General features: G+C 50.1%; 43 protein-coding genes (1 of these 43 cut by a window edge). 31 read left to right on the forward strand and 12 right to left on the reverse strand.

What is annotated here, in order from left to right; translation table 11 throughout:
- From J7619_RS22195 to J7619_RS22215, 5 genes are all read left to right on the forward strand, one after another.
- A protein-coding gene (locus J7619_RS22195; RefSeq protein WP_291203847.1) for a RagB/SusD family nutrient uptake outer membrane protein crosses the window boundary here: on the forward strand, window positions 1-1,456 show its 3' portion. 140 nt of this gene lie to the left of the window's left edge; 1,456 of the gene's 1,596 nt are visible here — the last part of the coding sequence; its start codon lies off the left edge, out of view; it ends in the stop codon at window positions 1,454-1,456.
- Between the two features lie 151 nt (window positions 1,457-1,607).
- Window positions 1,608-3,047: a sulfatase gene (locus J7619_RS22200; protein WP_291203850.1), complete on the forward strand. Its 1,440-nt coding sequence runs from the start codon at window positions 1,608-1,610 to the stop codon at window positions 3,045-3,047.
- 79 nt (window positions 3,048-3,126) lie between these two features.
- Window positions 3,127-3,408, forward strand: coding sequence for a type II toxin-antitoxin system RelE/ParE family toxin (locus J7619_RS22205; protein ID WP_291203852.1), 282 nt, complete (start codon window positions 3,127-3,129; stop codon window positions 3,406-3,408).
- Between the two features lie 5 nt (window positions 3,409-3,413).
- A complete protein-coding gene (locus J7619_RS22210; RefSeq protein ID WP_291203854.1) occupies window positions 3,414-3,713 on the forward strand; it encodes a HigA family addiction module antitoxin in 300 nt (99 codons plus the stop codon).
- A gap of 391 nt (window positions 3,714-4,104) precedes the next feature.
- Window positions 4,105-5,550: an arylsulfatase gene (locus J7619_RS22215; protein ID WP_291203857.1), complete on the forward strand. Its 1,446-nt coding sequence runs from the start codon at window positions 4,105-4,107 to the stop codon at window positions 5,548-5,550.
- Between the two features lie 59 nt (window positions 5,551-5,609).
- On the opposite strand, the gene J7619_RS22220 is transcribed toward J7619_RS22215, so the two are convergent.
- Together J7619_RS22220 and J7619_RS22225 are read right to left on the reverse strand one after the other, a co-directional pair.
- Window positions 5,610-6,227: a response regulator transcription factor gene (locus tag J7619_RS22220; protein WP_291203860.1), complete on the reverse strand. Its 618-nt coding sequence runs from the start codon at window positions 6,225-6,227 to the stop codon at window positions 5,610-5,612.
- Between the two features lie 49 nt (window positions 6,228-6,276).
- Window positions 6,277-8,208, reverse strand: a complete 1,932-nt coding sequence (locus tag J7619_RS22225; protein ID WP_291203863.1) for a sensor histidine kinase — start codon at window positions 8,206-8,208, stop codon at window positions 6,277-6,279.
- Between the two features lie 203 nt (window positions 8,209-8,411).
- On the opposite strand from J7619_RS22225, the gene J7619_RS22230 reads away from it, so the two are divergent.
- The 5 genes from J7619_RS22230 (at window position 8,412) to J7619_RS22250 (ending at window position 12,831) form a co-directional block, all read left to right on the forward strand.
- Window positions 8,412-8,837 carry a hypothetical protein gene (locus tag J7619_RS22230; protein ID WP_291203866.1) on the forward strand — a complete coding sequence of 142 codons (426 nt, stop codon included), beginning with the start codon at window positions 8,412-8,414 and terminating at the stop codon, window positions 8,835-8,837.
- Between the two features lie 40 nt (window positions 8,838-8,877).
- Window positions 8,878-9,783, forward strand: coding sequence for a hypothetical protein (locus J7619_RS22235; protein ID WP_291203869.1), 906 nt, complete (start codon window positions 8,878-8,880; stop codon window positions 9,781-9,783).
- Between the two features lie 509 nt (window positions 9,784-10,292).
- The gene (locus J7619_RS22240) at window positions 10,293-10,415 is read left to right on the forward strand and encodes a hypothetical protein (RefSeq protein ID WP_291203872.1); all 123 of its coding nucleotides are present in this window, start codon (window positions 10,293-10,295) and stop codon (window positions 10,413-10,415) included.
- Window positions 10,416-10,447: 32 nt separating this feature from the next.
- Complete coding sequence (locus tag J7619_RS22245) at window positions 10,448-11,524, forward strand: sterol desaturase family protein (RefSeq protein ID WP_291203874.1); 1,077 nt, start codon at window positions 10,448-10,450, stop codon at window positions 11,522-11,524.
- A 194-nt stretch (window positions 11,525-11,718) separates the two neighbouring features.
- Window positions 11,719-12,831: a YhcG family protein gene (locus J7619_RS22250; RefSeq protein ID WP_291203877.1), complete on the forward strand. Its 1,113-nt coding sequence runs from the start codon at window positions 11,719-11,721 to the stop codon at window positions 12,829-12,831.
- Here the strand turns inward: J7619_RS22250 and J7619_RS22255 are convergent, their stop codons facing one another.
- Window positions 12,832-13,329, reverse strand: a complete 498-nt coding sequence (locus J7619_RS22255) for a DUF1579 domain-containing protein (protein WP_291203880.1) — start codon at window positions 13,327-13,329, stop codon at window positions 12,832-12,834.
- A gap of 168 nt (window positions 13,330-13,497) precedes the next feature.
- Between J7619_RS22255 and J7619_RS22260 the strand changes: the two genes are divergently transcribed.
- A complete protein-coding gene (locus J7619_RS22260) occupies window positions 13,498-14,517 on the forward strand; it encodes a GlxA family transcriptional regulator (RefSeq protein WP_291203882.1) in 1,020 nt (339 codons plus the stop codon).
- 56 nt (window positions 14,518-14,573) lie between these two features.
- Here the strand turns inward: J7619_RS22260 and J7619_RS22265 are convergent, their stop codons facing one another.
- Both J7619_RS22265 and J7619_RS22270 read right to left on the reverse strand, forming a co-directional pair.
- On the reverse strand, window positions 14,574-18,749 hold the full coding sequence (locus tag J7619_RS22265) for a carbohydrate-binding protein (protein WP_291203885.1): 4,176 nt from the start codon (window positions 18,747-18,749) through the stop codon (window positions 14,574-14,576).
- A gap of 145 nt (window positions 18,750-18,894) precedes the next feature.
- Entirely contained in the window at window positions 18,895-19,158 is a 264-nt protein-coding gene (locus J7619_RS22270) for a filamentous hemagglutinin (RefSeq protein WP_291203887.1), read from the reverse strand.
- Window positions 19,159-19,319: 161 nt separating this feature from the next.
- On the opposite strand from J7619_RS22270, the gene J7619_RS22275 reads away from it, so the two are divergent.
- Both J7619_RS22275 and J7619_RS22280 read left to right on the forward strand, forming a co-directional pair.
- Complete coding sequence (locus J7619_RS22275) at window positions 19,320-20,273, forward strand: YjgN family protein (protein ID WP_291203890.1); 954 nt, start codon at window positions 19,320-19,322, stop codon at window positions 20,271-20,273.
- Between the two features lie 17 nt (window positions 20,274-20,290).
- Complete coding sequence (locus tag J7619_RS22280; RefSeq protein ID WP_291203893.1) at window positions 20,291-21,379, forward strand: M48 family metallopeptidase; 1,089 nt, start codon at window positions 20,291-20,293, stop codon at window positions 21,377-21,379.
- 65 nt (window positions 21,380-21,444) lie between these two features.
- Here the strand turns inward: J7619_RS22280 and J7619_RS22285 are convergent, their stop codons facing one another.
- The 3 genes from J7619_RS22285 to J7619_RS22295 form a co-directional block, all read right to left on the reverse strand.
- Complete coding sequence (locus J7619_RS22285) at window positions 21,445-22,302, reverse strand: hypothetical protein (protein WP_291203896.1); 858 nt, start codon at window positions 22,300-22,302, stop codon at window positions 21,445-21,447.
- A 193-nt stretch (window positions 22,303-22,495) separates the two neighbouring features.
- Window positions 22,496-23,368, reverse strand: a complete 873-nt coding sequence (locus tag J7619_RS22290) for a hypothetical protein (RefSeq protein WP_291203898.1) — start codon at window positions 23,366-23,368, stop codon at window positions 22,496-22,498.
- A 134-nt stretch (window positions 23,369-23,502) separates the two neighbouring features.
- Window positions 23,503-24,342: a hypothetical protein gene (locus J7619_RS22295; protein WP_291203900.1), complete on the reverse strand. Its 840-nt coding sequence runs from the start codon at window positions 24,340-24,342 to the stop codon at window positions 23,503-23,505.
- A gap of 168 nt (window positions 24,343-24,510) precedes the next feature.
- Here J7619_RS22295 and J7619_RS22300 point away from each other — a divergent pair, with 168 nt between their 5' ends.
- Entirely contained in the window at window positions 24,511-25,305 is a 795-nt protein-coding gene (locus J7619_RS22300) for an SHOCT domain-containing protein (protein WP_291203903.1), read from the forward strand.
- 314 nt (window positions 25,306-25,619) lie between these two features.
- A complete protein-coding gene (locus J7619_RS22305) occupies window positions 25,620-26,510 on the forward strand; it encodes a mechanosensitive ion channel family protein (RefSeq protein WP_291203905.1) in 891 nt (296 codons plus the stop codon).
- Window positions 26,511-26,576: 66 nt separating this feature from the next.
- Here the strand turns inward: J7619_RS22305 and ahcY are convergent, their stop codons facing one another.
- Window positions 26,577-27,893 (reverse strand): adenosylhomocysteinase, encoded by a 1,317-nt coding sequence (ahcY, locus tag J7619_RS22310; RefSeq protein ID WP_291203907.1) that lies wholly within the window; start codon window positions 27,891-27,893, stop codon window positions 26,577-26,579.
- 301 nt (window positions 27,894-28,194) lie between these two features.
- Here ahcY and J7619_RS22315 point away from each other — a divergent pair, with 301 nt between their 5' ends.
- From J7619_RS22315 to J7619_RS22340, 6 genes are all read left to right on the forward strand, one after another.
- Entirely contained in the window at window positions 28,195-29,292 is a 1,098-nt protein-coding gene (locus J7619_RS22315; protein WP_291203910.1) for a sensor histidine kinase, read from the forward strand.
- 4 nt (window positions 29,293-29,296) lie between these two features.
- Window positions 29,297-30,019 carry a LytTR family DNA-binding domain-containing protein gene (locus tag J7619_RS22320; protein ID WP_291203912.1) on the forward strand — a complete coding sequence of 241 codons (723 nt, stop codon included), beginning with the start codon at window positions 29,297-29,299 and terminating at the stop codon, window positions 30,017-30,019.
- 149 nt (window positions 30,020-30,168) lie between these two features.
- Complete coding sequence (locus J7619_RS22325; RefSeq protein WP_291203914.1) at window positions 30,169-31,635, forward strand: PKD domain-containing protein; 1,467 nt, start codon at window positions 30,169-30,171, stop codon at window positions 31,633-31,635.
- Between the two features lie 9 nt (window positions 31,636-31,644).
- A complete protein-coding gene (locus J7619_RS22330) occupies window positions 31,645-32,376 on the forward strand; it encodes a hypothetical protein (protein ID WP_291203917.1) in 732 nt (243 codons plus the stop codon).
- Between the two features lie 14 nt (window positions 32,377-32,390).
- Window positions 32,391-32,711 carry a hypothetical protein gene (locus J7619_RS22335; protein ID WP_291203919.1) on the forward strand — a complete coding sequence of 107 codons (321 nt, stop codon included), beginning with the start codon at window positions 32,391-32,393 and terminating at the stop codon, window positions 32,709-32,711.
- Between the two features lie 25 nt (window positions 32,712-32,736).
- Window positions 32,737-33,561: a hypothetical protein gene (locus J7619_RS22340; protein WP_291203922.1), complete on the forward strand. Its 825-nt coding sequence runs from the start codon at window positions 32,737-32,739 to the stop codon at window positions 33,559-33,561.
- A gap of 119 nt (window positions 33,562-33,680) precedes the next feature.
- Here J7619_RS22340 and J7619_RS22345 read toward each other — a convergent pair whose 3' ends face one another.
- The 3 genes from J7619_RS22345 to murF all read right to left on the reverse strand — a co-directional run bounded on the left by J7619_RS22345 (window position 33,681) and on the right by murF (window position 36,456).
- Window positions 33,681-34,271, reverse strand: coding sequence for a carboxymuconolactone decarboxylase family protein (locus tag J7619_RS22345; RefSeq protein ID WP_291203925.1), 591 nt, complete (start codon window positions 34,269-34,271; stop codon window positions 33,681-33,683).
- 109 nt (window positions 34,272-34,380) lie between these two features.
- Entirely contained in the window at window positions 34,381-34,932 is a 552-nt protein-coding gene (locus J7619_RS22350) for a peroxiredoxin (RefSeq protein ID WP_223402263.1), read from the reverse strand.
- 216 nt (window positions 34,933-35,148) lie between these two features.
- Window positions 35,149-36,456 carry a UDP-N-acetylmuramoyl-tripeptide--D-alanyl-D-alanine ligase gene (gene murF, locus J7619_RS22355; protein ID WP_291203929.1) on the reverse strand — a complete coding sequence of 436 codons (1,308 nt, stop codon included), beginning with the start codon at window positions 36,454-36,456 and terminating at the stop codon, window positions 35,149-35,151.
- A 101-nt stretch (window positions 36,457-36,557) separates the two neighbouring features.
- Between murF and J7619_RS22360 the strand changes: the two genes are divergently transcribed.
- The 10 genes from J7619_RS22360 to J7619_RS22405 all read left to right on the forward strand — a co-directional run bounded on the left by J7619_RS22360 (window position 36,558) and on the right by J7619_RS22405 (window position 55,313).
- Entirely contained in the window at window positions 36,558-38,825 is a 2,268-nt protein-coding gene (locus J7619_RS22360; RefSeq protein ID WP_291203931.1) for an FG-GAP-like repeat-containing protein, read from the forward strand.
- Window positions 38,826-38,911: 86 nt separating this feature from the next.
- On the forward strand, window positions 38,912-39,994 hold the full coding sequence (gene rhaT / locus J7619_RS22365) for an L-rhamnose/proton symporter RhaT (protein WP_291203934.1): 1,083 nt from the start codon (window positions 38,912-38,914) through the stop codon (window positions 39,992-39,994).
- 4 nt (window positions 39,995-39,998) lie between these two features.
- Window positions 39,999-41,237 (forward strand): DUF6786 family protein, encoded by a 1,239-nt coding sequence (locus J7619_RS22370; protein WP_291203937.1) that lies wholly within the window; start codon window positions 39,999-40,001, stop codon window positions 41,235-41,237.
- Between the two features lie 119 nt (window positions 41,238-41,356).
- Window positions 41,357-41,956 (forward strand): RNA polymerase sigma factor, encoded by a 600-nt coding sequence (locus J7619_RS22375; RefSeq protein WP_291203940.1) that lies wholly within the window; start codon window positions 41,357-41,359, stop codon window positions 41,954-41,956.
- Between the two features lie 87 nt (window positions 41,957-42,043).
- Complete coding sequence (locus tag J7619_RS22380; RefSeq protein WP_291203942.1) at window positions 42,044-43,126, forward strand: FecR family protein; 1,083 nt, start codon at window positions 42,044-42,046, stop codon at window positions 43,124-43,126.
- Window positions 43,127-43,147: 21 nt separating this feature from the next.
- Window positions 43,148-46,645: a TonB-dependent receptor gene (locus J7619_RS22385; RefSeq protein ID WP_291203945.1), complete on the forward strand. Its 3,498-nt coding sequence runs from the start codon at window positions 43,148-43,150 to the stop codon at window positions 46,643-46,645.
- 12 nt (window positions 46,646-46,657) lie between these two features.
- Window positions 46,658-48,556 (forward strand): RagB/SusD family nutrient uptake outer membrane protein, encoded by a 1,899-nt coding sequence (locus J7619_RS22390; protein WP_291203948.1) that lies wholly within the window; start codon window positions 46,658-46,660, stop codon window positions 48,554-48,556.
- Window positions 48,557-48,588: 32 nt separating this feature from the next.
- Window positions 48,589-51,696: a SusC/RagA family TonB-linked outer membrane protein gene (locus J7619_RS22395; RefSeq protein WP_291203950.1), complete on the forward strand. Its 3,108-nt coding sequence runs from the start codon at window positions 48,589-48,591 to the stop codon at window positions 51,694-51,696.
- A 14-nt stretch (window positions 51,697-51,710) separates the two neighbouring features.
- The gene (locus J7619_RS22400; RefSeq protein ID WP_291203953.1) at window positions 51,711-53,480 is read left to right on the forward strand and encodes a RagB/SusD family nutrient uptake outer membrane protein; all 1,770 of its coding nucleotides are present in this window, start codon (window positions 51,711-51,713) and stop codon (window positions 53,478-53,480) included.
- 96 nt (window positions 53,481-53,576) lie between these two features.
- Window positions 53,577-55,313: a hypothetical protein gene (locus J7619_RS22405; protein WP_291203956.1), complete on the forward strand. Its 1,737-nt coding sequence runs from the start codon at window positions 53,577-53,579 to the stop codon at window positions 55,311-55,313.
- Window positions 55,314-55,457: the final 144 nt, after the last annotated feature.

Below are 55,457 nucleotides of genomic sequence, written 5' to 3' on the forward strand. Positions count from 1 at the left end.
CGATGCCAAACTGGCCGTTAACTCACTTTATACGGACCTGGACAGTACCACAGCCGTAACCTGGGATGGCATTACTGACCTGGCGCATACCAACCAGAGCTTCAACGTGGCCGCCTATATTGAAGCCGGGAGCTATGATGCCACGAGTTCGGTGATTTATGATGAGTGGAAAAGGGCGTATCGCGGCATCCGCGGCGTGAATTATTTCCTCGAAAACGTCGATAAAGTGCCGAGTACCAATGCGGCATTGATCAACCAGCTGAAAGGTGAGGCGAAGGCATTGCGCGCCTATCATTATTTGAGATTAGCCGGCCTGTTCGGTCCGGTACCATTGGTGACGTCGTCTATCAGCATCGATGAAGGGCGTACGCTTACCAACACACCAGTGGAAGAGATATGGAATTTCGTGGAAAAAGAACTGATCGAGGCGGCTGCATTGCTGCCTGTTACTTACGGTGCTGCCGACAAAGGGCGGTTTACCAAAGGCGCCGCATTAGGTCTGCTCGCCCGCGCGGACTTGTATGCGGGACGTTACCAGAAAGCTGCCGACGCTGCCGATCAGGTGATCAAGCTGGGGGTGTATGGTTTGTATGATTCTTATGAAAAACTATACAGCTATGCTGCAGAAAATAACAAGGAAGTGCTACTAGATAAGCAGTACTTGAAAGATGTTTACCAAAACAACGTTTTCAACCTGCTCGCGCCGTACAGCCAGAAGAATGCGCAAAGCACTTATGTTCCGACGAAAGCATTGGTGGATATTTACGAAACGCTGGAAGGGAAAAAGATTACCGATCCTTCGAGCGGATATGACCCGGCCAAACCTTATGCCAACCGTGATCCGCGTCTGAAATTCTCCATATTCCTCGAAGGCGACGCATTGCCAAGCGGCATTACATTCCAGCCCCGTCCGACGAGCACCACCGCGGATGCGATCGGAAGTACCTATATCGCCTCGACGACTGGCTTTAATATCAAGAAATACATCAATACCGAGGATTTTGCCAACCCGACAAATAGCGGTATCAACATTATCCTGCTGCGTTACGCCGAAGTATTGCTGACTTATGCCGAAGCGAAGATCGAACTCGGGCAAACCGATGCGAGCGTGTTGGCTGCGATTAACCAGGTTAGAAATGGGCGTTCGGATGTGAAGCAGCCGTCGGTAACCGCTACCACGCAAGCTGCATTGCGGGAAATCGTACGTCGCGAGCGGACTGTGGAGCTGGCATTTGAGGGGCAGCGATTGTATGATATCCGTCGTTGGAAGATCGGTGAGCAGGTGATGAACGGGCCGGTATTTGGCATTACCTATCCTGATGCTTCCGGCAAGCTGGTAACTGTGCAAGCCGCATCCTCTGATCGCGTTTTTGATGCGGGCAGGCATTATCTCTGGCCAATGCCGCAAAAGGAGCGCGATTTGAATCCGAATCTGAAACAAAATCCGAACTGGTAGTTATTTTTGGGAGATATGGCGCCAAGCTCCTGCCTGGTGCCTACTATTATCCAGCCTCAGCCTGGCGGACGCAATTCCGGCCAGAGGCCTGCAAATAGTAAGCACCAGGCAAGAGCCTGGCGCCAGTTTTACCTAAAACCACCTTAAAAACATGTTTAGAGTACTTTCTGTGTTACTGGTATCAATGGGCCTCGGCCTCTTGATGGCCTTCCAATCCGAAAAACCGGCGGCAAAAACACCTAACATCGTCGTTTTTTTTATCGATGACCTCGGCTATGGCGACCTTTCCGTGAATGGTGCGTTGGGTTACAACACGCCGAATCTGGACAAAATGGCTATGGAAGGCACGCGCTTTACCAACTTTATGGCCGCCCAGGCTGTGTGCAGCGCCTCCCGCGCCGCATTGCTGACGGGCTGCTATCCGAATCGCCTGGGTATTTCAGGAGCATTTGGACCAAATGCCGGAGTGGGGCTCAATCCCAAGGAAGAAACCATTGCGGAAATTGTAAAGGCGCAAGGCTATGCTACCGGTATTTTCGGTAAATGGCATTTGGGAAGCGAGCAGGAGTTTTTGCCATTGCAGCAGGGGTTTGATGAATACTACGGCGTGCCCTATTCACATGATATGTGGCCGCTGCATCCCTGGCAGGAACGCGCCAAATATCCGCCGCTGCACTGGATCGATGGGAATAGGCAGGTGAAGGAGATCAAAAACCTCGAAGACGCCAGCGAACTGACCCCGGTGATCACTGAAAAAGCGGTTTCATTTATCAAAAGGAATAAAAACAAACCATTCTTCCTGTATGTGCCGCATCCGCTGCCGCACGTGCCGTTGGCCGCCTCGGCGAAGTTCCGGGGTAAAAGCCAGAGAGGGATTTTTGGAGATGTGATGCTCGAACTCGACTGGTCGGTAGGGGAGATCATGAAAGAGCTGAAAACGCAGGGATTGGACAATAATACCCTCGTCATTTTTACCAGTGACAATGGCCCGTGGCTCAATTATGGCGATCATGCCGGCTCTGCGGGTGGTTTCCGCGAAGGGAAAGGAACATCGTTTGAAGGCGGGCAACGCGAGCCTTGTATTATGCGCTGGCCGGGCGTCATTCCGGCCGGGCGTGTCTCGAACAAGCTGCTTTCCAATCTTGACATCCTGCCGACGATCGCCAAGCTCACAGGTGCCAATTTGCCCAAGGAGAAAATTGATGGCATCGATTTCAGCGCGTTGCTCAAAGGCGACGACAGCCAGACACCACGGGAAAGTTTCCTTTACTACTATCGCAAAAATAACCTCGAAGCAGTCCGCAAAGGTGATTGGAAGCTCGTTTTCGCGCATCCGGGACGCACCTATGAAGGCTCACTGCCCGGTAAGAACGGTCAGCCTGGCCCTGCTCCGGAGGATCATCAATTCCCGAAAGCATTGTACAACCTCGCACGGGATCCTTCGGAGCGCTACGATGTGCTGGAACAAAACCCGGAAATCGTAGCTGAGCTGGAAAAGATCGCGGACGCTGCCCGCGAAGATATGGGCGATGACCTGCAAAAGAAGACGGGGAAAAACGTTCGGGAAATCGGGCATGCCGTTCGGAAATAAGAGATAGTGTTTATCAGCAGCAACGACCATATTGCTGCTGATAAATTTGTAACCCTCGGGGTGACGCACTATCTTTAATATGATTAAGACTTTTAACCACAAAGGACTGAGACTGCTTTGGGAAAAGGACGACGCATCGAAGTTGCCGCCTGAGCAAGTCGAAAAACTCAGGCGCATACTTGCAGTGTTGAATACAGCCAAAAGTATGGAACCTGTCAGGGCAATACCGGGCTACCGGTTGCATTCGCTTTCAGGCAGGTTAGCGGGTTTCTGGTCAGTTTGGGTTACCGGAAATTACCGGGTATTGTTCAGGTTTGAGAAAGGTGATGTATTCAATGTTGACTATGTCGATTACCATTGAGCGTTATGGAAAGTGAAATGAAGCCGGTACACCCGGGCGCGGTGTTGCGAGAGGACATATTAAAAGAGATGAAAATTTCGGTAACCAGAGCCGCGAAAGAATTGAATGTAAGCCGTAAGCAATTGTCGGAGGTGGTCAACGAAGGTGCAGCGATATCAGCAGAAATGGCCGTTAGGTTGGAAAAAGGATTTGGTGTAAGTGCCGAATTCTGGCTTGACATGCAAAAGAAATATGATATTTGGCGTGTCAGGAGCAGCGGACGTGTGCAAAACGTTCATCGTATTACTTCTTCCCCCAATTTTTAGTAAAAAATAAATGTGAATTCCACATTTCATTTGCTTGTTCAAACTATTTATCCTTACTTTGTCTATCAAATAAGTAGATTATATCGAGCCTTCGATTCATAATATTCCAAACGTATCTGCTTTCCGATACCCTAAGAGACAGTCCAGGCGCGACTTGCCGGAATTTTCGGTGGTTGTCAATTCATGCCAGTCGACCGGGCTGTCGTAGGGTATCGGGAACAAAGATACATCGCAATTCGCTTTTTGGTCCACCTGCTTCCGGATTTTGCGAATCGGGCATCGACGGTGCCGAAACAGCCAGCTCCTGCCAATTTTAGCAATCCCTACCACGTTAAATTCAAGTAATCCAAGGGTTGCTATGTCTTTCTGAAGTATATTAATCTACTCCATAATGAAAAAGTATTGTTTTCTGATTTCCCTCCTTGCCACATCGATTTGCTGTTACCATTCCCAAGCCCAGGCACCTAAACCGGCGCGCCCGAATATCGTATTCATCCTGGCCGACGACCTTGGCTATGGTGATGTAGGGTTCAATGGACAAAAGCTTATCAAAACACCCAATATCGATCGTCTCGCAAGGGAGGGGATGATATTTAGCCAGTTTTATGCGGGTACCTCCGTGTGTGCGCCCTCGCGCTCGTCGCTCCTGACGGGTCAGCACACGGGACATACGTATATCCGGGGTAACAAAAGCGTCGAGCCGGAAGGACAGCAACCGATTGCCGATTCGGTTGTAACGATTGCGGAAGTACTCCAAAAATCGGGGTACATTACGGCGGCTTTCGGAAAATGGGGTTTGGGCCCGGTAGGCTCGGAAGGCGACCCGAACAAGCAGGGTTTCGACCGTTTTTATGGTTACAATTGCCAAAGCCTGGCGCATCGCTATTATCCGGAGCATCTTTGGGATAACAGCAAGAAAATACTGCTGGAAGGAAATAAGGGCTTGGTCAATAACAAGGAATATGCTCCCGACCTGATTCAGAAAAAGGCCCTCAGTTTTGTGGATGCGCAGGATGGCAAGCAGCCCTTCTTTTTGTTTTTGCCTTACATTCTTCCGCACGCCGAGCTGATGGTACCGGATGACAGCCTTTTTAGATATTATAAGGGTAAGTTCGAAGAAAAACCATACAGAGGGGCCGATTATGGTCCAGGCGCCACGGATGGTGGTTATGCGTCACAGGAATTTCCCCATGCAACTTTCGCCGCTATGGTGGCACGCCTCGATTTGTACGTAGGGCAGGTCGTGAACAAACTGAAACAAAAGGGCCTCGACAAAAACACGCTGATCATTTTCACAAGTGACAATGGTCCGCATATCGAGGGTGGTGCTGATCCCAATTTCTTCAACAGCAGTGCCGGGTTCCGGGGAGTAAAACGGGACTTGTATGAAGGCGGCATCCGCGAGCCATTTGCGGCTCGCTGGCCGGCGGTTATCAAACCAGGCTCCAAAAGCGACTACATCGGCGCATTCTGGGATGTACTTCCCACTTTCGCGGAGCTGGCCAATGCATCGGCTCCCCGCAATATTGACGGGATTTCATTTACAGACGCGCTAAAAGGTAAGCCTACTCAGAAGAAACATGACTATCTGTATTGGGAGTTTCACGAGCAGGGTGGAAGGCAGGCGGTACGCCAGGGGAACTGGAAGGCAGTCCGGTTGAAAGCAGCCGGTAACCCCGACGCGCTGGTAGAGCTCTACGACCTCTCCAAAGACCCTCAGGAAAAAACGAACCTGACCCCGCAATTCCCCGAAAAGGCCAAGGAACTCGGCCAGATCATGAACCGGGCGCATGTGTCGTCGGCCATTTTTCCGTTCGGGAGTTTGGCGACTAACTAGATAAAGAAGCCCTGACCATTACGAGTGTGGTCAGGGCTTCTTTGCTAACGAGAGATTTTTCAGATCAACCCCAACCCCGCAGCCAGCTTGATCAGCGAAGCCGTATTAGAGACTTCAAACTTGATCAGCAGGTTCTGGCGATGGCTGTTCACGGTCGTTACGCTGACGAACAGTTGTTCGGCGATCTGAGGGTTGGTCAGCCCTTCTGCGATCAGCACGAGTACTTCTTTTTCCCGCCTGGTTAAAAATGGCACCGTTTTAGGCGCGGTGGCAGGGGTTACCTGGTCGAATTGAACATTCATAAAATAGCCACCCGCCTGCACTTGTGCGATGGCTTCGAGGATGTCTTCCTTGCCCGAACTTTTGATCAGATAACCCGACGCGCCGTTCTGGATCATGCGCGAGACGTAGGCACGCTCATTGAACGTACTCAATGCGAGCGTCTTTACTTCCGGGAACTGGTCTTTTACTTTTTTGCACAGGTCGATACCACTGATATCTGGCAGGTTGATATCCAGAAATGCAATATCCACTTCATTGTTTTTCAGGAATGCGATGGCATCGATGGCGTTGGTCGCGGTTCCGACAACCCGTACTCCCTCCGCGTCGGCGAGCAGCGATTTCAAGCCTTCCAATACCAGCGGGTGATCGTCCACGATGAGGATTCTGACACTCATAATTTCTTTTTTATTAGGTTAAAGCCATTTCCGGCATTGATATCATTCATTAAAGCACGATTTCGACAAGCACCGAAGTTCCCTCGCCCGGTTTCGACTGAATATCGAGTGTGCCGTTCAGGTAGTCTACGCGCGCCTGCACATTGCGGAGCCCTGCGCCCTTGTTTTGTTCCAGGCTTTTGATGTCAAAACCTTTACCATTGTCTTCCACCGTTACGCTCACATGTTTTTCGACCCAGGTAAGCTGTACTTGTGCTTCACTGGCGTCGGCATATTTGAGCACGTTATTGAGCAGCTCCTGGATGATCCGGTAAAGGACAACCTCCACTTGTGAGTCGAGACGCTTGTCGTCGAAGCCGAAGGCCTGCATGGTTACTTTCAGTCTGCCCGAGGCGCTGATGCCTTCGCAAAAATCGCTCAGCGCGTCGATTAATCCGAACCGTACGAGCGATTCGGGCATCATGCTGTGTGCTACGCGACGCATTTCGCTGATTGCGCCATCCAACTGGGTTAGGGCCCTGGTAAACGTCATGGCGCTTTCTTCGGGCAGGATTACGTTTCCTTTCACTGAGTTCAGAGTTAGTTTAATGCCTGATAATAGTCCGCCCAGACCGTCGTGCAGGTCACGGGCTACGCGGGTGCGTTCTTCTTCCTGTCCTTTCAAAATAGAGTTGGTGGCTACCAATTGTTTTTCCTGCTGCAATTGCAGCACCTCCTGCTCGGCCACGCGTTTGCGGAATGCGATGTTCCGGTACCCCAGGACGGCAATGACAAGCAGCCCGACGAGCCCGGCAATGAGGCCGTAAATCAAAGTGTTGCGCGTCTGTTTCTCCTTTTCGAGCGTCACGATCTGGTTCTCTTTTTGCGCGGTCAGATATTTGGTGTCGAGCTCCTGCAACTGTTTTTGAATATCGATACCCTGAATGGAATCGTTCAGGATCGAGTATTTCATCAGATAGTCGTAAGCACCCTTGTAATTATTCTGACGGGCGAGATCGGTCGCGTAATCTTCGTAAAGTTCTACCAAATGGTCGGTCATGTTATTGGCCTCCGCTATTGTGAGCGCTTCCTTGGTGTATTTGGCCGACAAATCGATTTTTTTGGCATCCTCGGCGAGGAACATTAATGCTCTCAGACAGTCGAGTTCGAGAAATACATTGCCCGATTTTCGTGCGAGGTCGAGGCCTTTCTGGCCGTAAACCCATGCTTCGTCGAGGTTTTTCAAAAGGCGGTTGGTCCGGCAAAGTCCTGCGTAGGCCTGCGTGATGAAGATGTCCGAATGGATTTTTTCAGCAACTACCAGTCCTTCTTTGAAATGGGCGAGGGCTTCATTGTATTTTTTGAGGTTGAAATAACAGCCGCCGATATTGGTCAGAATGTCCGTCAATTGCAGGCTGTCTTTCATCGGACGCGCGAGCTGCAATGCTTTTTGCTTGTAAACCACCGATTTGTTGAAAAGATTGGCATGCTCGAAAGCAGTCCCGATACTGATGTACAGCCTGGGCAGAAATTCCTTCATCCCCAACTTATCAAACTGGCTTGCCGACTGCTGATAATATTTGATTGCTTCGGTGAAATTGCCCATGTAAGTATAGCTGGCCGCGATATTGGCATAGCTCTTGCCAATGTTTACCTGGTGCTTCATCCTTTTGGCTATTTCCAGGCTCTCGCGGTTCAGTTTCAGCCCTTCTTCGAATTTTCCCTGCAAATTGAGAATATAGGTATAGTTCGAACGGAACTTGAACCGGCCGGTATCGTAGTTCAGTTGCTCGCTGAGCGCATCCGCTTTCAGGTAGTATTTGGCGGCGCTGTCGAGGTTCTGGTTTTCGAGATACTGACCGTACTCGATATACGCGAGCACGCGGTTGGTGTCCTGCTTGCTGGTCTGTATGCGTTTCAGAATGGCATTGGGGTCGGGGCTCTGAGCAAGCGCCCGGGTGCATAAAAGGACTATAAAAATTGTTCGTAAATATAATTTCATCGGACCCGGAGAGTAGAATGGATGGGAAAATTACGGTGGCAAAAGTCTGAAATAAAACCTTTTAATAATATCCTATAAACATATGATTTTCGAAAAATCATGCTTTTATAGGATTGATCTGCGGCTTCCGGGGAGGCTACCTTTGTCATGTCGAAAGGCAGAAATTATCTCATCCATTATCCATTTTCAAATCCAATACAGCCATGAAAAAAATTACATTCTTGAAAAACATTTTCGCTCTGTTGTTGCTTAGCACATTGATGTTCGCTTGTGAAGACAAGGACAAAGACGTATCCCCGGAACTAAGCTCAAAAGTTGCAGGCACTTATAAAGTGACCAAGTTGACGGTCGACGGGGATGATTATCCGCTTGAAGTAGCCAAGGCCAGCATTACGATCCAGCTCGACAAGTTTTCTTCTGAAGTAGTGACAGGAAAAATGAAAGTGACGATCGACGGCGACCGCGAGCCAGACGAAGACCTCGGAACTTTGAACTTGAAAAATGCCGGCAGCACAGGCATCGATATTTACGAAAACACCGAGAAAGTAGGGAACCTGAAAGATGATAAACTGAATATTTTCGTGGTGTTCGAGGGCCAGGAGGTCGAGATGATCGCAACAAAGCAATAAGCACCAGCAATACAGATTACCCTTGATTACAATTACAGCCATGAAAAATAAAATAGTCCCCTTTTTTCTCTATGCGTTTTGCATTGTATTCCTGAATTTCACTTTCAGCGACGAGTTTGAAGAATATGGAATGAACCAGAAGGACATTCAGAACCGCCTTTGGAATGTTTTACAGGCTTCGTCGGTAAATGTGCCGTATTTAGGGAGTTCCGTGAAGTCGGCGTGCAAGTCGCTGGCACCCGAAGCGCAGGCAACTGCCATTAAGAAGGCAGGAGCATTTGTGAAAAGCTATTTCAACACCGAGGACTTTCAGAAGCGTTACATTGAAACGATCTCGAAGAAGTATCCGAAACTGGAAACGACCATAAGTGAGCAACGCAAGCAGGAAATCCGGGCAAACCGCTTGAAAGGTGTACAGGGGTTGCAGGCGAAGGACATGGAGCCCGTGGTAGATATTCAGATTCAGTCGGCCGAGACATTTGTGGGCATGGAAAGTATGCTGAGCAGCATTCCTGCCGAACAACGGGCGGATTTCAAGAAGCAGATCGAGGATGGAAAACGCAATGCCGCATTCTTCAAAAAGATCAAACCGCTTTTGAAAACCAATATGGAAGAGTTTAAGAAGCAGTATGCGGAGTACCTGGCCGCCGACGAAATCCGTCAATCGGAGCAAACGCTGGCGCGCAATGCGAAGAGTAATGCCGACGAATATGAGAGACTGAAAGACCCTAAAAAAGTACTCGCCGCCCGCCTCACCGATTTCCTGAATCAGAGCAAAGGTGTGGATTTCGCAGCCCAGACGAAGGAACTGAATGGGCGCAAGAAGTTTGCGAATGCGGCTTACGAGGGGAAAAGCGATGTGTGGAAGTTTTGCTACCGTATGGGCGCGACGCCTACCAATACTGCCCGTGCATTCGCGCAGCAGTGGCTTGCAGAGTTGAAATAAATTGGTTTATATAAGGATGTACAGAAAGGTGCTACTGGCTCCTTTTCTGTCTGGTCCGTGGCCGGCAGCGCGTTACTGTCGCCACGGATTTTTTTATTTTTCAAGAAAATTGAGAGAAGCTATTGCATTTTAAAAAACATTAAACTTACTTTGTCTATCAAATAAGTATACTATTAAAAAACAAAGCTCCTGAACCACCCTGAGCTGAGTATTAATCCAGGCATCTTAGATATGAGCGCGGTTAATTTACTTTGTAAGGCCCCGACGAGGGGAGCGGTGGGGCATACCTTCACGCTTTGTTTTTCCCGGATCCATTCCGGTTGCTGTTGTTGAAACGGCGATCCATCCCTGACATTTATCGGAAATATCCCGCCTGACAGTCATGGCTGATCATCTGAAATTTTCGGTGGTTGGCGATTTCAGTTGCCGGCTGTGCTGTCCCGGGGTATTTCCGTACCCATATTCCATGCTGCGTTTACACTAATCCGGTACTACTACACTATTTCCATATGTTTACATTCTCAGACGTGATGCTGCTCGCGAGGAAGATCGCCGTCGGCATACTGCTCACATTAATTCCTTTTGTACTGATCGCCGGAGGTATCTGGCTGGCTGTGAAGCTATTTAACTGACATCTCATTTCACTATAAAAATCAAATCACGCATGAAATTGGATAATGCATTGGCCCGGAAGATTACCCGCGACGGCCTGATCAGCGTGGTGCTGTACCTCGCGCCCATTGTTTTGATGTTTGCCAGTTTTCAGGTTTTTGGCCACCGGCCTTGGGAAGGCAGCAATGAGTTTCCGTTCAAGGCGCCTGCATTTATTGAGGCGGTTTTCAAAAATCTGAGCAGCTGGGGGTTGCCGGTGATCGTGCTTGTGTTGGGCGTGATCGAGTTCGCGGCCGGTTTGTACGAAAACAAATGGACGAAAAACGAACGGATTCTGGATATTGTGTGCTTTGTGGTTCCTAAGCTCATTATCAGGCCGTTTGTTGCCTATTTCGGATTGAAATTCCTGCCGTTGGTATTGCCCGATGCAAAAAATGCATTCGAATGGGTACCCTTCTGGTGGGCGTTCCTGATCATCGCTGTGGCCGATGACCTCACGCAGTACTGGTACCATCGCCTGCACCACCAAGTGCCCTGGCTCTGGCGCTTTCACCGCACGCACCATTCCGCCAATTACATGGGAATGGCCATGGCGAGCAGACAGAATGTGATTTACACGCTGTTTTTCTCGCAAACTTACCTGACTATCGCGCTGACCTATTTGGGACTAGGCTACGCCGCATTGTTCGTGAAAGTGATTAAATCGTTCATCACTACCGGCGCGCATTCGAGCATTCCCTGGGACAAGCCTTTCTATGAAATCAAATGGCTGAAACCCGTCGGCTGGGTATTGGAAAGGCTGATTTCCACGCCCGCCACACACCATGCACACCACGCCGATACGACCGACGACGGGATAGGTTATTACAAAGGCAACTTCGGTAACATGTTCTTTCTGTGGGACATCATCTTCGGGACTGGCATCATTACCCGTAAGTACCCGTCGTCGTACGGCATCAAGCATTACCAGGAAGAAGAATGGTACGCCCAGTTTATGTGGCCGATTTTTAAATCCAGAAAGGAAGGCAGTGAGCTGTCGCACAACGGCCCGGTTGTAGGTGACGCTGTGCCGGACACGCCGGAACCCATTACGCTGAAACCTGACACCAGTACTGTGGCAGTCGCTTAAAATTCCCAGATGACCATTGGCCCGGCCGGTGGTCATCTTTTTTTGTGTTAGTCATGGAATTAAAAGGCTGATTTACCCTATTAGCGGCGTTACCGGCCTTAGGATAATAAAGTCATGCCATTGGAGAATCGGATTTGAGCGGCGGGTTTGAACAAACAGATATTCGTCTTTTCTCATCTTAGAACTTCATCGGCATGACTAACTTCAACTCATTGGTGACGACGATTCAGGACACTAACTTGACCCTTCAACAAAGTGCTTCGAAAGCCATTAACAGGTATTTGACCATTCGTAACTGGCTGATTGGTTTTCATATCGTCGAGTTTGAGCAAAATGGTGAAGACCGTGCCAAGTATGGGCAGCGGTTAATCGAGGAGCTGGCGAAGGCTTTGGGCACGGCGGGGCTAAGTGTGAGAAGCCTCAAATTGTTTAGGCAATTCTATTTTACATATCCCCAAATTGGGCAGACACTGTCTGCCCAATTCAAAAGCATGCCTTCAATGAGGTTAAATGACCTTCCCACAAGGCTAAATAAAGCTATTGATATTGTAAATGAGCAAAGCAGCAAGGTTTCGATCAGTGCAGAAATATTGCTTACCCGTTTGTCATTTTCACATCTCGCATTATTACTACCGCTGAAAGAGTTTCACAAGAGAGCTTTCTATGAACAGCAATGCATTACCTGTAATTGGAGCGTAGCCGAACTGAAAAGACAAATCAATACGCTTTACTACGAACGTTCAGGTATTACTCTCGACGCGGAGGCGCTGGCGCGAAGCGTGGAAGAGCATGCAAAGCGCCCCAGCATTACCGACATTATCAAATCTCCGTTCACCTTCGAATTTCTGGGTTTAAAAGCGAAGGATGTAGTCTACGAAAACGACCTGGAACAAGCGCTGGTCGATAACCTCGAAGCGTTTCTGATTGAGTTAGGCCATGGCTTTTGCTTCGAGGCTAAACAGAAACGCATCATCATCGGGGATGAGTACTTTTTTGTGGATCTCGTATTCTACCACCGCATTTTGAAATGCCATGTGTTAATCGAGCTGAAAACCAATGAGGTAAGGCATGAGCACATAGGCCAGCTCAAAACTTACATTAACTACTACAAGAAAGAAATTATGGCCCGGGACGATAATCCGCCAGTTGGTTTATTGCTGGTAACGGATCAGAACCGGGCGCTGGTTGAATATGCGGTTGCGGACAGCGATATGCAGTTGTTTGTAAGCAAATATGTTGTGAATCTTCCAAGTAAGGAGCAATTGCAGGACTTTATCCAGCATGAACTGGTACAAATGCAGCTCTGATCACCCAACCCGCTTGTAAATCGTCTCCGTCGCTTTATCCTCTTGTCCTTCCGGCGAAATATTGTAGGCCGTGATGATCAGCGTGTCCGGATCGGTCAATTCGGCGGTGGTACGCCAGTTCCAAGGATTCGGGTATTCGGGAACGCTGTACTGTCCCAAAACCGAAAAGCCATTTTCGGTAGGGGTACCGTTGGAAAGCATCATGCCCGTTCCCATGTGAAAGCTGTCGACCCAGGCGCATTGCGCGTTGTTATTAGCAATGTCGAAACCAAAGATGGCGACTCCGTCGAATGATTTACCGTTAAGGCTGCCCTGGTATTCGTGAAGAAGAAACCTGCCGCCGAGGATGGCTTTAATCGTTCCTTTCATTTCGGATTCGTCTGCAAGGACGTTAGGTTCGAACCAGGTTTTGGTGGTGCCTTGCCAATTGCCTGTCAGCGTGAGGAGCTGGTGATGCACACCCGATTCCAGCGAAGTTTCAAATTTCGATTTAGACATAGGATTTAAATTTGGGCGGTAGTTTTTGTGAGTATAATAATCCAAAATTTAACAAAAATGAGATGTGAAACAACTGCTTAAAACGCCAATCGAGAGGGGTATTTGAGACAAAATTTCTATATTGGTGGCCGCTTTGACCTGAATGTCAAAGATTAAACCATCAACAACATGTTACAACTAGGACTATTAATTACCAACCGGCACCGCTTATTGAGCGTAGCAGCGATCCTCGACGTATTCGAATCGGTGAACAGCTTCTACGAGCGGGCCAACCAACCGCACTTTTTCAATATCACGCTGTTTTCACCGGATCCCGAACCCGGGAAGTTTTACGGGGCTTACCCGATGAAACCGATCAGTGAGTTTACCAGGCAGGATCTGATACTTGTGCCGGCATTCGGCTCGGGGGACGTCCAGCTTTCGATAATGAGCAACCAATGCTGTATTCCCTGGCTTTGGGAGCAGTATAAAAATGGTGCGGAGCTGGCCAGCTTCTGTACGGGCGCATTCTTGCTTGCCGCCGGAGGCCTGCTGAATGGCAAGCACGCCACCACGCATATCGACGCTGCGGAGGCATTGGCTTCCAATTTTCCGGACATTATCATGAAGAGCGATGCGGTAGTGACGGAAGATAAAGGGATTTATACGAGTGGAGGCGCTACCAGCAGCTTCCATCTGATGTTGTATCTGATACAGCGTTTTTGTGGAAAAGACCTTACGTTGCGGACCGCTAAAATGTTTGCCATAGACATGGACCGGGAGCAACAGACCTATTTCGGGACTTTTACACCGCCTCAAAATCATGGCGACGGGTTGGTGAATATGGCGCAGCAGAAAATCGAAAAGGAATACCAGGAAGGCAGTACTATTGAAGTGCTCATTCAGGATATTCCGGCCAGCCGCAGAAATGTGGTGCGGCGGTTCAAGCAGGCAATCGGCGTGACACCCATCGAGTATTTGCAGCGTACGCGTATAGAGGCAGCCAAGAAATTGCTGGCCCAAACGGATCAGAGTGTGCTTGAAGTGATGTTGAATTCAGGATATAACGATTTGAAATCCTTCCGGCAGCTGTTCAAGAAAAGTACAGGCGTGACACCGAAGGAGTATCGCGACAAGTTCAATATAGCCAGGCTGGAAACCGGCGGGCGCTGGAACCGACGCATGAGCGGTGCCTCTTACCTCGATTAAAATTAAAAGCCCGGACCTTAACGATCCGGGCTTTTGGTTGTCATAGCGATCTGATATCAATTAACCTTGGCGATCTTGCGGAATGCCCGGTCGTTACCTTGCTTGATTTCGACAATATAAACGCTTGCAGGTAACTGCGTAATGTTCAGCTGATGCGAGAAGCGGTTGGCCGTTTTATTCACTTGCGTATTCTTGTAAAGCGTTCCCGATTTCGCATCAAAAATACGGATTTCAATCTGGCCGCTTTTGTCATTGGAAAGGTCAATGCTGAGGAAGTCGGAAGTAGGGTTAGGGTAAACTTTTGCTTCGGCATGCAATGATACTTCCTCCGCCGCCGCTGGTGCTGCCATTTCCACAGCAGCCTGTCTCGCATTCTGGCCGTCGGCCGCGAGGACGAAAATCGGTGTTTCCCCAACGGTAACGGTTACTTTGCCATCCACAATCGGTAACTCGGCCATGGCCATGTTGTCCGCGCCGGCTGTCGGGGTGTAAATGCGGGCAATGCCTGCCTGATTCAGATTGACGGTGTATTCTGCCGTTCTCCCTACTTCGTCGGGCACGGTCAGAATGAAGAGTGATTGGCCATTCAGCTCATACCGGTCAACGATCGGGTCGTTGTGAAGCGTTTCCTTGTATTCGTATTGACCGAACAGCTTCTGTGTTTGCAGGAAATAGTCGGCAGACGGCCGGCGGGTTTGGTCATTGTTGACGAATCCCGCGGATGCGAACATTCCGCCGCCGCCATTGTCGTCATACATCTGATAGAAAAACAATTTCTCAACCCCATTGCGGGCGGTGAACAACGAGGTCCGCAAGGTCCAGTCGGCCTGCGTCTGCAATGCAGATTTGTTGCCGATGGGGATCGCTTTCAGCGGGCTGTCCTGATGCACATCATATCCGGCCTCGGTGTTCCAGATCGGAAGATCATTGGATAGTTCTCGCGTTACTTTGACAAAGTTTTCGAGGATTTGTTTGGCATTGGTGACCTCCGGTGCTGCTCCGCGTGTGGATGTTCCGCTCTGGCTCGATGACGCATTGTCGGTATAAAGGTGGAAATTCACCACATCCCAGCAGAGGTTTACTGTGCCGTCGGCATTATAGCCACGGAACTCTTTGCACCAGTCCACCATTCCTTTTACGAAATCAGGGCCTGTTACGAGTCCTGCGATCACCACTTTCATGTTAGGGTCGGCATTTTTAACACCTACGCCGGCACCCATTGAGTTCTTGTGGCCATCGTAAAAAGCCGACATGTTGGCGGCATATTCGCGGGCGGTCTGGTATCCTTTGCGGCCCTTCCACCACTTATCACGTTCGTTGTCGCATTCGATGTATTTGATCAGGTCCAAACCGATTTTGATGGTGTTAACCGGATCGTTGGTCCATCTTGGGGTCGTCGAAACACTTAGCAGTGAGGGATCGACATTGGTATTGCTTCCGTAGCGCGCTGCATATTGAAATGCCACTTTGGCCTGTTCGATGTAGGAAAGGGGATCTGCGAAGTTCTTTCCGTAACGTACCGGTACGTTTTCGGGGTCCCGCTGGTCTTCGGGATATGTCTCACGCATCCACGCGGGCTGTGTTTTGAGACATGCCAGTACTTCAATGCCTTCTTGTTTGCAACGTTCGTAGATCAGGTCGTAATTCCAGCTTCCGCTTAATGTAGGATTGTAGGAATAGACGCCCTCCGAAGATTCCAGCTTTTCCCAATCCATGTAATGTCGCAGGCCGGTGAAGCTTTTGGCAACCTGTACTTTGGCTTCCACCAGGGACTCCGTATGCACGCCATCCTGGAAATACCATTCATAGCCATTCACACCGAGCATGTCATTCAAGGTAATATGCTTGGTCCGGGCAGGTTTCGGGGTTTCGGTTCCCGGCGTGTAGCTTCCGTAGAACTCGATTTCGGTCGGTAGTGTGTTCGACATGGTCATGACCAGGTACCGGATGTTGCTCATGGGCTGATCGAGCTTGAATTGCGCGTCGCCGGACAACTGGCGGTCGGGGTAGGGGCCTACCCAGCCGTTGTAAATCTCGCCCGTAAATGTCGCGACGGGAATGCGCTCCCATTGATCCGTAATCACGGAAAGTACGAGTGGGAAATCCTGCGCTGTACCTGTGAAGTCAAAGAATTTGACGCCATTGAGGGTAATCTGCTCTCCTTCTTTCAGCGGATAATACGCTTCGTAATTGTTGATTACCTTGCCCCAGCCTGTGAGTACGTTCTCCTGCGTATTACCGTCAAATAAGCCGTCGAGGCCGTTGGCTGCATTGGTGAGCTGGTACCAGCGCTTTGGATCGATTGGGATTTTGGTGCCGAGCGCAGGACTGTTAGGGTTCGAGTTGTCGGAAACAGTAAACGTCCTCGTGATATTTTCCGCCGTCAGGTAATTGTTATTGCCGGCTTGAGAGGCTGTGATGGTTACTTGCCCGGCAGTATGAATGGTTGCTTTCCAGATCCCGGTTGCATTGGAAACCGAAACAATCGAAGAATTGGAAGAAGTAAACAGAACGGGCGTTTCCGGGTTTGTGCTACTGGCGGTCAGGTTGAATGAACCATCGGTCAGGTTTTTATCCGGAATAGCTTCAAAGGTGATCACCGATTGTCCTTGAACAGAGCCCGGAATTACTTCAAACCAGTTGAAATTGAATGCCCCGCGATTCGCGAAGATGCGGAATACCTGGCTGCCGGCTTCCAGCTGCACAGTGGTACGGACGGTCGTGTAGTTCTGCCAGCCGCCGGTTTGCGGCACGTCCACGCTGCCGAGCACAGTCCCATTTGTGTTTTTGAACTGAATATTACCATTGCCCCACTGGTTGGCTACCCTGAAATTGATCGTGTAGGTGCCGGCCGTTGGTACATTCACATTGTAGTCCATCCAGTCGTTATCGTCGATGTAGTTCACATTGATGTTTCCATCTACATCGCCCGTAGCCTCCGTGCGCACATCCGATGCCACATCGAAGGTTTCAGCTTCTATCCGGCTTGTCAGTGTACGGGATTCTTTGGCCTCAAACCAGTTGAAGTTCCATCCGCCTTTGGTAGCGAAAACTCTTAGTCGCTGGTTGCCGGCAGGGAGCGATGCCAGCATGCTGACGGTCTTCCAACCCTGCATACCACCTGTTTGCGGCAGCAGGATATTGCCCAGCTCCATGCCGTCACTGTTTTTCAGTGCAAGGGAGGCCTCGGGGCTGTACCCGTTTGCGATGCGGTAGTTGAATGTAAAAATACCCGCTGTCGGAACGTGTACGTCATACTCCATCCAGCTGTTGTCCTGTATCCACTCCACATTCTGGCCGCCATCGGTATCTTCCGTATTTTGAAGCTGTACGCTGTAAGAATCGTTAAAACTTTCTGCTTCGATTTTGGAGGGCAGGATCGTACCCGTAATGCTTGTGCCGGCAGCGACAAATGCAAACCAGTTGAAATTAAATGCGCCATTCCGTGCATAAAGTCGAACCACCTGGCTGCCCGCTGGAAGAGGGACAGTGGTGCTGATGGTCACCCAGTTTTGCCAGCCGCCTGTTTGGGGCACATTTATCTGTCCAAGCACGGTTCCCGCTGCATTCTGTATTTCAACAATGCCGTTTCCGTAAGCATTCGCTACGCGAAACTGGATTTCGTAGTCACGCGCATTGGCGAGATTAAGGTTATACTCCATCCAGTCGTTGTCGTCGATGTAACCGACATTCAGGCCGCCCCCATCATCGCCGGTCGTTTCCGTACGCACTTCGTACATGGCATCGAAACTTTCGGCTTCGATTTGCCCGGATGACAGTGAACGAGAGGCGCTTACCTCGAACCAGTTGAAGTTCCAGCCACCTTTTTCAGCGAAAATGCGAATTACTTGGTCGCCTTGTGGAAGTAATGCGATGAACGAAACTGTTTGCCAACCTTGCATGCCGCCGGTCTGCGGGAGCGCGATCCGGCCGAGCGAGGTGCCGTTGGCCGATTTCAAAACCAGCGTCGCTTCGGGACTGTATCCATTCGCAATGCGAAACCTGAACGTGTAGTAGCCCGCCGACGGCGCCTGGACGGCATAATCCATCCAGCTTCCATCCTGAATCCAGCCCACATTCAGGCCACCATCGGCGTCCGAAGTGCTTTCAGTGCCAACAGCGTTCATTGCCGTGAATTCTTCTGCTTCGATCTTTCCGGGGAGTAGCTTATTCGACTGTGCCTGAATAGAGAAGGAGAGGATTAAAAAACAGAGTGTAAAAATTTTAGCCATTCGTCGGGTCTACAAAGAAATTTGAGTGAAGATACGACGAATTTAATTTCGGCTACAATTTTTGTAGTAGTTTTTGTGACAGTGATGTGAAAGATAACTGCTTTGTTATGAAAAACTTCAAAATAATACATTTTGCAAAATGCGGTTACTTAAATGCCGGTATCCCAGGCTCTTCTCCCGGCAATGGCTCCACTTCGGGAACGACGGGCTCTACCGGCGGTAGTTCGGGTTGGGGTTCTACCGGTGGTGTCTCTGGTTCCTTCTCATGAGGCGGGGTTTCCTCGGGGATATCGGGTGATGGAACCTCCGGTCGGGGATCGAATGGAGGCGTTTCGCGCGGGTCGCTGGGGTCACCGCCACCGTCGTCCATAGCAGCCAGGTATTCGTTTGCCAATTGATAAATGTCCATGATTTCCAGTTTTTTTGATGAAATGAATGTCAGTCTATTACTAAAATAACTATGCCGGAAGGTAAATGATCCCGCGTTTTTTGTGCCTGATAACACACTATTCATATAATAGCACTTTGAAATTTTTATATTTGACCTTCTTCAAATTCAAATCTAACTAAATGGAACAGCACGAAACCCGCCAGCTTACCTTCCACGGGGAAGGAGCTAAACTCTTTGGAATTTACATCGTCAATATTCTGCTGACGCTTGTTACGTTCGGGCTTTACTATCCGTGGGCAAGGGCCGCGTTATTGAAATATATGTATGAGGAATCCGAGTTCGAAGGAAGCCGTTTTACGTTTCATGGTACGGGTAAGGAAATGTTTAAGGGCTTCATCAAAGCGATAGGCATTTTTCTGGTACTCTACGGCATTCTGTTTGGAGGAATGGCGACACAAAACGCGACTTTTATGATGCTGGGCCTGGCCATCTTTTATATTGGGTTGCTGTTACTGATCCCTATTGCTATTCACGGCGCGCTTCGTTACAGGGCCTCCCGGTCGTCGTGGCGGGGCATTCATTTCGGTTACCGGGGCGATAGAAAGGAATTATTGAATACGTTCATTATCGGGGCTATCATTACCCTGGTCACATTCGGTATTTATGGCGCATGGCTGGTTATTGAACTTCGAAAATACATTTTCAAAAACCTGCGGTTCGGGAATATTACATTTTCATACGAAGGTGAAGGCGGCGCGTTTTTCTGGCTTAATATTAAGGGGTATTTCCTGACGCTGCTGACTTTGGGAATTTACTCTTTCTGGTGGGTTAAGGACCTTTTTGCCTATTACGTGAACAACATCCGGATGTACCAGGGCGAAACGCGGCTGGCTTTTCGCTCGACGGCTACTGCCGGAGGGTATTTCAAGCTTCTGATCGTTAATGTGCTGATTGTCGTTCTGAGTCTCGGCCTGGCCACACCGTGGGCGATCGTACGCACCATGCAATTTGTATTTTCCAATATCCATATCGACGGCCCGCTCGATGTCGACGCGATCGTTCAAACCGAAGCTGATTATACCGACGCGACCGGCGAAGATCTCGCGGATATGATCGATATTGGGATTGTTTAACCGACCTTGCTGGCTTCATGTACAATTTTAGTGTCCGTTATCATGACGGAAGGCTGTCCATCGCGCACGATGCGACGCTCACCCTCATGCCCGATCACTGGCTTATTCATTACCGTGATCCCTCCGGCGAGCTCACTTCGGTGCGATGGGCATTGCCAGGCATTGTGACGGACGAGAATTTTAGTAACCTATTCATTTTCCGCTATGGGGAATTTCCGCAGCAAACCATTGAATGCAAGGATGGTATCATGCCTGAAACACTCAAAAAGCGCTACCCGGAAAAGGTATTTTTCAGAAAACGGATCACGGATATTTTTAAGCTGAACAATACCACCATCGTCGGTGTGGCTTTGGCTGTTTTGATGCTGATGGGCCTGGGCTATTGGTTTGGTCTACCCTGGCTAGCCGGTGCCGTCGCCTCCCGTTTCCCCGTGAGTACCGAAGTGAAAATGGGCGACACGATGTACGAAAACATGATGCACGCCTACGAGATAGATCAGCGTCTGACAGCTGCCACCAACGATTTTGCCAAAGCCATTGACTTTAAAACGCATTATCCTATACGCATAACAGTCGTGAAGGATAAGGAAGTCAATGCATTTGCCTTGCCAGGCGGACGCATTGTGGTATTCGACGGCATTATCCGGAAAATGAAGACGAAAGAAGAGCTCGCTGCGCTACTTGCGCACGAGGTCTCGCACGTGCATTACCGGCATTCGTTGCGCAATATTTTCCGAAGTCTGGGTGGTTATCTATTCCTTTCTCTGCTGTTAAACGACATCAACGGCATTGTCACAGTCCTTGCTGATAACTCAAACATGCTGGCTAATCTGACTTACTCACGTGAGCTTGAAACGGAGGCCGATACCAAAGGAATGGCCGCGCTGGCCGGCAACGGAATCAGCCTGAAAGGATTTGTAGACCTGTTCACCCTGCTGCGTGGCGAGCACGGGGATGTGGGCAGTTTGAAACTGCTGAGTACGCATCCGCTGACGGAAGATCGACTACGTGCTGCGGAGGTGATGGTGGAGCGGCAGAAGGGTGTAAGGGATGATCGGGAATTGGAAGGGGAATGGGAGGTGATCCAGGATATGTCAAACAAATAGCGGGCCGCATAGGACCCGCTATCGTTTAACGTTCTTAGCTTTGAAATTATCCTAACGTAATCTGTTCAAATTCCCTGCCAATTTTGTGAATATTTGAAATCCATAACAGAAGTTGAGAGCGATGCGTTGCTTCCCTTACCAAATGGATGATATACTTGCGTCCTGGATGTTACGTAGCCGCCGTTATCTAGTACGTAACTGTATTCCCGGAAATACGTCCATTGCGTGGCTGAGAGCGACTTAACCTCGATGTCCTTAACTAGCACGTCACTGAATTTGCCGAAAAATGGCATTAATGGTTCAGCGTTGGTATTCTCCGGATTCAATTGATACTTATCAGCTGTTGAAGTGTAGGAAAATTTGGCTTCCTCAACCGGCCCTGCGTTGTTTACGGCTGTAACTTTATCAAGCCGGTAAGCATTGGTTGCAGCATTGAATGTGTAGGAATAGTTCCATTTGGCCCATGAGCTTTGGTAGGACAGAGTTGCCTCTTCCAACAACCCTGATGCATTGTACTTATATTCATAGGTGGTGCCGTTCGAACCTGTGGCAGCAATGCAACGTCCATTCGCTATTTCATATACTGTTTCACCACCTTTGGCATTAGTAGCCTGGGAATAAGTGCCGCATGTGATGAAAAGATTAGTTGTTCCATTATTGTCATTGTAAGCATATTTCTTATATGTTGTTGCATTACTTACTCTTGACACCAGGCCCATAAACTTTCCACTTTTTACATATTGAACTCCATTATTTCCATATTGTACGAGTTTTAACACAGCATTGGTTTTGGCATTTTGGTCATTAATTGTGGTGCTAGATGTTTCAATAGGTGTAATTGCCTCGTCATGATTGCAGGCCGTTATCAACCCGGCAGCCAGAAGGTATTTTAATGAAATTCGCGAGATTTTAATGTAATTCATAAATTTAGAAATAAAATGGTGAATAAATTGTTTTACTTTCAAATTTACGATGTGCGTAAAAACTGAATGAAATCGATTTGTGAATGGTTGATCTTGATTATTTAAAGCAATTATTTTAAAATGTGAATAGCCGGATAACAAAAATCAGGTAATCAACTTGACTACCTGATTTTCCTCAACTAAAACCACATTGTTAAATTCCTTGCCAGTTGGTTGAATAATCAAAAGCACCATAGAATCCTAGCTTTCCGGCTTCATTTCCATATCCCAATGGAAAGTATTCTTTATTTCTTCCCGTGGCATAACCATCTGTATTGATGCTATAATAGTACCGATAATATGGCTTAGCCTGGTTAGTGTATGGAAGCGGTGTGATTTGAACTTGTTGTATAAGTACGTCGCTGAATTTTGTAAAATATGGTAAATACCTATCGAGACCTAGATGTTCTGAGTTTAACGGATATTTGTCAGCTTTTTCGGGAAGAGCCCCGATAGTATAAAAGAAATTGATTTGCTGATAGGCTCCGGCAGGGGTAGATTTGACGATCTGTTTCAAGCGTTCCTTGCCGGTGGCTGAGTTGTAGTCGTAGGTAAATACCTGTTTCTGCGTAAGTGATCCGGATGATAAATTGATCTCGTTCAACCGGCCGACTTCATTGTAGACAAATTGGGATGTCCAGTTGGTGGTTAGGTTGATGCTGGTGATGCAGCGCCCATTAAGAATTTTATACTTTATTTCCTCCACCAGGGCATTAGTGCTTTTATTGTAGCGTTTGCTGGTAACCCAAAGGTCGCCGGTACTGTCGTCGTAGGAGTATTGAGTGTAGTACGCAGTTTCGGACACTTTTGAAAGTTTGCCTGTAAAGCGCCCCTGTTTGATGTATTGCAAGGTTGTAAGGCCTTCTTTAACCAATTTTAGCTCGGCGTTTATCTTGGCGCTTTCGTCTTGAACGGTTACATCGGCAGTCCCTTGAGGCGACAGGATGTCGTCGTTCTGACAGCCGGTTAATAGTGTACCGAGTAGGAATACCTTTAATAAATTTCCATGGATGTGTAATTTTTTCATAACGTTTTAGAATTTAAATGTGTGAAATAGATAAAATGAATTCAGAAGCAGTAGTCGTGCGGAACACCTTGGAAATTCGATAGATGAGGGAATTAAATGGACAACCAAAGGCTTGTGAAAGCCGCATGCAGTAGTTATAGTTTAGGGGTAGTGTAGGTGCGGTTTGTGACTGTGGTCATACCATTCATGCTGGATGTTGAATTAATTGTTTTGGCATATCCTCCTGCATTGAAGAGATACGTCAAAGTATAACCTGGAAATGCCGCGCCGTTCCATGGGAGATTTTTCGTTGACTCGTGTGTTGGTAAATAGGAGTGAAAGACTCCGAATATGGGAAGATATTTACTGGTTATTCCGAGTGCATCCGGATTGGTCGGGTACTTGTTTTCCATTGGGTTCCCGCCCTGAACCATATAGCTGAAACTTACCTCTTTGGTGGCTGCGTTTGCCTGATTGAAGAAGCTGATGCTTTTTAAGGACGTTACGGCACTTTGCTCGTAAGTAAATTCGATTCGCTCGTTTGGATTAGATTTATAATAAATCTTCATTAACCTGCTCGACTGGCCATACTCGTATTTCAGCGATTTATTGGTTTCTGTGCTCAGACTTTCAACGCAACGGCCAAGGCCATCTAATTGGTAAGTGACTTGATAAATAAGGGCGTTGGTTGAGATTTTTTTTCGTTGAGCTACAACACTGGATCCGTTGTATTGATATTCCGTGTAAGCATCTTCGGCCGTATTCGTTAGCTTTTTAAGTTTTCCTCTATTCACATCATAGTCGCCATAGTATTCCAATTCATTCGCACCCTCTTTGATTAATTGAGGTGTAAAAATAGTTTTAGCATTTTTATTGTCAGTTGTAATATCAGTTGGTGTATTTTGTGTTCTGATTTCTTCGTTCTGACAACCCGATAGCATGGCCGCCAATGCCAATCCTTTCAGCAGATTTCCGTTTAGCGTAAGTTTTTTCATAACGTTTCGTGTTTATTTATTAATCAATTGATCGGTATGGGTTCAAACTTACTTGCCTTGTAGAAGTCGCCGGAAATCCGATGCGTGAATGGTTGCGTTGAATGTATTGCCGGTTTTGAGACCATGTCATGGCATCGTTTTTGTTGCACTTTTATAAAACTTAATCCGATGAAGACACTAAGCGCAGACGGACAGCAGAAGTTGAATGACATCGCTGGCCGATATAACTTGCAGCCCGAAACGGTCGAGTCGCTATTGAAGGCGATCATTCGTGGCAATGGTACGATGGCCCAGTTTAATCTGCCGGAGCTCGGCGGACAAGGGCAATGGATGAGCGGCGGAATGACAATGGTAGGTGACATGTTCAATAGCTCGCTCCGCAACACTGTTGAGAGACTTTGCAATGAACTGGCGAATTTGGTAACCACAACGGTATTGTTTGAGCACAACGACGGGCCCGCCAATGCTGCTCCCGCGCATGAGGATACCCGTGCCAGCACGGGAGGCGGTTTTTTCAGCCAGCCCAGTACTTCCTGGCCGGCGATCTTCGGTACCCCCACGTCGAGCGGTTCGCAGAATAACTTTCGCTATGCCTATTTTGCGCCGGTACACCGGCTGGTGATCGAGGACGACGGTAAACGGACAATCTATGATACGAAACATCATCAGATCACGGGCGTTTCGCAGCAACAGGGCACTGTGAGGAGCTATCGGTTCACGAGCCAGGAAGGACAGGTGGATTTGTCGGCGCTTGAAGTGGTATCGGACCCCGATGCACCCAAGCGTTCCACGCCTGAAATGCCTTATGACGTTGCTTCCAATGCTGATTTGAGTTCGGGAACGAAAAGTCCGGAGGATATCGTGATCGCTACGATAGAGAAGCTGAATGTGCTTTTCGAGAAAGGGCAGATCACAGAGGAGGAATTTAAAGTGAAGAAGAGCGAATTGCTGGAAAGATTGTAGCCGACTTTGATGTATATAGAAAAGGCCCGCCGTTAAGCGGGCCGTATGATTATTATTAAAAGTAATACGTCGGTACGGAGTATTTTCTGTCCGTCGAGGAGACCAGCGTACCATTGACTTTCTTCACGGTAATATTGGTGGCCTTACCTGCATAGTCAAGCGTGTAGCGAGCCTTCGGTTAAAATGCAGCGGATCGGTGTCCGGAATTTCACAGCAGGTATTTTTGCAAAACACACAACATTTCGGAGTTTTGCCTTGTTTATAGAAAACGGGTCCCTTAGTAGTTCGACAGGCCGACCGCATTAATAGCACTCATGATTTTTGCACAAATTTCCAAAATAGTAGACCCTATTGCCGTCAAGGTCGACCGCTGGACGGTCGAAGCTTACCGTTTGTTGCCTAACTTGCTTATCGCCATTATCATCCTGATCGTTTTCAGGATTTTGTCGAGGCTGGGAGGGAAATTTATTGAGCGGATATTGGGGCATGCATCGCAGAATGTGGCGCTGGTGGGGTTGATTTCGACGATTACGCGCATTACGATTATCACTACCGGCTTCTTTTTTGCACTAGGCGTTCTGGGATTGGATAAGACGGTGACCTCCTTACTCGCCGGTGCCGGTGTGCTGGCATTGGCGCTCGGTTTTGCATTCCAGGATCTCACGACCAACTTCATTTCAGGGGCATTTATCGCGATCCAGCGGCCTATTCAGGTGGGAGACGTCATCGAAACAAATGGCTATACCGGTAAGGTGCTGTCGATCGGGTTGCGGTCGGTGAAGCTCGATAACTTCGAGGGGCAGCAGGTGGAATTGCCGAGCAAGGACATTTTTCAGAAACCCATCGTGAATTTCACGCATTCGGGGGAAAGACGCGTAAAAATGGAGGGCAGCATTGGCTATAAAGACGATCTCGCAATAGTGGAAAGCCTTGCATTAAGCGTAATTAAAAAGCTCGACTTTATCGATCCTTTGAAAGTGATCGAATTCAACTTCACACGCTTCACGGAAAAGAGCATCGATTTTGAAATACTGTTCTGGATCCGTCAGGATAAGATTGGACCCGGGCCTGCGAAAAGTGCGGCAATGAAGGTTGTAAAGCGGGTTTTTGATGAAAACAATATTTCCTTTCCGACGCCCGCAAGGCCGGTTGATCAGGTACCTCCATCAACGGGAAAGCCCGACGACAAGCAGGCAGAAGCATAGAGCGAGTACAAAAAAAGACCGGCCAGTTACGCGAACCAGCCGGTCTTTTAAATATCAATCCTATTATTAATAACGGTAAGTCTCCGCTTTGAAAGGACCTTCCACAGTTACACCGATGTAAGCAGCCTGCTCTTCGGTCAGTTTGTCGAGGTTCGCGCCTACGTGTGCGAGGTGCAACGCAGCTACTTTCTCGTCCAGTGCTTTTGGAAGAACGTATACTTTCTTCTCGTAAGCAGCAGTGTTGGTCCAAAGCTCGATCTGCGCCAGCGTCTGGTTCGAGAATGAGCATGACATTACGAATGACGGGTGGCCCATTGCGCAGCCCAGGTTCACCAGACGGCCTTCTGCCAACACGATGATGTCCTTGCCTTCCACATTGTAGATATCCACTTGTGGTTTGATCTGCGATTTAGTGTTTCCGTAAGATTTGTTCAACCAAGCCATATCGATTTCGTTGTCGAAGTGGCCGATGTTACAAACTACCGCTTTGTCACGCATTTTGAGGAAGTGACGGTCGGTGATGATTTTGTAGTTACCGGTAGCAGTAACGAAGATATTAGCGCGGTCGGCAGCCTCGTCCATTGTTACCACTTCGAAACCGTCCATAGCAGCCTGCAATGCGCAGATCGGGTCGATTTCAGTAACGAGTACGCGGCAGCCTGCACCACGAAGTGATTCGGCAGAACCTTTACCTACGTCGCCGTAACCTGCTACCACTGCTACTTTACCAGCGAGCATGAGGTCGGTTGCGCGGCGGATAGAGTCAACCAATGACTCGCGGCAGCCGTATTTGTTATCGAATTTAGACTTTGTAACTGAGTCGTTTACGTTGATAGACGGCAGGTGGAGCGTTCCGTTTTTGTAGCGCTCGTACAAACGGTGAACACCGGTTGTAGTTTCTTCCGAAAGACCTTTGATTCCGTCGATCAGCTCAGGATATTCGTCGAATACCATGTTGGTAAGGTCACCACCGTCGTCGAGGATCATGTTGAGGGGCTTACGCTCTTCGCCGAAGAACAAAGTCTGCTCGATGCACCAGTTAAATTCCTCTTCGTTCATTCCTTTCCATGCGTAAACAGGGATTCCCGCTGCTGCGATGGCTGCTGCTGCGTGGTCTTGCGTAGAGAAGATGTTACAGGATGACCAGGTAACTTCCGCGCCCAATGCTGTAAGGGTTTCGATCAGAACGGCTGTCTGGATCGTCATGTGCAAGCAACCTGCGATACGCGCACCTGCCAAAGGCTGTGACGGACCGTATTCGGCACGGATCGCCATCAAACCTGGCATTTCAGCTTCTGCCAATGTGATTTCTTTACGGCCCCATTCGGCCAGCGAGATGTCTTTTACCTTGTACGGAATGTACGTTTCGGTTGACGTTGCCATTATTTTACAGTTTAGTTAATATCTTGATTTTACCACAAAACTAAGTAGAAAAACCACCGGAGGGAATAAATGCAGATACAAATTCTGATTTGAGGGCTTAATTTGGATATTTTATCTTTCAAAGGCTGGATATGGCCGCATTATGAAGTGACGGCCCTGTGATTCACCGGTTAACGAAGATATTTTGTCTGTACTCCAAATGATTACCCGCTCAACTGCTGTTCGTCGACAATAGTATGACGTCGGTCGACAATGCTTTTCTAACCCTGTATTGGCCTCCGAAATCGTTATCTTTGTTCCTATGCGCCCTGTTTTCCCGGTCCTGAATAAGAGTAAACATCAAAGAGTTTTCCTGCATATCCTGTTCTGGCTCGTCGTGCTGACGATCCTGACGATCATTTATGGTGCAGGGATGCCCGACTATTGGCTTACAATCGGCATTGTGGGCTTGTTCATGCCTATTCACATCGGTTACTTTTACCTGATCGCCTACGTGATCATCCCGCGGTATTTCGACCGTAAGAAATATGTGCAGTTCGTCCTGCTTTTTCTGTTGGTCGTGATCGGCTCCACGCTGGCATTCAGGCTCATGGAGATACTTGTTGCGGACCCGATCATTTACAATGCGGTAAAAAAGAACGACCCGACGTTCGTATGGCGCAAACTCGAAGGAACATTCCGGGAACAGCTTGCGAAACCGACTTACCTGATCAGCGCATTTGAGCAGACCAATATTTTCGTCTGGATCGCATTGTCGGTGAAGTTTTTCAAAATGTGGTTCGATAGGCGACAGGCGGCGATGGAGGCCGAGCTGAATTTTCTCAAAGGCCAGTTGCACCCGCATTTTTTGTTCAATACATTGAATAACCTGTACGCGCTGACCCTCAAACAATCGCCCCAATCGCCAGGCGTCGTAATGGGGCTGGCGGAGATATTGCGATATATGCTTTACGAGGCCAATACGGAAGTTGTGCAGCTGGAAAGGGACATTAGCATTCTCAAAAGCTATATTGAACTGGAAAAGATCCGGTATGAAGAGCGGCTGGATATTCATTTCAGTATCAATGGCCTGTCGCCCGAGCAGAAGATAGCACCGCTGCTGATACTGCCGCTGGTGGAGAATGCATTCAAGCACGGGGCCAGCGAGCAGATCGGGCAGGCGTGGATCAACATGGATTTGCGGGTAAAGAACAATGCATTGAAATTTAAGATTTCGAACAGCAAGCCTGAAACCGCCATGCCCGACGACCGCCCGCATCACGTGAGCATAGGCCTGGCGAATGTGCGCAAGCGCCTTGAAATCCTCTATCCTTCGGCCCATAATCTCAAAATCATGGACGAAGAGGATGTGTTTGCTGTGATCCTGGAAATTGACCTTGACAAACGACTGGAAATCTGATATTATGAAGTTGAAAGCCATTCTGGTGGACGATGAACCCCACGCGATCGAGGTACTGGACAACTACCTCGCCAATTTTACCGAGATAGAGGTGGCGGCGCGCTGCCAGGATGCGATTCAGGCATTTCAGGTGTTGCAGCAACAGAAGATCGATCTGATGTTTCTGGATGTAAAAATGCCTGGGCTGAAAGGTACCGATCTGCTCCGGAGTCTCAAAAACCCTCCCAAAGTCGTTTTTACTACCGCCTACCAGGACTACGCCGTGGAAGGTTTCGATCTCAATGCAGTCGACTATTTGTTAAAACCCATTCCATTCGAACGTTTCCTGCGGGCGATGGACAAGGTTTTTACGGGTTTAAACATTACCAACCAATCCGTTTCGGTGGCGCAAAAGGCTGCGCCGGTCAGCCAGGATGTGTTTTTGTATTTAAAAGTCGACCGTAAAATGGTGAAGGTGAACGTCAATGACATTTACTGGATCGAAAGCCTGCGTGACTATATTAAGGTAGTATTGAAAGACAAAGCCCTTATTTCAAAACAGAAAATCAGCCTTTTGGAAGAACTCCTGCCCGAAGACGGCTTCATACGCATTCACCGGTCATTCATCGTGTCGGTGGATAAGGTCGAAAGCTACCATTCCCACAAGCTCGAAATCGCCGGAAAGGAACTGCCCATTGGCCGGAACTTCCGTAACGACTGCCAGCGCCGCTTCAAACTCACCTTCTAAACGGCGCCGCAAAAGGCGTTTGTCGACAAAACCCGCTGTTGATCGACACTCTGTTTCCTGCCCTTCCCTGGCTCGCCAAATCGGTTTAAAATTGCACCGCCATTAAAAAATGGAAGTGAAATTCATTTAAATCATTTGGATTATTAGCCATGTTAAAAGCAAGAAGAATTCTTTGGGCAGCCTTGTCCTTTGCCCTGTTGCTGGGTAGCTGCAAGGAGGACGAAGATGTAAAACCATCCAACACATTGACCGCCAAAGCAGGCGCGGACCAGAATGTAAATGCAGGCTCTGTTGTGAATCTCGATGGCAGTGCTTCCAGCGACAGCGAGAACAAGCCTTTCGAATTCAGCTGGGCATTCAGTAAAAAGCCGGCGGGTAGTGCCGCTAACCTCGCTTCGGCTGCCTCCGCCAAGCCCACTTTCACCGCCGATCTTCCGGGTGAATACGAAGTGGAACTGACCGTCAGCAATGCCAATGGGCAGAGTAAAGACAAAGTCCTGATCACCGCCACGGTGATTGAACCGATTGTGATCGACGCCAACATCCGCGCCAAACTCACCCTGACCGACCGCATCAACAACCCGGCTATTCCGGATTACATCGTGAATGCGAATGTATCGGTCAATGCGGAGCTCGAAATCAAACCGGGCGTAGTGATCGCATTTGCACGGGATACCCGCATTGAAATCAACGATGGTGGCGGTGTGTTGCTGGCGAAAGGAGATTCTGCGAAACCGATCCGTTTTATTGGTAAGGAAACTACCAAGGGTTTCTGGTCGGGGATCATATTCCGCTCGTCGAGCAGCGCGAATACCCTCGAATATGTACAGGTAATGCACGCGGGCAGCAAGCCGCTTTATGCCACTACCAAAGCCGGTATGGCGGTTCTCGGGGCCGGTCGCGCGGAAGTGAATATCAAAAACTGTCTTTTCGAACAAAATGCGGGTTACGGCCTGTATCTTGAATATTCGGTGATCCTGGGATCTTTTGAAAAGAACAATTTCAAAGAGAATACCGAAGCAGGTCTCCTGATGGGCGCCGAAAACGTGAAGAACCTGGATACGGATTCCAAATTCAATGGCAACGGCCGTAATGTAGTCGAGATCTTCGGATCGTCCCTGCCTAAAAACGCTACGACAGAAGTGGTATGGAAAGGTTTCAAAGACAAAACCCCTTACCGCATTCTTGAAAACATTGCATCTGACGCCAACTGGAAACTGCTTCCGGGCGTGATCATCGAGGTAGGCCGCGCCGGTTTCATCACCATCGAGGACGGCTATTTCAATGCAGTAGGAACAGAAACCAACAAGATCATCATCCGCGGCGCGGAGAATACGGCTGCTTACTGGAAAGGTTTGCTCTGCTTCTCGACCAGCGACAAGAACGTGATCGAAAATGCGGAAGTATCCGGCGGTGGTAACATTGCCATTGTGTCGGGTAAGAAAGCCAACATCGCGATCTACGGCGGACAATCGCGTATGGCGATCCGCAAGTCGGTGATTTCCAATAGCGGTGGCTACGGAATCTTCGTCAACTACCAGGGGACCATCAACAGCGATGTTGAAACGGTGAACACTTTCAAGGACAACGCACAGGCGAAGCTGCTGAAAGAGTAGGGAGTTGTAATGGACAGTTCCACGTATTGTACCAGTACCATATTCGGCCTCATCACAATCCTGGTGGTATTTACTTTCCACCAGGCTGTGAAAGGCTCCCGGCTCTTCGCCGCGCTGGTCGCCCTCTGGATAGCGATACAATGCGGGACCGCCCTGGCGGGATATTTCAAAATTACCGATACCATTTTCCCAAGGCTGCTGTTACTGGTGGTCCCACCCGCTGCCCTGATGGCCTGGCTCTTTCTGACCGGGCCGGGGAAAGCGCTCATTGACCGGATGAACGTGGATTTGCTCACGATGATCCATGTCGTGAGGGCACCCGTGGAGGTGGTATTCTACTGGGCGTTCATCGACAAAATGGTGCCGCATGAAATGACTTTCGGAGGAGGTAACCCCGATATCCTGGCCGGACTTTCGACGCCCTGCATTTACTACATAGGAGTGATGCGCAGCGGAATGAAATGGCGGTTGCTGGTACTCTGGAATTTCCTTTGCCTGGGGTTGCTGCTCAATGAAATATTTCGCGCCGTATTGTCGGTACCGTTCGTGTTCCAAACCATCGGTCTTGACCAGCCCAATGTACTGGTATTGCAGTTTCCGTTTGTGCTTTTGCCCGGAGTAGTGGTGCCCATTCTGTTGTGTGCGCACATGGTCGTGATACGCAACCTCGTGAAGGCGCATTGGCAGGAACCGAAGTTTATGAGCTCGGGTCGGGCGGTGATCAACCATTTTTTTAGTTGAAATGAGATGTTACCATGAATAGCATGACACCCTATATGTTGGCCGGCCTTTTGGTTGTAGCGGGAATCCGGTACCAGGCTGCGAAGGCTATTCGTTCTGCCCGGCAGCCGTTCCCCGACAAGGGCTTTTGGGTGGTGGAAACTGCTTCGGATAAAAAATCGACGGTCGTCAGGTATTACGCCAATAGCAGCCACCTCGTGTCGGAAACGACCGAACCGGAGGTGCTCGATGTCCGGAAGCTTTCGGTTAGAAGATACCTGAATGAAAGGCTTCGAAAGGAGCTGGAAAAAGACACGACGGGCCAGTCGGCCATCAAGCTTTATGAAATCAATTGAAATCTAAATTAATCTGAAATTTGCCATGAAAATTAAAATTGCACCCTCACTGATCATCAGCCGATTTGCGAAATCTGCATTGGCCCTGGCCGTTCTGGCCATGTCATTCACTGCCTGTAAGGATGACGACAATCCAAATCCCGACGGTGGCGACAACGGCGGTACTGAAAAAGCATTTATTCCTTCGAAAGACAAGAATTACAACTATAAAGTCACCGATTCTGACGGCACTATCAGCGATATGGTGACCAAAATCGTGAGTACCAAGGACTCGGCCGGAATGGCGGTGCACACGATCCACAATATCATCAAGGAAGATGGCGATGAGATGACGCTGGTATCGAAAGCCTACGCCAAAGGTGGCACCACCACCAACGAGCTGCCTTACCCGTCGGCAATGCAGGCGCTGGTGACTCAAATCAACGAGTTTGCTTTTATTTCGGATATAAAAATCACCGGTTTCCCGCAGTACCAGCTGCTGGAAAATAATGGAAAGGTTAACAGCGCCCTAACTTTCAAAGGCGACCCGATCAAGGTGTTGCTGGAACTGGAAATCCCGACGGAGGACGAAGGTTCGATCCTCGGAAAGCTCGAATCACGTCTGACGTATAAAAACGGCAAAGCAGTCGCCGAAGAATCGGTAACTACGCCGGCAGGTAGTTTCAATTGCACTAAATGGGAGTATTCCTACGAGGTTTATGCCAAGCTCGAAACCGAGGTAACACAGCCGGAGATTACTACCGAAACCGTGAATGTGACGCTTTGGACTGCGCCGGGTGTAGGAGTTGTGAAGTCGATCGAAAAAGGGAAGGAGAACACTTCTACCACCGAGCTGCGGAAGGTTGAATAGCCAGCTGCCGGCGATGAGTGTCAATTGCTGCGCCGCAGCATTCAGAAAAGAGAAACAATAGAGAAATAGGATGGATAATTTGGGACTAGCCAGATCTTAAAGACCTGGCTAGTTTTGTTTTATATCAAAACGGAGAAACTCTTGAAGATTGCTCCAAGCCTTACCGCATCGAATATACGTGCCTGTGAACCACCGTGGTTCAGCACCGATTGCTCGTGCGAAGTCACGCACATTTCGCAGCCGTTCAATGCCGATACGACAAGGCTTAGCAATTCGAAGAATTCTTTGCCGAGCACGGGGTTCACCATAATGCTCATTTTGATACCCGCAGGCGCATTGTCGTAAAACTCCTTGTGCATGAAGTGGCGGAAACGATAGAACACGTTGTTCGCATTCATCAGTGAAACACAGGCTGTTACTTCCGCGATCTCCTTCTCGTCGGCTCCTTCCTGTGTCGCGAGTTCTTCCAGGGCTGCGATCAGCGCCGCATTTTTTTCATTCACTGCTACCGACAATGCGAGCAGCAATGCCTCCTTGCGGTTCAATGTTTGTGATTTTAAAACATTACCTACGTTGATTTTCAGGTCTTTGAGGTAACGATGGTCAAGCGCCGCGAGCTTGTCGATCAGCACGCTTTCGAATTCCGCAGGCAAATTGACCTCTTTATACAGGGACTCTTTCGTGTTCCCTGTGGCTGCAAATGGATACATGTTTGTCTGAATTTTGGGTGGGAAGAATTTCCCGTGGGTGATAAAAAAGCAGTTCACAGAACCGGTGTACGAATGACTGACCGCTGTGAACTGCTTTCAAATGGAGTAACTACGCGATAGTAGCTTCGCCTTTTTGCCAGTTGCAAGGGCAAAGCTCGTCAGTTTGCAACGCATCGAGTACGCGAAGCACTTCTGGTACGTTACGGCCTACTGAAAGGTCGTTTACAGATACCCAACGGATGATACCTTGTGGATCCACGATGTAAGTCACACGGTAAGCGATTTTCTCGTTTGCTTCGAGGATACCCAGCTCTTCTGCCAATGATTTAGAAGTATCGGCCAGCATCGGGAATTGCAGGTCGCGCAGGTCGTCGTGGTTTTTGCGCCATGCCAGGTGCACGTATTCGCTGTCGGTAGAAGCACCGATCAGGATCGTGTCACGGTCAGCGAAGTCTGCAGTGTGTTTGTTGAATTCTGCAATCTCGGTAGGGCACACAAAAGTGAAGTCTTTTGGCCACCAGAACATTACCATCCATTTCTCAGCGTTTTTGTGATCCTCTGAGGTAATATCGTAGAATTCGTTTCCTTTTTCCAGCGATACTACGGATGTCTTTTTGAATTCCGGGAAAACCGATCCCACTGATAACAGTCTATTAGCCATGATTGCTCGTTTGTTTATAAATTGTATTTTTTGGTGTTACAAAACTACGAACGGTGAGTACATGGGGCAAACCCTGGTCTGGTACTATGCCAGGAAAGAGTTGATTTAATTAAATGAATTTAGTTTTATTTATAGGAACGAAGTTGTTATAGATGATGTTTATATTGTCATCAATTTTTGCAATATAATTATACTAATAATAACTGTAATTATAAATTATTTATCGGGCATCACACCGAGCACCGTTTCCAGCGACATCCCGCGCGAGCCTTTGATGAGGAAATATGTATTTTCTTGCGGATTGTCCATAATCCAGTTGTGGAGCGAGAATTTATCCGGGAAATAATAGGCTTTCGGCAATGCGGGGAGCGCGTGCTGCATGAGTTTTCCGGCAAGTATTACGACGTCGAACTTCTCCCCGGCAATCTGTTTTCCCAATGTTAAATGTTCCTCCGGTGCCGCATCGCCCAACTCGAACATGTCGCCGAGGATCAGGATCTTCCGAGGCGCTTCCATGCGGGCGAAATTCGCCACCGCTGCCGCCATAGACGACGGATTGGCATTGTAAGCGTCCATAATGACGGTATTCGTGCCTTTTTTGACGATTTGCGAACGGTTATTGTCGGGTTCGTAAGTAGCTACGGCCTCATAGGCGTCCGCATCCTCCACTCCGAAGTGTTTGCCAACGGCCAGTGCGGCACAAATGTTGTCGAAATTGTACCTTCCCGGCAGATGCGTAGTAACAGTCTTGCCGCCGTTGCTGAAAACAACGTTCGGGTTTTCCTCGATCAGCGTCGGGTTCACCGGGCTGTTTTCGGAGCAATAGAATACGATCTCGCCAAATGCGCGACGCTTGCTTACCATATCCATAATCACATCCTGCGTCGAGTTTACAAACACGGTGCCTTTCTTTTTGGAAAGGTAATCGAACAGCTCGCCCTTGCCTTTGATAATGCCGACAACGCCTCCGAAGCCTTCCAAATGCGCCTTACCGATATTGGTGATGAGCCCGTGGGTCGGCTGCGCGATGCTGGCGAGCAACGCGATTTCCTGCTGGTGGTTGGCACCCATTTCAATCACCGCCATTTCATGTTTGGCCGGGTCGATGCTCAGGATCGTGAGCGGCACGCCGATGTGGTTGTTCAGGTTCCCGCGCGTCGCGTAGGTATTGAATTTCATGGAAAGTACCTTCGATATCAGCTCTTTGGTAGTGGTTTTGCCATTTGAGCCGGTCAGTGCGACCACCGGGAATTCGAACGTCTGGCGGTGATGCCGCGCCAGGTCCTGCAGGGCGGTAAGGCCGTCGGCAAAGAGGAGGAAACGCTCGCCGGCGACCACGTTCGGATCATCGACCACGGCATAGGCTGCACCTTTTTGTAAAGCTTCCGCGGCGTACTGGTTCCCATCGAATTTGTCGCCCTTCAATGCGAAGAAAATACATCCCTCGGTAATCTGGCGGGTGTCGGTGGAAACTTTGGCGCCCTTGCGGTATATATTGTAAAGTGTTTCTATGGAAGTATACATGAATTGACCGGTCGTTATAAAGTAATGCAGGCTTATTTCGTTAGGTTTAGGACGAACTAACCGTCCGGAAACCTGCAAAACTAATAGATTATTCCTCAACGATGCGAACCAAATTTACCTCCTTTGTCCTCTTCTTCATTTGCTTTTATAAACCTTCCGGGCTGCTGGCCCAGCAAGCCTGGTTCAAGCTCGATACGCTCACAAGTGTGTCGACCGGCGGCGTGAAAATGACTAACCCCTGGGGTGGGGGCCTCAATGCGTCGCAGTTCCTGAAAATGCACCTGAACAACGATGCCGACGAGGACCTGGTCGTTTACGACCGCACGAACAGCAAGGTTACCACGTTTCTGGCTGGCCCCGACCCATTGAATGCGGGTAAAAAGACATTCATTCACGCTCCCTATTATGAAACGCTTTTCCCGCAGGTCGATAACTGGATGATCCTTGCCGATTACAACGGCGACGGGCTGAAAGACCTTTTTGCGAGCACGTCGCTGGGCATTGTGGTTTATCAGCAGGTTAAAACGGGAAATGTGTGGTCATGGAAAAAGGTCCGTGATGTGCTGTATACCAAGGGCTTCTCGGGTAATATCAATATGCAGGTGTCGGGTACAGATATCCCGGCCATTACCGATGTGGACGACGACGGCGATCTCGACCTGCTGACCTTCGATTTCACCGGAAACTATATTGAACTGCATCAGAACCTGAGCATGGAGAAATTCGGCGTGCGCGACAGCCTGGGCACGCAGGCAAGCCCGGTTTTTCAGCGCAATGGCGATTGCTGGGGCAATTTTCACAAAGGCGATGGCGAGGATTTTGTAGTAGGTGTCGATTGTGGCGTAGTAACCGACCCTTCGAAGCGGGCGGCTTCGCCCATGGGCATCCGGCACGCGGGGAATTCAATCCTCCTCCACGACCTGAATGGCGACGGCACCAAGGACCTCCTCGCCGGCCACGTGAGCAACGACCATATTTCATTTCTGACCAATTCCGCCAAGGGCATTATTGCCAATTTTACCGCTTTTACCAATAGTTATCCTGCGGTGGATCCCGTAGCGCTGCATATTTTTCCCGCCGGTTTTTATGAAGACGTGGATTTCGACGGCGTCAAAGACTTGCTGATCGCGCCAAGCCTTCCCGCGAGTGATGCGAATATGACCGATTTCAAATCCTCCTGCTGGTATTATCATAACGAAGGCACGAGCGACAAACCTGTTTTCAAACTCGTACGCAAAAACTTCTTGCAGGACCAGATGATCGACGTCGGCGAGAATGCGGTGCCGTCTTTCTTTGACATGGATGGCGACGGCGACCTGGATATGCTCATCGGAACTGGTGGGAATCCCGCAGCAGGCGGTTTTAAGGGAAGTCTTTGGTATTTAAAAAACAGCGGAACCGCTACTGAACCGAGTTTCAGTGTAGAATCGCAGGATTACCTCGAACTGCTCTCAAAGCTTTCTATTTACAATGTCAAACCCCAATGGGCGGATTTTAATGGGGACGGGGTGGCAGACCTCGGTTTTGCAGCGACGGCCACTACCAGCCTGAAACTTGAATACCGCTACATTCCCAACAAAGGCACGAACGGTGGCGCAGCGCAGCTTAACCTTGCCGATGCAGTTGCAATAGCACTGCCTACGGAACTGCAAATCGGTGATTCTCCCTATTTCTACGATGCCGACGGCGACGGCGACCTCGACCTGCTGATAGGCAAAACGCAGGGGAATATTTACTACTACACCAATACCGGCAGCAATAAGCAGTACACTTTCAAACTCGAAACCGACTCCTTCGCCGGCGTGGATATTAATTTCGCCGGCCGCTTTTCTCAGGTCGCCGTGGCGGATTTCGACCTCGACGGCAAACCCGACCTCGCGACCGTCGATCACACCGGAACGATCCGTGTATTTAATAATGCCGATTGGGGCAAATGGACCGACCGCGCCAGCACCATCGTAAGCGTGAATGGCAAGCCGGGTAATCCGTATTTCGGTAATTACCTCTCGCTGGCTGTCGCCGATTTGAACGGCGATAAAAAGCCCGACGTGGCCATTGGGAACAATGCCGGCGGCGTACGTCTGCTGACGAACCTCCTGCCCGTTTCGGTTACAGGCGTAGAGCCGGGCAATGCAGGGGAGATCAAGGTATTTCCGAACCCTTCCGTTGATTATTTCAAAGTATATTCTTCTAAAACCGGCACTTTCGATGTGCTTACGGCGGGCGGTGTGCGCATGCTCAAAAATCGCGGCATCCGCGCCAACGAAACACAACAAATATCCACCGCACAATGGCCTGCCGGGCTGTATTTGCTCGAATGGAAATCAGGTAACAGTCGGGTAGTCAGGAAGGTGGTGGTCGGCGACTGAGACAAGCCGCGAATTTCAATACTTGGAGTGTCTTCAAGTAGATACCCGGAGGAACACTCTTACATGATAAAATTCAAAAAATATTCATGCAAGCTCTTCTGGGTGTTATCTTCCATTTCATCGGTGGCTTCGCCTCCGGCAGTTTTTATATTCCTTACAAGCAGGTCAAAGGCTGGGCCTGGGAATCTTACTGGATCGTCGGGGGGCTTTTCTCCTGGTTAATCGTGCCTCCGCTCGCGGCGTACCTGACCATCCCCGGTTACACGGAGATCATTGCCCATACCAACGGCGGCATTCTCTTTCTGACCTATTTTTTCGGTGTGCTGTGGGGCATAGGCGGTCTCACGTACGGGTTAGGTGTGCGCTACCTGGGCGTCGCGCTCGGTAGCTCGATCATCCTTGGGCTTTGTTCGGTTTTCGGCGCGTTGATCCCCTCTATTTACTACGAATTCAACCCGCAGCCGGGCAAGGATACCATTTCCATGCTTTTCAACAATGCCTGGGGGCAGTGGGTGCTCATCGGCTTGCTGGTTTGTGTGATAGGCATTATCATCTGCGGGAAGGCAGGAGCGATGAAGGACGCCGACCTACGGAAAACAGGCCACGTTGCGGCAGATAATACCGAGTTTAAAATCGGGCTAGGGCTCACGGTTTCGATCATTTCAGGGATTCTCAGCGCCTGTTTCGCATTCGGGATCGACGCGGGCAAGGTAATGGCGCAGGAGGCGAACGAGATATGGAAAGCGGCTAATCCGGGTCAGGGAGAATTTTTATTCCAAAACAATGTGACCTACGTCGTGATCCTCTGGGGTGGGCTTACCACCAATTTTATCTGGTGTATGCTCCTCAATGCACGCAACAAAACCTTCGGCAACTATACCGATTCCTCGACGCCACTACTTTCGAACTATATTTTTTCCGCATTGGCCGGTACAACCTGGTTTTTGCAATTCTTCTTTTATGGCATGGGAGAGAGCAAGTTAGGAAACGGCCCGAGCTCGTGGATTTTGCACATGGCGTTCATTATCCTGGTGGCTAACTCATGGGGACTAGTCCTGAAAGAGTGGAAAGGAGTAAGTAAAAGGACCATTTCCTCGATCATCATCGGTATCCTGGTGATTATCCTTTCCGTGCTGATCGTCGGTTATGGCAATTATTTGAAAGAATAGCCCGATGAAAGCGCATTATCCGTTCATTTTGGCGACGATACTGACGGCTGCGGGTTGTTCGTCGGACCATAAAAATGATCAGAACAAATTGGAAACTGAGCAAACACAGGCTGCCGGTACTTTCGGCTATGACCTGGCATTTTTGAAGAAATATAAAGAGGCTGTCGTGCTGGCTGCGCCCGATAATGCAGAGGCACAGGCTATTATCATCCCGGCTTATCAGGGTCGGGTGATGACGAGCACCGCCAATGGCGATGCGGGAAACAGCTATGGCTGGATCAACTACAAGCTCATTGAAAGCGGCCAGTATCAGCCGCATATGAATGGTTTTGGGGGTGAAGAGCGTTTCTGGCTATCTCCCGAGGGAGGGCAGTTTTCGGTGTATTTCAAAAAAGGGCAAAGCTTTGAATTCGAAAACTGGCAAACACCGGGGCTGATCGACACGGTAGCCTACAAGGTCGTAGAATCGGATGCGTCGTCGGTGAAGTTTCAGATCAATGCGATGATCGAGAATTATTCGGGTAAGATGTTCGTGATCGAGATCAGCCGGAAAATTCAAATGCTGACAAAAGAGGATATTGCTAATCTGCTCGACTTGCCTGCGTTAAGCGGCGTGAAAGCCGTTGCGTACCGCTCCACCAATTTGGTGACCAATAAAGACGAAACCTGGAAGCCCGACACGGGCATGCTGGGTATCTGGCTGCTGGGGATGTTCCGCCCATCGGACCAGACGACCATTATTGCGCCGTTTTCAAAGGCATTATCCGAAAAACCGCTTATTACCGACGACTATTTCGGCAAAATACCAGCCGACAGGCTCGTGATAAAGGACTCGACGCTGTTTCTCAAAGCGGATGGAAAGCACCGCAGTAAAATAGGCATTGCCCCCAAATCGGCCCGGAACGTGGCCGGCAGCTACGATGCCGAAAAAGGCATTCTCACCATTATTCAATTCGACCTCGACCCGCAGGGCCAGTACATGAAGTCGACCTGGGAGCTGCACAAAGATCCTTACAACGGCGATGCTTTGAATGCCTATAACGACGGCAAACTGGCCGACGGCACGCAAATGGGGCCGTTTTACGAGTTGGAATCGAACTCATCGGTAAAGGCAATGAAAGAAGGTGAGGCTATCAGGCACAGGCAGAGTACTTTCCATTTCGAGGGCGACAAGGCAGCATTGAATCCCATTGCCCAAAAGGTACTAGGGGTAAATATTGACCAAATCGGAGAAATTTTTTAAATAAAACATGACAGGGCAGGATAGTTGAGGGATAGTCAATACAGATATTTACGTACCGATGCCCGGAGTTTCCGGGACATCAAGGAGCGTATTTCAGACCGCTGACTATTCCTGATCCTGTGAAAAATTCAGAACGTTCACCAGAAACCTATCTGATCACACGCTGGCAGCAGTTTTGTGCAGGGGATAAAAGTGCGTTCGGTGAGCTCACCGAGCTGAATTATGCCGCGCTTTATCACTACGGTACCCGCTTCACGCCCGACCGTGACCTGATCAAGGATTGTTTGCAGGACCTCTTTCTCGAAATCTGGGAAAAACGCGAAACACTTTCCTACATCGCGGCTATCAAACCCTACCTCTTCCAATCGCTGCGGAACAACCTCATCCGCCGCATCCGCAGGCAGTCGGTTTTCTCCGACATTCACGACGACGACGTACAGGACGACCTTTCCCCCGAATCCGACTGGATCATTCAGGAAACGGACCAGCTCACGAGCCATCGCCTGAAACAAGCCATCGACGCATTGCCTAAACGCCAGAAAGAAGCCCTCTACCTCAAATACTACGAAAACCTGTCTTACGAAGAGATCGCGACCGTAATGGGGCTGCAACGGCAGGCTGTGGCCAATTACCTGCAATACGGTATTCAAAAATTGCGCGAATACTGGCAGCATGCCACCATTTTCCTCGCCTTGTGCTCCGAAATTGCGTGGCACTGAAAAATTTCTGAAATTTTTTTGAAACCCGTGGGTACTATTTGCTAGCTCGCTACTCATCGTATCAAAGCAAATAGTTAAAGAAAATCCATGAATAATTATAGTCATTTCCAGGTAAAGGATTGGCTCGATGATCCGGCATTCCAGCGTTGGGTTTATCATGGCGAGCAGGATGCATTTTGGAAAGAATTCATCCCAAATCATCCGGGCCAGCAAGCCAATATCGAGCAGGCCCGCGAACTATTGCTGGCCATTCGCGGCGAGCTCGACGCCCTGCCCGATTCGGAAGTGAAGCTGCGCGTGAGCGAAATCCTGAACGCTATTCCGGACGAGCAACGGCGCGCATTGCCCTGGTGGAAAAGTAATTGGCTCAAAATGGCGGCCATGCTGTTGCTTGCATTAGGGATCGTGACCGCATTATTCAGGGAAAAAGAAAACCTTCGGAACCTGCAAACTTTCGTGGCCGGGCTCGGAGACGGCGATAAGCCCCAGCTATCGGAAATTTACAATGAAACCAATGCCATACAGCTCGTTAACCTGCCCGACGGGAGCTCTGTGATCCTTAAAAAGCACGCGCGGATCAGCTACCCCGCGGCCTTTGCCCCCGATCGACGGGAGGTTACGCTGCGCGGGGAGGCGTTTTTCGAAGTAGTGAAAAACCCCGAACAGCCGTTTTTCGTGTACGCAGGCTCGATGGTTACCAAAGTCAAAGGCACAAGTTTCAGTATCAAGGCCAACGACGATGACGACGATGTGGAGCTGGTCGTGAAAACGGGTGTTGTGGAAGTGTCTGCGCTGGAAAGCGAAGGGAAAAAGGAGGTTCGCGCGGGTAAGAAATTGATTTTGAAACCGAACGAGCAGGTTACTTTCAATCGCAAAAGCTTGAATATGGTTACTAAAACGGTGCAGAAGCCGGTACTGCTTAACTTGCCGGCCGAAAGCCAGAATTTCGAATTCAGACGAACTCCGCTGGCCGAAGTATTTGCCGAGCTGGAAAAAACGTACGGCATCCGCATTCAGGTTGACGCACGCGCCATTGCGCATTGCACGCTCACGGCGAGGCTCGGGGACGAACCCGTGCACGAAAAGCTCGACCTGATTTGCGCGGTCGTGAACGCGCGGTACGAAACGCAAGGCAATGCGGTTATTGTCGCCTCGGACGGCTGCGAATAGCATTACTTAACCTTTTTATTTATGGGAAAACATTACAAAGCGATCATTTGGCAGATCATGAAAATCAGCATTGTCCCGTGTGTGCTCTGGATGCTCTGTGTGCAGCTCTCGCTGGCAAAGGACCTGCGCGCACAGGAAATTTTAAGTCAGCGTATATCGATATCCGTTATTGATATGAATATGGAGAAAGTGCTGGAAAAAATAGAAGGCCAGACGAAGGTCCGTTTCATTTACAGCGCCGAGGTAATCCATGCCGAGCGGAAAGTGACACTCGATTACCAGAACCAGCGGCTCGACACCGTGCTCGAAACGCTGCTCGGCCCGCTGGGCATCGAATACAAGGTTTCCAAAAAGACCATTCTCCTGCGGAAAGCGGCAGAGAAAAAGACGTCTTTGAAAACAGAACCCTATGAAAACGTTATCCCGAGGGCACAGGCTGATCGCGACATTACAGGCAAGGTGCTCGACGAAAAGGGCGAACCGATTCCCGGCGCGAGTGTGGTGGTGAAGGGGACAACCGTGGGGACTTCCACCAATATCGAAGGTATTTACCAGCTTTCGGTGCCGGAGGATAAGGACATTGTCATATTCAGCTTTGTCGGGTATATCAGCCAGGAAATCAGCATTGGCAATGCCGCGAGCCTGGACGTTACTTTGAAAGTCGACGAAAAAGCTTTGCAGGAAGTGGTCGTCGTGGGTTTTGGCGAGCAGAAAAAGGTATCAGTGACCGGCTCGGTATCGTCGGTCACGTCGGAAGTATTGCAGCAGAGTTCATCAGCAAGCTTGGCCAATTCTTTGTCGGGACGCTTACCGGGCCTGACCTCCATTCAATCGGGTGGGGGCCAGCCGGGACGCGATGACGCGACGATGTACCTTCGCGGCGCAGCTACCACCAATGGCCGCAGCCCGCTGATCCTGATTGACGGTGTGCCCCGCGACAACATCCGTACGCTCGACGCCAACGAGGTTGCCTCCGTTTCCATTCTGAAAGATGCTTCGGCGACAGCCGTTTTCGGGGTAAGGGGCGCCAACGGGGTGATCCTGATCACCACCAAACGCGGCACAGCGGGTAAGAACGAGCTGACGATCAATGCCGAGCAAAGCTATTCGTCCTTCACACGCGAGCCCGAACGCCTGCATTCGCTCGAATACATGGCCCTGCGCAATGAGGCCTCCAAAAACGACGGCATTACGCCGCTCCCTTTTTCCGAAGAAACAATGGCCAAATATGCCAATCCGCTGGCTGGCCTCGATCCGAACGACCCGGAATATGCCAAAAAAGCGATGCTCCGGCAATATATGTACCCGGATCACGATTATTACCGCGAGTACATCCGGCGCTATTCCCCGCAGACGCGTGTGAACATGAACGTGACGGGCGGTACCGACAAGGTCTCTTATTTTGTAAATGGCGGCTATCTGCACCAGGGCGGTAACCTCAACACTGAGCCGAAATCGGTGCTCGGCTATGACCCCGCCGCCAAAATGGACCGTTATAACTTCCGCGCGAACCTCGATTACAAGGTCACCAATTCATTGAAGTCGTTCCTGAATATAGGGAGCTATATCGAACAGGTGAATATGCCCTCGGCCTGGCTCTATGGTAACGACACCGGCTGGATGATGAGCGACCTTATTTACCAGGCGCAAACGATATTGCCCATTACGCCCGGTCCCACGACCATCGACGGCTTTGGCGTAGCGCCGGGGCAGATCGTCGACCCGGGTTACATGGACCGTTCCGCATTCGAGATCATGAACCGCATGGGCTCGCGCAACGAAGTCCGCTCGAACCTGAATGCGTCGTTTGGTGCCGAATGGGACCTTAGCAATGTAGTTACAAAGGGTTTGAGCCTGAAAGGAATGCTTTCATATGATTCAAAGGCTACCACGGCCATGCAGGGTAAAAAATCCGAAAGGCTTTACCTGGCCGAGGTGGATATGGCGAAGGACCAGCTAAGCTATGCCGTGAAACGTTCCGATGAATCGCTGCTGACGCTTACAAAAGGCGCCGATTCGCGGTATAACATTAATATACAAGGCTCCATCAACTATGCCAGGGCTTTTGGCAAACATGATGTGACGGGCATGATCCTCGGCCAGCGCGACACCTGGGAATCGACCGGTGGCGAAATTCCGTTCAATGTGCTGGGCGTTGCAGCCAGGGCTACTTACGGCTACGACGAGCGCTATCTGGCGGAGGTCAATATGGGCTACAACGGCTCCGAACAGTTTGCGCCGGGGCATCGGTACGGCTTTTTCCCCGCGTTTTCGGCCGGCTGGATCATTAGCAACGAGAATTTTCTGAAAAACAACCGTTACATCACCAATCTGAAATTGCGGGCTTCCTATGGTAAGGTAGGAAATGACAAAATGGGCAGCGCCCGGTTCCTTTACCAAAGCAACATCACGCTGGGCGGGGACGGGCCGTTGGGAAGCCTGGGTTTGGGGCAGACGATCAACCAGGGCTTGCTCGGGAACCCGAACATCACCTGGGAAATCGCCAAAAAGCAGAACTACGGCCTCGATTTGCAGATTTTACGCGATCTCAACCTTTCGGTGGATGTATTCAAAGAACGCCGCAGCAACATCCTGATCTCGCGCGGAACGGTGCCCGAATTCCAGGGGGTACCGCTGGGTAATATCCCGAAGGTGAATATGGGATTGGTGGATAACAAAGGTTTTGAACTGGAATTGTCGTACAACAAGGCGTTTTCGAAGGATTTTAAGATCATGATATCCGGGAACTACGGCTACAATCATAATACCGTGAAGTTCCTCGACGAATCGGCGCGGGACGAAACTTATGCCTACCGCTACCGTTCTACCGGCTTTTCGCTCAACCAGTCGTGGGGCTATAAAATCGATTACAGCAATGGGAATGGGTATTTCAATTCAAAGGAAGAGCTGGATAGCTATCTCAAAACCACCACTTATGGTTTCGGCGAACCAAGGATAGGCGATTTCAAATACATGGACCTGAACAAGGATGGCGTGATCAACGACAAAGACCAGGCGCCGATCGGCTATTCCAACATCCCGCGCGTGATTTACGGCCTCTCGCTCACTTTCGAATACAAGGGCTTCGATCTTACGACATTTTTTCAGGGCGTAGGCAAGTATTCGAGCAATTATCAGCAGCAAGGTGTGTATGAGTACATTATCCGCGGGACCTATTTTGATTACCACAAAACAGCCTGGACACCCGAACGGTATGCAGCCGGTGAGAAGATCACCTATCCGGCGCTCAGCACGCATAGCAATACCAACCATAATGCGAACGACTTTTTCATCATGAACCGCTCGTTCACACGCCTGAAAAACCTGGTGCTGGGTTACACATTGCCCGCAGGCTCGTTGAAGGCGGTGGGCGTGAGCAAAATGCGGGTGTATGTGAGCGCACAGAACTACTTCACCTGGGCGCATTTGAAAATGAGCCACCTCGATCCCGAGAACGATGCTTCGCTGGGTTATCCGGTTGCCAAAATGGCCAATTTCGGTTTGAACATCACTTTCTAATAGCGCCGCAATATGAAAATGAGAGCTTTACGATATGCATTGATACTGGCGATGCTTACAGTCACTTCCTGCAAGGACGTGCTCGACATGGCCCCGGACGGCAAGCTGACAATGGACGAGATTTTTGCCGATAACGATAAAACCGGCGCATTCCTGAACAGCTGCTATGCCAATATTCCTGTTAAAGGCACGCGTTACTTCTTTTGGAGCCGCGGGCCGGTGAATTGGAGCGACGAATCGTGGGATACCGACGCGGAGGCCGAATCGTGGATCATGTCGGGAAGGATGTATAACGGCGATGCTTCCGCCGGCAACCATCCGATCACCAACATCAGTTCCGACGCCGGTAATGGCGACTACTGGGCCCGCTATTGGAGCGCGATCCGCAATTGCACGTTGTTCATCAGCCGCATCGACAAGGCCACAGTCCGCAACCCGGCCGACCGCGCCCGCTGGAAAGCGGAGGCGCATTTGCTCAGGGCCTATTATTATTCCGAACTGCTGAAATGGTTTGGTGCCGTGCTGCCGATCGAGCGCGAGCCTTATGACTTTCAGCAGGACTTTTCGAATGTCACGAAAGCCGGTTATTACGAGGTGGTCAAGTTCATCATGGAAGATTGCGATGTGGCACTGGCCACTGCCGAGCTGCCCTGGCGTATTACGACCGACAGCGAAGGCGGCCGGGTGAACAAGGCGCTGGCGGAGGCGATCAAATCCAAAATGATCCTTTTCGCGGCCAGCCCGCTCAACAATGCCGGCAAAGACTACTGGCAGGAGGCGTATCAGGTGAACAAGGCTTCGCTCGAAAACCTGAGGACAAACGGGTACGAGCTGTATAATAAGGTGAATCTGCCGCAAACCTATTTGTCGGACGTAGCATTCCTCGGGCCCGACAAGAACGAGAAAACGGCGCTTTACAACGAGTATTTTACCCAAACGATGAAGTACGCGCCGAATCCGGTGGATCGGGAAACGATTTTCCAGAGCCGGGAGAATCAGGGAAATATCTGGAATATCGACGGTATAGGCTCACAGGACGGCTACAAATCGGGCACATGTCCCACGCAGGAGCTCGTAGATGCCTACGAAACCATCGACGGCCAGCCGGTACTCGACCTGGACAAACCTTACCTCGACGACCAGCATTTACAGCCGAATTATAATGCGGTCAACAAAACCTACGACCCGAGAAACCCTTACGAGAAACGCGATCCGCGCTTTTATGCTTCCATTTATTACAACGGTTCGAAAAGAAAGGCCATGTGGAACTTTGCCGAATCGCCGGAATCGTTCGAAAACTACCCTGCACCGATCGGTAACCGTGCCCGCGTGATCGCTACCTACAAAAACGAGCCGCAAACGGGCATTCACCCGAGCACGCGCAAGGCCACGCGCACCGGCTATTACGAGCGGAAGTTTCTCCATCCGAATTCCGGCGGGGATAATCCGATTGCCGGGGCCAACTGGAAGCTGTTCCGTCTGGGCGAGGTGATCCTCAATTTTGCCGAAGCAGCCGCGGAGGCCGGACAATTGGCAGATGCCGCCAAGGCCGTGAACGAGATCCGCGTTCGCGCCGGAATGCCCGCATTGCCTGCCTCGCTTTCGAAAGCAGATCTGATCAAACGCATTCGCGCTGAAAGGCGCGTGGAGCTGGCCATGGAGGAAAACCGGTATTTCGATCTGAGGCGCTGGTCGAAACCGACCGATGATCTATCGCAGACGGACCGGTGGGTAACGGCTATGGAAATCACCCGTAATGCCGACGGCTCCTTCACGTACGCCCGCAGGCCCGTGCGCACGACCGAGCGTAAGAACTACACCAACAAATTCCTGTGGGTACCCATTCCGCTGAATGAGGCGAACCGCCTCCGCTCCATTACCGGGGCCGATTGGCAGAATGCAGGTTGGTAATCAATGGTTTCAAAGATTAGATCTTCAAGGATATGATACATTTTATCAAATCGAGAATAATAGTGGTGCTGGCTTGCCTGCTGGCCGGTATGCAGCTGCATGCGCAGGAGACGACGGGGACGGTGGCCGGCACGGTGCTGAACGAACTGGGCCAGCCGCTTGCGGGCGTGACCATCCTTTCTGAAAATGGGAAAAACGGAACGTCTACTAATATCAAAGGCGAATTTACGATGACGGTGGATGATGGCAGCCGTGCGCTGGTGTTCTCACTTTATGGCTACGGTAACGAGAAAGTGGCACTTTCTGACAAGCAGGAAATGGACGTGCGCTTGAAATGGGACGCTCATTTCAAAGACGAGGTGGTACAGCTCGGCTACACGTCCCAACTGCACAGCGAGCTCTCGGGCGCGGTATCGACGGTGAAAGGAGAGGAGCTGGAAAAATCGCCCGTCGCGAACCTGACACAAACTTTGGCGGGCCGGCTTTCGGGACTTACAACCCATGAAGGTTTTTCCGAGCTTTCCCGTGCGGCTACGAGTTTGTATGTGCGCGGCCTTCCGGCTGCCCGTACGAATGGTCCGCTGGTGATTATCGACGGGATTATTAATGCCTATAACAGTAACCAGACACTGGAATACATTACTGCCAATGAAATCGAATCCATTACGGTGTTGAAAGATGCATCCACGCAGGCATTGTATGGTATTCAGGGAGCCGGTGGTCTCCTGGTTATCACGACCAAACGCGGCAGGAGGGGCCCTTTGCAAATCAAAACACGCTTCGACCAGTCCATGCAGCAGGTTACTACAAAGCCCGCCTTTTACAATGCGGCCGAATATGCCGAAATGCGTAACCAGGCCGCATTGAACGATGGTTTGGGGCCGAATTACCTGTTCAGCCAACAGCAGATAGAAGGCTACCGCTCGGGGCAGAACCGCGATTTATACCCTAACAACAACTGGTACGACCGCTATCTCAAAAACTTCGCGGCTATGCAGCGTGCGAGCGTGAATGTGACGGGTGGGAATGATAAGGTGCAGTTTTTCTCGAACATCAACTTCATGCACCAGGGCGGCTATTTCAAAACCGATCAGCCTCGCTATGACCCTAACGCGAACAATATCTGGGTCAACTACCGGTCGAATATCGATATGAGCCTGAACCGTTACCTGAAAGCGTTCATCCGCCTCGCCGGTAATGTGAAGCGGGAGCGCACACCCGGTGGTGCGGGCAATGCGGAGGTGTATAGTAGTATTTTCCAGATCCCGCCCACTATGTATGGGCCGGTGACGCCGGAGGTAGTCAACTCATCCGGGGAAGTACTCGATGCCGGTGGGAAAGTGATTACAACCGAGCGCGTGGAGTCTCCGACCTACGGCATGCTCAACCGCACAGGATATACGAGGCACACTGTCACGAATATCGTGTCGCAGTTTGGTTTAGACCTCGATATGGGTTTCCTCACCAAAGGCCTCAACCTGACGGGCACCATGGCTTACCAGACCAATTCGGTGGGTAGCCTTTCTACCAAACAGGATTATGAACGCTGGGTACAGGCCAGCGATTCGGCATTGACATTTACCAAAAAAGGTGCCCAAAACAATACGCCGCTGGCCTATTCCAAATCGCATTCTTATTATTATCACCTTACCTACAATATCGCGATGAATTACAAGCGCGATTTCGGGCGGCACCGGGTGGGAGGAATGGCCTACATCTTTTACCAGAACCTGACGAAAGCGGATAATTCGTCGCCAGGCCTGTTGCCTTACAACCGTGTGAGTTCGGGATTTGAGGTGTCATACGGGTTCGATAACCGCTATCTGGTGAAGCTTGATTTGGGCTATTCGGGCTCAGAGCAGTATGCGCGGAACGTGCGCTACACCAGCACACCGGCGGTTTCGGCTGCCTGGGTGGTGTCTAACGAGCCGTTTTTGAAACATAATACATTCCTGACCAACCTGAAACTCCGCGCCTCCTACGGTAAAACCGCCAACGACCAAAGCGGGCTGATGCGCTTCGCTTACCTGGATAATGTGACCGTTAAGGGCGGCGGACCGATCGGTTCCCTGCAATATCTGGTGGAGGAAGGGCAGGTAGGTAATCCGAATATCCGTGCGGAGGTTTCCAAAAAGCAGAATTATGGTGTTGATTTCGGGTTGCTGAACGCATTCTCGGTTTCGGTGGATGTGTTCAGGGAGCGAATGGACAATATGGTGGTGGGCGCGCTGTCGACGATCCCGCTTTATCAGGGCATTCCTTTGGAGAATTATCCCAAAATCAATGCAGGGGTTTTCGAGAACAAGGGCGTGGACATCAATGTGGGTTATGCCAAAAAGTTTACCAGAGACCTTTCAGTGCACGCGGGTCTGATGCTGAGTTATGCGAAAAACAAGGTCATCAGCTGGAACGAGGCGCGCAAAACAGAGGACTACGCTTACCGTAAATGGGAAGAGGGCTATGCATTCGGGCAGGCATTTGGTTACCGGGTGGATTACAGCAACGGAAACGGCTTTTTTAATTCACAACAAGAAATCGATAACAGCAAGCTTGCGTACAGTTTCGGGACACCTCGCCCCGGTGATTTGAAATACCAGGACCTCAATGCCGACGGCAAGATCGACGAGCGCGACAAGGCACCGGTTGGTACCGGAGTTTTGCCCAGTGTGATCTACGGCATTTCAGCCGGCATTACCTATAAAAACTTTGATCTGAGCTTGCTGTTCCAGGGGGTGGGTAATTACTCCACCATGTACGGCGGGACTGGCGTTTTCGAAACCGACTATGACGGTGTGTTCGGCTCCCTTCACCGCAATGCGTGGACGCCCGAACGATATGCAGCGGGAGAGAAGATTACCTCGCCCGCCCTATCGCTGGCGCGGACGGTGAACCATGAGGCAAGTGATTACTACCTGTACGACCGCTCGTATGTGCGACTGAAAAATGTAGAGCTTTCATACACATTGCCGCTTTCGATATCCAAACTGATCCGGGCGGACAAACTGCGGGTACTGGTCAGCGGGCAAAACCTCATTACCTGGGACAAGATGAAATCCGGCGATTTTGGTCCCGAAGGAACCGGTTATCTGGCCTTTCCTGTGTACCGGGTTTACAATGCAGGTATCAGTGTGACTTTCTAAATCAGGTTTTGGATATGAAAAAATATAAACTATTTCTGCTGTCATCGGCCATTGCCGGCCTGCTGGCTGCCTGCAACGAGGAACTCGACCTGCCCACCGACGGCCGCATTACCATGGACCAGGTTTTCAGCGATTATAACCGGACGCGCGGCTATCTCAATTCGTGCTATGGCTCGGTTCCGAAACCCTACATGGACCGTGCCTCGTTCACCGACGAGGCCCAGGATGCCGATGATATTACACCCGGCTCGCGCTACATCGTGTGGTACGGAGGCAATGTAACGTCCAATACCTATGCCCAGAACTCCGCCGACAGCAGCCCATGGGGCGATTTGTACGAGGGGATCCGCAAATGCAATGTATTCATCGAAAATATCAAAACAGCTCCCGTGTATGCGAGCGAGGGGGAGAAGAATGCCTGGACGGCGCAGGCACATACGCTGCGGGCATTGTATTACCTGCAACTCATCAAACGCTACGGCGGCGTCCCGATCTTTGACAAGCCGCTGGGCATCGACCACGATTTTTCGACCGACAAACGTGCGAAATTTTCGGAAGTAGTCACATTCATTTTGTCGGATTGTGACAAAGCAATGTCGTATCCCGCCACGCGTGACGGACTGCCATGGGAGATTTATGACAATCAATATGGAATCATGACGCGCGCCGTGGCATATGCGGTCAAAAGTCAGGCCGTTACCTATGCCGCTTCACCGCTCTGGAGCGACGGAACCTACACCTGGGCGAAGGCTACGGAGATCAATGCGGAAGCGTTGTCGCAATGCCTGGCCAATGGTTACCGGCTGTTTGACGAGAAACCGGCTGCCAATATCGCGCAGAATGCCTATGCGCTGTTTTTCTTCACCAGTTCCAATGACCAGCGCGCTACCGATAAAGAAACCATTTACCATGTAGGTGATAAAATGCAGGTGTGGCGCTATGCGGGTATGCCCACGAACGCGGGCATGGAACGCACAGGCCCGTGCCCGACCCAGGACCTGGTGGACGCCTACGAAATGGCCAACGGCGAAGCGCCCATCACGGGCTATTCCGACGATAGCCGGACAATTCCCGTAATCAATGCGAAATCAGGGTATAAAGAAGACGACCCTTATGCGGGCCGCGACCCGCGGTTTTATGCTTCTATTTATTACAATGGTGCTGTCCGTAACCTGGATCAGCCCGGCGGGAAGAAAGTGGAGACCTTCGTGGGCGGTGCCGAGGAGATTTCAGACATTAATCGGAAGCATACCCGTACCGGCTATTATTTGAGGAAATTCAACAACTTCCGCTCGGGCAGGGACAATGACGCCGACGGGGCGGTGCGTTTGCTAAGGCTCGCGGAATTGTATCTGAATTTTGCGGAATCGGCCTACCAGTCGGCCGGTCCGGACGTGGCCGTGAAGGCAGGCAGCTTCTCGATGTCGGCGCGGGACGCCGTGAACGCGGTGCGATCGCGTGCCGGAATGCCGGGTTTCCCGGCAGGCATGAGCAAGGAGGCATTTGAAAAGAAATACCGCAACGAGCGCCGCATTGAGCTGGCATTTGAAGAACATCGCTTCTTCGACGTTCGCCGCTGGAAAATTCTCGATCAGACCGACCGCTTCGTGACCGGCATGCGCATTACCAAAAGCGGTTCCAACTTTGTTTACAAGCGCTTCAAATTCCAGAACCGCAATGCATTCTCGGATAAGTACCTCATGTACCCGATCGACCAGAGCGAGGTAGACAAGATCATTGGTCTTTCAGGCTCTGACTGGCAGAACCCGGGCTGGCTGGATTGAAAGAGCCGTCGGCGGTCGGCGGTCAGCTGTCGACCGATGGCCACAAAACCAGGCGTCACAGTAATGTCTCAGACGTTCATCAAAAGGCTTACATCAATGCAAAAACACATAACGCTATATTTCATCATTATTCTTGCAGCCATGACCCGTACCATGCAAGCACAGCCGCTTGCTGGTACGGACGATCTTGGGCGGACATTACCGCAAAACGACGCAGTGGGTGATCCCAAAGCCAACCGGCAGGTAGGGATGTTCTATTTTCTATGGCATGATGTGGCTCCGGCCCAAGCCTGGGACCTCAGCGAAATCGTTTCCAAACACCCCGAAGTACTCGAAGACTTCGATCATCCCAACTGGGGCGGCGATCCGAAGAATAACGTGGGTATGTATTATTGGGGACAGCCCATTTACGGATACTACAAAGCGGATGATTACTGGGTACATCTCCGCAGCATTCAGTTGCTCACGGACGCGGGCGTGGATTTCCTCGTGATCGATGCTACCAACCGGCTTACCTATCCCAAGCAGGCCGACGTGCTGATGAAAGCCATGGACGCTGTGCGGGCGCAGGGGCGTAATGCACCCAAAATTGTGTTTTATACCAATACACAATCCGGTGAAACGATGCAGGAGGCTTATGATATGTTTTACAAAGAGGGCGCTCCCTACCGGCACCCCGACTGCTGGTACCTGCTCGACGGCAAACCGCTGATCATCGGCATTACCAGTGAGGCCAAAGGCAAGAATTTCGAGCCCTTTTTTACTTTCCGTGAGTCGCAATGGCCAACCGAGAAGCAGAAGGTAAATGGCTGGCCGTGGATTTCATTCACGCGTCCGCAGAAGGTCCATTATAATGCGAAAGGGGAAGGGGAGATCATTAACATTTCCGTGGCCCAGCATCCGAATCCGACAGCCGGGATGGGTGGTTCCGCATTTTATGGCAATATGGATAACTGGGGCCGCAGCTACCGCAACGGCTCGCATGGCGATCCTAAAAAGGATATTGCCTATGGCTATAATGTGCAGGAACAATGGGATTACGCTATCAAGCAAAATACCCCATTTATTTATGTCACAGGTTGGAACGAGTGGATCGCCGGCAAATTCCCGAGCCACGACAAGAACCCGGAGCACTCTTGGTTCTGCGACCAGGCCAGTCCGGAATACAGTCGCGATATTGAACCCTCGCTGACGGCTGGGTTGAAAGACCACTATTACATGCAGCTTGTGAGTAACGTCCGCCGTTACAAAGGCGTGGAAGCCAATCCTTCACCCGGTCCGGCGAGAACCATCAAAACGCTCGATGACTGGAAAGATGTAACGCTAACCTACCGCGATTATACCGGCGACACGCAGGCGCGTAACCATCCGGGCGCGCAGACCGAGCCCGCACACACGTACGTGAACAAAACCGGCCGAAATGATTTCGATCAGCTGAAAGTGGCGCACGATGCTAAAAACCTCTATTTCTATGCTCAAACTGTCGCCGAAATAACGCCCAACTCCGGTGACAACTGGATGCGCCTCTACCTGGATACCGACCGTAAGTCCAATACCGGCTGGAAAGGCTATGATTATCGTGTTGTGGCGGGCAATACTTTGCAACAGTATCGGGCGGGCAACTGGCACGATGTGAAGAAGGTTACCTATCAGGTGCAGGGCAACCGCATGATGGTAACCGTTCCACGGAGCTATCTCGCGAATTTGAAAATGCCTTTAAATATGGAATTCAAATGGTCGGATAATATGCAGGAGGATGGCAACCCGCTCGACTGGTATGTGAACGGGGATGCCGCGCCGGGTGGACGATTCAATTTCATTGTAAATCAATAAACATTCCAACAAGGTGCAGCGCACCGCAAGAATTGTAGAAATGAACAGTCCAATAAGGTGCAGCGCACCGCAAGAATTGTAGAAATAAACAGTCCAATAAGGTGCAGCGCACCGCAAGAATTGTAGAAATGAACAGTCCAATAA

The organism is Dyadobacter sp., from assembly GCF_017744695.1.
GTDB lineage: Bacteria > Bacteroidota > Bacteroidia > Cytophagales > Spirosomataceae > Dyadobacter.

Excerpts from the sequence above, each read along its gene's own strand:
- J7619_RS22200 (WP_291203850.1), top strand. The coding sequence starts at position 1,608 with ATGTTTAGAGTACTTTCTGTGTTACTGGTATCAATGGGCCTCGGCCTC.
- J7619_RS22205 (WP_291203852.1), top strand. The coding sequence starts at position 3,127 with ATGATTAAGACTTTTAACCACAAAGGACTGAGACTGCTTTGGGAAAAG.
- J7619_RS22210 (WP_291203854.1), top strand. The coding sequence starts at position 3,414 with ATGGAAAGTGAAATGAAGCCGGTACACCCGGGCGCGGTGTTGCGAGAG.
- J7619_RS22215 (WP_291203857.1), top strand. The coding sequence starts at position 4,105 with ATGAAAAAGTATTGTTTTCTGATTTCCCTCCTTGCCACATCGATTTGC.
- J7619_RS22220 (WP_291203860.1), bottom strand. The coding sequence starts at position 6,227 with ATGAGTGTCAGAATCCTCATCGTGGACGATCACCCGCTGGTATTGGAA.
- J7619_RS22225 (WP_291203863.1), bottom strand. The coding sequence starts at position 8,208 with ATGAAATTATATTTACGAACAATTTTTATAGTCCTTTTATGCACCCGG.
- J7619_RS22230 (WP_291203866.1), top strand. The coding sequence starts at position 8,412 with ATGAAAAAAATTACATTCTTGAAAAACATTTTCGCTCTGTTGTTGCTT.
- J7619_RS22235 (WP_291203869.1), top strand. The coding sequence starts at position 8,878 with ATGAAAAATAAAATAGTCCCCTTTTTTCTCTATGCGTTTTGCATTGTA.
- J7619_RS22240 (WP_291203872.1), top strand. The coding sequence starts at position 10,293 with ATGTTTACATTCTCAGACGTGATGCTGCTCGCGAGGAAGATCGCCGTC.
- J7619_RS22245 (WP_291203874.1), top strand. The coding sequence starts at position 10,448 with ATGAAATTGGATAATGCATTGGCCCGGAAGATTACCCGCGACGGCCTG.
- J7619_RS22250 (WP_291203877.1), top strand. The coding sequence starts at position 11,719 with ATGACTAACTTCAACTCATTGGTGACGACGATTCAGGACACTAACTTG.
- J7619_RS22255 (WP_291203880.1), bottom strand. The coding sequence starts at position 13,329 with ATGTCTAAATCGAAATTTGAAACTTCGCTGGAATCGGGTGTGCATCAC.
- J7619_RS22260 (WP_291203882.1), top strand. The coding sequence starts at position 13,498 with ATGTTACAACTAGGACTATTAATTACCAACCGGCACCGCTTATTGAGC.
- J7619_RS22265 (WP_291203885.1), bottom strand. The coding sequence starts at position 18,749 with ATGGCTAAAATTTTTACACTCTGTTTTTTAATCCTCTCCTTCTCTATT.
- J7619_RS22270 (WP_291203887.1), bottom strand. The coding sequence starts at position 19,158 with ATGGACATTTATCAATTGGCAAACGAATACCTGGCTGCTATGGACGAC.
- J7619_RS22275 (WP_291203890.1), top strand. The coding sequence starts at position 19,320 with ATGGAACAGCACGAAACCCGCCAGCTTACCTTCCACGGGGAAGGAGCT.
- J7619_RS22280 (WP_291203893.1), top strand. The coding sequence starts at position 20,291 with ATGTACAATTTTAGTGTCCGTTATCATGACGGAAGGCTGTCCATCGCG.
- J7619_RS22285 (WP_291203896.1), bottom strand. The coding sequence starts at position 22,302 with ATGAATTACATTAAAATCTCGCGAATTTCATTAAAATACCTTCTGGCT.
- J7619_RS22290 (WP_291203898.1), bottom strand. The coding sequence starts at position 23,368 with ATGAAAAAATTACACATCCATGGAAATTTATTAAAGGTATTCCTACTC.
- J7619_RS22295 (WP_291203900.1), bottom strand. The coding sequence starts at position 24,342 with ATGAAAAAACTTACGCTAAACGGAAATCTGCTGAAAGGATTGGCATTG.
- J7619_RS22300 (WP_291203903.1), top strand. The coding sequence starts at position 24,511 with ATGAAGACACTAAGCGCAGACGGACAGCAGAAGTTGAATGACATCGCT.
- J7619_RS22305 (WP_291203905.1), top strand. The coding sequence starts at position 25,620 with ATGATTTTTGCACAAATTTCCAAAATAGTAGACCCTATTGCCGTCAAG.
- ahcY (WP_291203907.1), bottom strand. The coding sequence starts at position 27,893 with ATGGCAACGTCAACCGAAACGTACATTCCGTACAAGGTAAAAGACATC.
- J7619_RS22315 (WP_291203910.1), top strand. The coding sequence starts at position 28,195 with ATGCGCCCTGTTTTCCCGGTCCTGAATAAGAGTAAACATCAAAGAGTT.
- J7619_RS22320 (WP_291203912.1), top strand. The coding sequence starts at position 29,297 with ATGAAGTTGAAAGCCATTCTGGTGGACGATGAACCCCACGCGATCGAG.
- J7619_RS22325 (WP_291203914.1), top strand. The coding sequence starts at position 30,169 with ATGTTAAAAGCAAGAAGAATTCTTTGGGCAGCCTTGTCCTTTGCCCTG.
- J7619_RS22330 (WP_291203917.1), top strand. The coding sequence starts at position 31,645 with ATGGACAGTTCCACGTATTGTACCAGTACCATATTCGGCCTCATCACA.
- J7619_RS22335 (WP_291203919.1), top strand. The coding sequence starts at position 32,391 with ATGAATAGCATGACACCCTATATGTTGGCCGGCCTTTTGGTTGTAGCG.
- J7619_RS22340 (WP_291203922.1), top strand. The coding sequence starts at position 32,737 with ATGAAAATTAAAATTGCACCCTCACTGATCATCAGCCGATTTGCGAAA.
- J7619_RS22345 (WP_291203925.1), bottom strand. The coding sequence starts at position 34,271 with ATGTATCCATTTGCAGCCACAGGGAACACGAAAGAGTCCCTGTATAAA.
- J7619_RS22350 (WP_223402263.1), bottom strand. The coding sequence starts at position 34,932 with ATGGCTAATAGACTGTTATCAGTGGGATCGGTTTTCCCGGAATTCAAA.
- murF (WP_291203929.1), bottom strand. The coding sequence starts at position 36,456 with ATGTATACTTCCATAGAAACACTTTACAATATATACCGCAAGGGCGCC.
- J7619_RS22360 (WP_291203931.1), top strand. The coding sequence starts at position 36,558 with ATGCGAACCAAATTTACCTCCTTTGTCCTCTTCTTCATTTGCTTTTAT.
- rhaT (WP_291203934.1), top strand. The coding sequence starts at position 38,912 with ATGCAAGCTCTTCTGGGTGTTATCTTCCATTTCATCGGTGGCTTCGCC.
- J7619_RS22370 (WP_291203937.1), top strand. The coding sequence starts at position 39,999 with ATGAAAGCGCATTATCCGTTCATTTTGGCGACGATACTGACGGCTGCG.
- J7619_RS22380 (WP_291203942.1), top strand. The coding sequence starts at position 42,044 with ATGAATAATTATAGTCATTTCCAGGTAAAGGATTGGCTCGATGATCCG.
- J7619_RS22385 (WP_291203945.1), top strand. The coding sequence starts at position 43,148 with ATGGGAAAACATTACAAAGCGATCATTTGGCAGATCATGAAAATCAGC.
- J7619_RS22390 (WP_291203948.1), top strand. The coding sequence starts at position 46,658 with ATGAAAATGAGAGCTTTACGATATGCATTGATACTGGCGATGCTTACA.
- J7619_RS22395 (WP_291203950.1), top strand. The coding sequence starts at position 48,589 with ATGATACATTTTATCAAATCGAGAATAATAGTGGTGCTGGCTTGCCTG.
- J7619_RS22400 (WP_291203953.1), top strand. The coding sequence starts at position 51,711 with ATGAAAAAATATAAACTATTTCTGCTGTCATCGGCCATTGCCGGCCTG.
- J7619_RS22405 (WP_291203956.1), top strand. The coding sequence starts at position 53,577 with ATGCAAAAACACATAACGCTATATTTCATCATTATTCTTGCAGCCATG.